Source organism: Nonomuraea solani (assembly GCF_900108335.1).
GTDB classification, from domain to species: Bacteria; Actinomycetota; Actinomycetes; order Streptosporangiales; family Streptosporangiaceae; genus Nonomuraea; species Nonomuraea solani.
The window spans coordinates 171,818-228,321 of the sequence record NZ_FNVT01000009.1 but is presented as its reverse complement, the minus strand read 5'-3'; the positions used below and the strand labels follow the sequence as shown (position 1 = coordinate 228,321).

Here is a 56,504-nt window from a genome sequence, read left to right as displayed (position 1 = left end):
GCGGTGGTGCCGGGTAGCTGGGTCATCGCCAGGGCGCCCTGGTTGCGCTCGGCGCGGTAGTTGGCCTCGATCACGCTGGTGGCGCCCGCGTGGTCGTACGGGTAGCCGCTCTGCAGATGCCTGATCAGGTTGGTGTACGCCAGGGTGTAGCCGAGCGGGTAGTTCTCGCTGGTCTGGCCCTCGCACTGGGGATCCGTCGAGGCGAAATGGCCCACGTTGGGGATCAGGCACCGATACACCCGAAGTGCCGGCACGCCCGCGGGCGGCGTGATGTAGAGCCGTCCGATGCCGCCGAGGTTGGTGTGCGTGCCGCAGTCGAGGGCCAGGAAGTAGTCCCGCGCCCCGTTGCGGCAGGAGTAGACGGCCTGGGTGTTCGGCGCGTCCTGCGGGGCCGGCAGGCCGAGGGAGAACTCGAAGTGCGAGCCCGGAGGCACGTGCCCGGTCGTCACGACGTGGTGACCGGCGAGGTTGTAGAACCGGCCGAGCTGGCCCGCGTACGGGTTGGACCGCCGGGTGAGCGGCATGCTGTCGTGCTCGTCCTTGATCTGGTCGCGCGTGCGCACCCCGGTCCAGGTGTGCACGTCGTCGATCACCCCGGCGAACGGTGTCGCCACCGCCCCGGCGGCCTTGCCCCGGCCGACCTGGAACGCGCCGGCGGCGTTCCACGTGGCGGTGACCGGCACCTGGCTCTTCAACTCGGCGTCGACGTACAGCCGGATCCGTCCGTCCGCCGCGTCGTACACGCCGGCCAGGTGCGTCCACTGCCCCTCCTGCGCCACGTCACTGGAGTCGACGCTGATCATCTCGCCGTCACCGGTGTTGGACTGCGCCAGCCCGAACGACCACCTGCGGGTGTCGCCGCGATAGCGCAGCTGGAAGCCGCTGGCCTGGGTGCCGTCCTGGCTGAGCACCGTCCGCGATTGGCCGTCGGCCGTGTCCAGCTTGGCCCAGGCGGTGACGGTGAAGCTCGCGTCGGTGCGGACCGCGGGGCCGGTGACCTGGAGGGTGGAGACGCCCCCGTTGAACCGCACCGCTCCGGCCCCCGCCTTACCGGTGGTCCAGGAGGCGGCGCCGCCGAGGGAGCCGGGACGGTAGTTGCCCGACACATCCTGCGCCGTCGTGCCCGTGCCCTCGTCGAGCGGCAGGAACACCTCCTCGATCGCCGGAGCGGTGGCCAGGTCGTGGATCTCCTGAGAGCCCAGGATCCGGTCGTGGACGCGCACCTCGTCCAGCGAGCCCGCCCAGTACTCGGCCGCCCGGGCCCGGCCCAGTTGCACCGATCCGGTGGCGTCCCACGGGGTGGTGTGGTCGGCGGGCGTGCCGGCCACGCCGTCGACGTAGATCCTGATCTGCCGGGCTCCGGCGTCGTACACGCCCACCAGGTGCGTCCAGCGGCCCACGACCGCGGGTGCGGCCGATTCGGCGACGCGACGCTCGGCGGCGGCGTTGTCGGATGCCGGGATGGAGAAGTTCCACTTCTTGCTGGATGGGTTGTACTGCAGGAGGAAACCGCTGGTCTGAGAGCCGTCCTGGCTGACCGCCGTGCGGAAGGCGGTGTCGAGCCGGTCGGGTTTCACCCACGCGGAGACGGCGAACGACTTGTCCGTGTGCACGGTGGCCCCGCCCGAGGCGCTCGCGTAGCCGGTGCCGCCGTTCAACCACAGCGCGTCGCCGTACCGGCCGACCTGCCAGCGCGCCGACGCCTCCAGGGTCGCGTGGCGGCCGTTCGGGGAATCGTCGGCCGCCTTGGTCTCGGTGTAGCCTTCCAGCTTCCAGTGCCCCCGCGGGGGAGTGCCCCTGCCGACCCAGAAGTGGTAGCGGTACTGCGGCCCCGCGTTCCCCGCGCGGTCCACACTGCGGACGTACAGGTCCATCGGCCCGTCATCGGGCGGCGTGACCAGCACGTTCACGCTGCCGGACGGGGCGGCGGCGTGGAAGACCTCGTGGCCGTACAGGTAATACTCGTATCCACCGACGTCGCTGACGCCGTTGGCGCCGAAGGTGAAACCTCCGGTGAACCCCACCGCGCCGCCTCCCGAGCAGGAGCCGGAGTCCAGCGTGCACTCGGGGTACGTCACCGAACTGACCGCCGGCGCCTTGTCCGGGCCCGTACGGTCGACCGTCACATCACACCACGGACCCCATGGACCGGCATCGACCCCGTCAGTGCCGCGCACCCGGAACGCCAGCTTGGTCCCATCCGCGGCGTGCGCGGACGGCACGTCCGCGGCGAAGGTGGCGCCGGAACTCTTGGGCCCCACCACGACTCCGCCGAGCCGGGCTCCGCCGCGCGCGTACCACTCGAATTCCGCCGACAACTGGCCGCCGTCGAGATCGGACAGCGTCGCCGACAACTGCGGGCCGCGCAACCCTTGGCCGGGATCGTTGTCGATGTACGGGCTGACCCGCGGTTCGTTCGGCTCCAGCGCGCAGGTCTTGCCCTCGGCCTTCTGCGCGGACGGCGCGCTCGGCGGCGTGTTGTAGGTGACGACCAGGCTCGGCTCGACCGGGGCCGTCTCTCCCGCGTTCCGCTGCCACCGGAACTTCTTCCAGCCGAAAGCGTCCCTCTCGTCCCCGGCCTTCAACATGATCGCGGTGGCGCCGTTGTGCGAGGCCAGCCCCTTCTCGACCGCCGCCTTCGCGTTGAACCCCACCCAGGCACCCGGGCAGGAAGCGCTGTAGCCCCAGGCGACGTTCTGGGTGCCCAGCGGCACCTGGGTCCCGCCGGCCTCCTTGTACGGCTGGTTGTCCCAGTTGGTCGCCGCGCTGACCGGATCCGTCCCGTACGCCGCCACGTCCCTCTTCGTGCATGACGGCGCGTAGTGCTCGAAGATGTTGAACTCCGCCTCCAGGACGCGCTTGCCGGCCAGGAAAGCGGCGTCGTACTGGAAGTAGGTGCGCGCGATGCCGATGCCGTTGCAGAAGTCCCAGCCGCAGAAGCCGACCTTCGCCACCTTCTCGTCGTCGCCGCCCCAATACTCCTGGTCGTGATGGCCGGACAGCACCATCGCCATGCCCGTCCGGCCCGCCTCGAAGTCGGGATCGATGTACACCGGGAATTTCGTCGCCGGATCGGCCAGCAGTTTCCTGTCCGGCCGCAGGACCAGCGTGTCGCGCTCGACTTCCAGGCTGCCCACCGCCCGCCTGGCGTTCGCCGGCGTCGAATCCCACGCCATCGGCGCGCCGGAACCGAAGGCGAGGTCGTCCTTGCCGTCGTAGACGGCGATGTCTCCGTGGCCTTCACCACGCACCTTCACGCCCTTGGTGGCCAGCCCGAAGGTCAGTGCGGCCAGCTTCGGGTTCGCCGCGGCGGTCCTGTCCTTGACCACCAGCACTTTGCCGAAGCCCTGCGCCGTCGCCCTCATCCGCAGGTCGACCCCCGGCAGAACCTCGGGATAGGTCGCGGTGTCCCCGGTCAGCACCGGCTTGGGCAGCGGCGCGGGCCAGCGCAGCTCGATCCGCCGCTCGTCCGGCCCGAACCGCACCAGTGGCTGGTCTCCGCCTCCGGAGAAGGTGACGGGAACCGTGGTCGCCCCCGGCTCCACGCCTCCATCGGCACGCTGCCGCAATGTCGTGTCCACGGGCACCCACCCCGACGCGCGCCGCACGCGTACCGGAGTGATCCGCAGCTCTGCCGTGAACGATCCATCCGGGTTGGCGTAGACGTCGCGCACCTCGGACTGCTCCGACGTCACCACGACCCGCTTGCCGGTCCGCTTCGCCTCGCCGGCCGCCCAAGGCACCGAGCCCACGGGATCGTCACTGACGGAAGCAGGAGACGCCACCGCCGGTGGTGACAGCGCGGCGAATATTATCGTCAATGCCGATAGTAAAGCACCCGGGCGTCGTAACACCGTGCCTCCCAATAGAATAAGAGAATCAATGCCATTGGCCAGGATCAGTGTCGGCGGTGGGAAACCGGTGAGCCAGGGCCAGAGGCGGACACTTCGTGGGGCATTTCTGTTTGTCTGGTCGTCGATCGGCCCAGGGCGGCGATATGAGCACGCATGGTTTCGACGTCGACGCCTCGTTCCTCGGTCCGATCGACATCCAGCGAGATCAAGATGCTCAGAGCCCGGCTCCAGTGCAGATCGGCCTCGTCCCGCCGGCCGAGTGAGGCGTAGGCCTGGGCGAGGCCGTCATGGGCGCGCGCCTGATCCGTCGGCTGGTCGAGGTCCGAGGCCAGGAGAAGCGCCTGGCAGTGGCAGTCGAGCGCCTCATCCGCCTGGCCTCGGTCGTGCCGCAGCCGGCCGATGCTGTGCAGCGCCTCGAACTGCCAGTTGCGGTTGCCGATCTCGCGCGCTCGATCGAGCGCCTGCCGGTAGCAGTCGTAGGCCGCCTGGTAGCGTCCCCGGATTCGGTGCACATGGCCGAGGCCGTTGAGGCTGTCGAGTTCGCCGAGCCGATGTCCGGTGCCGCGAGCCAGCTCCAGGGCCCGGGTGAAGTATCCGGTGGCCGGCCGATGCTCGCCCCGTCCGAGATGAATGAATCCCAGGCCGAGCAGCGCCCGCAATTCGCCCGTACGGTGGCCGATCGAATAGGCGAGGTCGAGAGCCGCCGTCAAGTTGTTCGCGCTTTCTTCGTACCGTCCCGTGATTCGATGAACATTCCCGGAGGCGATCAGCGCATCGAGCTCGCCGGTATGGTGCCCGATCGAGCGGGCGATGCCCAGCGCCCGCGAGAAATAGCCGGCGGCCTTCGCGTAATCTCCCTGGAAACCGCAGATCATGCCGATGCCGTTCAGCGCCCGCAGTTCACCTGACCTGTGGCCCGTGGCGCGGGCGATGTCCAGGGCGCCCTTGCCGTCCTTGAGAGCGGCCTCGTACCGGCATTGCGCCTGGCGTATCTCGCCCAGGCTCAAGAGCGCCTCCATCTCACCCGCTCGGTCTTCACCGGAGCGGGCCGCGGCCAGAGCCCTCAGGTGGAGACCTTCGGCCTCGGTGTATCGGCCACGGGTACGCAGGCAGCGGTGCAACGTGGCCGACAGATGCCGGACGTGGCCGGAGAAGCCATGCTCGGCGGCGGATCGGGCGAGAGCGAGCAGGTTGGACAGCTCGGCGTCCAACCACCCGCCGGCGTCCTGCGCCGCAGGTGTCGACGCCCCGGAGGTCGCGCCGGGCGAAAGACGCGGCCGTACGTCGGCCTCATAGGGATACAGGTGGTCCACCATGGCCGCGACGGTCTCACCGTAGTGATCCAGCAGCCGCGCCAAGGCGCCGCGCCTCACGCTCTCGGACTCCTCCGCGGCGGCCTCTTTGGCGTGGGCGCGGATCAGATCATGGAAGCGGTACCGGCCGATCGCCGGCTCCTGGAGCAGGTTCACCTCCATCAGCCGATCCAGCGTCAACGAGGCCTGCTTCGTGGTGGTGGACAACAGCGCGGCGGCGGCCTCCGGAGGAAAGTCGGCCCCGGCATGCAACCCGAGCAGCCGGTACGCGCGCCGCTCGGCCACCCCGAGCTCGCGATAGGACAGATCCAGCGCGGCGGCGACGCTGCGCCGGCCCGCGTACAGCTCGCCGAGCCCGTATCGGTGCCCTTCCAGCCGCCGCAGGAGATGCTCGACGCTCCAGGCCGGATGCGCCTTCAGCCGGGCCGCGGCCAGCCGGATCGCCAGTGGCAGCATGCCGCACCGCCGCACCACCTCGGCCAGCACCTCGTCCGGCACATCCGCGACGCGCTCCGGCCCCGCCGTACCGGCGAAGAGCGAAACCGCGTCCTCGAGCGGCAGGACGTCCACCGGGATCGTGCGGGCCTCGTCCAAGCCGACCAGCCGCCGCCGGCTGGTGATCAACACCAGACAACCGCCGAACCCCGGTAACAACGGCCGCACCTGCGCCTCGTCCGCGGCATTGTCCAGAACGATCAACATCTTCCGGCCGGCCAGCAGGCTGCGATAGAGCGCAGCCCGATCGTTGACATGCTGGGGAATCGCCTCGCCGGGAACGCCGAGCGCGCCCAGCAGGCGGGCGAGCGTATCGGACGGATCCGCCGCGGCCATGCCTTGGGTGTGGCCGTACAGGTCGACGAACAGATTTCCGTCGGGAAAGTGCGGGGCCAATCGGTGGGCCGCGTGCACGGCGAGCGCCGTTTTGCCGACTCCCGCCATGCCGTCGACGGCGCAGACCACCACCGCGCCCACTTCGCCGGCCAGGTCGTCGAACATGGCCAGCTCCCGTGCCCGGGCGACGAACGCCGCCACGTCGGCGGGTAGCTGCTGCGGGATCGTCCCGACCGGCTGTGAGAGCGCGGCCGGTGGTGCGACCTGTCCGGCGACCCTCATCAGGAGCGATCGCTCCGCGTCGTTCAGGCCCAGCTCCTCCGCCAGCCGCCGAATCGTCGAACCTCGCGAGTGCCGCTCGTCCAACTCGATCCGCCGGATGGTACGAGTGTTGAGCCCGGTTCTGACCCCCAATTGTTCCTGGGTGAGCATCGCCCGCTTCCGCCACGTGCGCACCAACTCTCCCATGGTCTTTTCCCGCATGGGCTGACCGGACTCAGCACCGTCGCGCCCTTGGGACGACATAAACGAATCTCCCGCGGTCACTTGCCTGCGTCAGGCAGAGAACTCAGTCATATGGCTTGAATGCCGGGCAGCCGGCGCGCGGCTCGGCGGCGCGGTCTGCGCGTTCCCCCGACCGGCCGTCGTGCCGGCCGGCCGGGGGAACGCGCGGCGGGCGGTGGCCAGGTCACCATGCTCCTTGTACGGCAGCCAGGGCACCATGACGATCGCGCTTGCCCGGTGTGTTTCCTCTAGTCAGCACGGTTTCTCCCGGTGTGGGCAGTCGGTGAGCACGTTGAATCAGCCCGTCACCTTCAGGACATGATCTGCTTCGTCACCTCAAGCTCGGCCAGTTGGAATCGGTAGACGTCCCGGTCCCACTCCTTGAGGGGCAGACCCAGGTGGGTCGCCGTTACGCGTACGTAGCGGTAGACGCCGGCCCCGACGGCGAAATGCTGCGGACCGCTGACCGGGGCGCCTGCGCCGTGGCCGGTCTTCGTGACCAGCGGGTCCCACGTGACTCCGTCGGCGGATCCGGAGATGACGAAGTCGGCGGGGAAGGCCCGTCCGTCGGCGGCCTGGTCACTCCTGGGCCACAACGTCACCGTGTCGAACGATTGGGAGGAGCCCAGGTCCACCTGGAGGTATTCGCCTCCGGGGACCGATGCGGCCGTGTGCTCCCGCGAGGTCCAGCCCATGGTGGGGTTGCCGTCGTTGACGGCGGCGTAGCTGTAGCGCCGTCCGTCGACGACCGCGGCCGGGAGCCAGCCCCGCACGGCCTCGGTGTACTGCGAGCTCCATGACACCGTCTTGCCGCGGGCCAGGTTCACGGTCGTGGCGACCGGCGGCACGGGTTTGGCGCCGACGCTTTCCTCGGTCGGGCTCAGCTCGATCAGGATCACGGCGTTGGGGCCGAGGCTCTGGGTCGTGGACAGTTCCCGCGTCGGTTCCTTCACCACCTGCGAGGCCGGACGCAGGCGTTCGTTCGGGCTCGGGCGGTGGTGGGAGAGGCCGACGGTCTCGTCGTACCAGGAATTGCCTGCGATGCCGTTGACGTCGTACTTCGTGACGGCCATGTTCGTCTCGGCGTACGGCAGGTTTTTCAGCAGCAACGTGAAGGTCGCGTATTTGTCGTCGACATTGTTCCACAGCAGGATGCTGACCTTCTTGTTCTCCGGGTTCGTGGTGACCAGGCCGTGCGCGGCGTTCCCCGCGGAGCTGGTCATCGTGGTTTTCAGCCTGGTGGCGCCCATGGATTTCATCATCGCGAAGACGTTGCCGACCGCTTTCCTGCGCCCGTCAGCGGTGATCATGCCGAGGTCGCCGTTGAAGTTCCGGCTCGGGTTCCAGCCTTCGATCCCGGTGAAGAAGAACGCCCCGCTGAGTTCCGGCCGGCTGAGGGACTCGTATATGCGGTGGGCGGCGTACGAGGCGCTTTGGTGGGTGTCGGGCCAGGTGCCGCCGCCCACGCCCATCTTGTGGTCGGCGTGCCATTCGGTGACGTACAGCTTCTTGACCGGCAGGTCCCGGCTGAGCAGTGCGTCGCGTACGGTCGCGACGGAGGTCCAGTTCGGGTGTCCGTAGTCGTGCCAGGAGACGAAATCCCACGGCACGCCCGGGTCGGCATCGATGAAGTTCAGCCATTCCGTGAGCAGCGCGGAGCCGGCGTGCGTGACGGCGGGGCCGCCCACTTGCGCGGAGCCGTCCGCCTCCTTGACGGCCTTGGCGGTGGCCGCGTACATCGCGAGGTAGTCGGCCCTCGTGGCTTCCTTGCCCCAGAACAGATCGGGTTCGTTCCACACCTCCCAGTTCCAGCCGGTGTAGCCCTTGCCCGCATAGTGCGCGACCATCGCCTTGACCGCGCGCCCCCACGCCGCGTTGTCCTTGGGCGGGCTGAAGAGCTCCGCCGGGAACTTGCGAAGGGCGCGGGGCATGTAGCTCAGGCTGATCCACGGCTTGATGCCGTGGTTCAGGAACGGCTGCAGCGTGTCGTCGAGCTTGCTGAAGTCATAGGTGCCGTCGCTTTTCACCACGCCGTAGAATTCGTCGTCGAACACGTGGTCCACGCGTATCTCGCGAATTCCCAGCTCAGCGAACTCCGCTACGTGATCCCGCAGAAGGTGCAGATTTTCGAGCGTGAGATAGCCGCCCTGCGAGACCTTGAGGAGGCGGTCCTTGTCGAAGGGCTTGTCGTCGTGGTCACCGTAGGTGGCTTCCAAGGAGACCGTGTTGACCGCCGTGGCGCCATGGGCGGCGCCATTGCCCGGCGAGACGACACCCATGGTCAAGGTCAGTCCTATCGTGGCGAGCGCGGTGCCTAACCGTCGGATGGCCGGCATGATGTGTCACTCCTCTAGGAAAATCGCAATGGGGATGGAATCGCGGGCCGAACGTCTGCCGCTCGCTGTGACGATCTCCGTCTGGCGCCTTTTTAACGGCATGGATCCTCCGCGGACATGGCAGTAATCAGCAATCAGTGCCAGATCAATGACCTAGGACCGACGGGCGGGAAATCAGAGCCATTTCGCGAAGAAATCGCGAGGGCTATCGGCGATAGAACACTAAGCGGCGGCTTGCCGCAGTGGTTAGCACTCCATCGGCCTTGATTAGCACAAAATCCGCAGGGGGGAATGGGGGTATGATGGTGGCCGCGTCGCGGACCGAGGAGTTCGAGGTGGCCGACGTCCATGACGGACGCGGTCTTTCCGCCGAGGGCGCTCAGGCGAGGGCAAGGCGGCTTCGACGCGACGGCGACAGGCCGTCAAGCCGTCAAGCCGGAGGGCTCACCGCGACCTCGTACATTCCCGGAGGTTGCGCGGCCGGAAGGCGTCCCTCACGGAGGGACGCGAGCACCGGGCCGGGATCGACGCCGAACGACACCGCCTGCGCCCGCCCGGTGAGCACAGCCCGCTGCGCGGCCAGCTCGAACGCCATGACCTCCCGCAAATAGGGCACCTCCAGCGGCAGGTCAGCGACGTGGGCGGCGAACCGCCGGGCCTCGTCGGTGGCCATCGGCTCCGAAGGGGCGGCGTTCCAGAAACCGGCGAACAGCTCGTCCACGGCCGCGCCGCCGAGCGTCAGCAGGAGGAGCCGCGTCGTGAGCGGCAGCGTGTCGGCGACCTTCCCGGCGCGTACGGAGGCGATGAGCTCACGCAGCACCGCGATCCCGGGGTCCGCGACGGCCTCCCGGCTCTGGAGCGCCGTGGCGAGGGCCCGCTCCCAGTCCGCCGGGGCCGGCGGCAGAGGGGCGGCGCTGCCGCGCGACTCCCACAGCTCGCGCAGTTCACGCAGCTGATCGCGGGTCTCCTCCGCTGCCGGGGCGCTGTCCGGCATCACCTCGTAGATGACGGCCTTGAGGTTCGGCAGCCGGGGGATCACCTGACGGGCGTACTCCATGACCTCCGGCGCGATGGGCCCTGAATGGGCGTCCACCCAGTAACCGGCGTACTCCTGACCGCCGGCCAGATGCACCTCGATCACCCGTTCCAGGGGCAGTTCGGACACCACGTCGAGGACCCGCTGGCGGCCGTTGCGCTCGTTCGCCCAGAGGTTGTGCAGGTCGAGCAGGATCCCGCAGCCGGCGCCCCGGGCGACCGCGGCGAAGAACGTCCCGTCGGGCAGCTCGCCCGGCACGGGCCGCAGATAGCTGACGCCGGTCTCGAAGGCGAACGGCACCGGCAGGCGCTCGCGCATCTTGCGAATGTTGGCGACGGCGAGGGCGATGCCCTCCTCGCTCTGTACGGGCGGCAGCAGGAAGCCCAGGTCATCGGAGCCGGCCCGGTTGAAGCTGAGGTGCTCGCTGGCCCACGGCGCCTGGAGCAGGGCGATGGACTCGGCGAAGGGCCGCAGGTGACGCTCGTCCGCCACCGTGCCGCCCACCGGATGCCCCACTCCGTGCACCAGCTTGGGTTTTGGGATCCGCGCGAGCCGTTCGAACGCGCGCACGTCCAGCCGGTACGGCGCGCCCGTCGCCCGTGCCGGGAACCAGAACACCTGCGGCTCCACCTCGACCACGTCCACCAGGTCGAGCAGCCCATCGTGCTCGGGCCAGTAGACGAGCCCGACCCCGAGCTCCGGCAGCCCCCGCAGGTCCTGGAGATCGCTCATCCGGGCTCGCGGATCTCGAGCTTGTCGTTGACGAGGAACCTGCGCTGGAGCTCGTACCGGATGTCCCATCCCGAGCAGCAGCCCCGGCAGCCGAGGCGGCCGAGTATGTCCTTCTGCACGGCCTGGAACTTGTCCAGGTCGAAGGCGACCTCCGCGGGGATGGTGACCTGCACCACCCGGCCGCCACCCTGCTCGAATCCGTTGTCCGCCACCATGTTCCCTTCCCTTCTGTTCTTCATCGACCATTGAAGACGGCGGGGGCGGGAGCGCGCGCCAGGGTGTTGCTCAGGGAAATCCCTAGGTACGCGGTCCGGCCACATGCGGGCGCAAACGAGGCGATGTTCGCAGCACGGCAGGAACGGCCGGGGACGCGGCGGCCGCCCGCGACCAGTTCGCCGCCCTGTTGCCCATTCGCGAGCTTGCCGGCGAGTCCGGACGCGATGCGCTCGCGGTCCTGAGGGGTCGATCGTCGTCGTGGCACGCCCGTCAGTGTTGCCTTAGCCGTCATTCATTGCAACAAACCTTGCATTCGGGCACAGCGTCATTGCACCAATTTATCGCTATCAACCAGCGGAAATGGACATTTTCAGATTGACGCAGATATGAATGCAACGTAGCTTTCAACCTGAACGAGACACGTACTATCGCGAAGTGAGGAACGGCTGTGGGGCGCTCTCTCCATATCGTCATGAGCAACAGGGCCCGGAGGCCGCGGACCGTCCGGGGCGCGGCGGCCACGGCGCTGGCGGCCGCGCTGCTGGCCGGGGCGGCCACACCCGCGGTGGCCACGGCTGGCGCCGTCGCGGACGGTCGTGTGGCCGTGTCGAAGGCCGCCACCGGGCCGGAACGCCCGGAGCTGCAGAAGGCGATCCAGGCGTTCGTCGATGCCGGTTTCCTCGGGGTGCAGGTGCGGGTGCACGATGAGCGAGGCGAGTGGGCCGGCAGCGCCGGGAAGCGCAAGCTGGGCGCGAAGGCGAAGCCGCCCGCGAACGGGCACTTCTGGGTGGGCAGCGTCACCAAGACCTTCCACGCGACCGTGGTGCTGCAACTGGTGGCCGCGGGCGAGATCGGGCTGGACGCCCCGGTGGCCGGCTATCTGCCCGAGTTCGGGCTGGACCGGCGGATCACGGTGCGGATGCTGCTGCAGCACACCAGCGGACTGTTCAACTATACCGGCGACCTCGACTCCAAGGGAGCATGGGTGCCGGGGCTCCCCGCGACGGGCAAGGAGTGGCTGGACAACCGGTTCCACTCCTACCGGCCTGAGGAACTGGTGCGGTTCGCGTTGTCCAAGCCGGCGAAGTTCGCGCCGGGGAAGGACTGGAGCTACTCCAACACCAACTACACGCTGGCCAGACTGCTGGTCGAGAAGGTCACCGGCCATTCGTTCGACGCGGAGTTGAAGCGGCGGATCGCGGGGCCGCTCAAGCTGCGGGACACCATGGTGCCGGGCGACCGGACGCGGCTGCCCGCCCCGTACGCCCACGGCTACTTCCGCTACCAGGACGCCGGCCAGTGGAAGGTGACCGACGTCTCCCGCCAGAACCTCTCCCTGGTGGCCGGCGCCGGTGACATGATCTCGACCACCCAGGATCTCCACACGTTCTTCTCCGCGCTGAACGGCGGCAAGCTCCTTCCGGGCAAGCTGCTGGCCGAGATGCGCAAGCCGCACCCGAAGAGCGACCCCCTCTACGGCCGCTACGGCCTCGGGATGTTCGCGCAGGATCTGGGCCCGGCCTGCGGCACCGTGCTCAACCACAACGGCAACCCTCCCGGAGGGTACGCGGCGCTGATGTACAGCACGCCCGACGGCGGCAAGACCCTGACCGCCTCGCTGACCGCCGGCGATGCCGCATTCGACATGACCATGTATCCGAAGCTGCTGGACGGGCTGGTCAGGGCGGCGCTCTGCGGCGGGCAGGCCGGGCCGGCCGACTGACCAGATGGGGCCGGGCCTCCTGGGCTCACACATCTTGAAGGCGGACCCAGCGCCAGGCCGCCGGCATGTATGGCGCATTCGATGGGGGTGCCGTCCTGAACGCAACGCGGCTTTCGAGCCAGACCAAACACCGAGGAACGGTCATGAGTGAATCCGTCCACACCGTCGCCACGATGCCGGCCGCGCGTCAGCCCGGCTGCCCCTTCGACCCGCCCAAGGAGCTGATCGAGGCTCGCGAGCACGGCCCGATCAGCCGACTCCCCTTCGCCGACGGCCACCAGGGCTGGCTGGTCACCGGATACGACCTGGTCCGGGCGGTGCTGGCCGACCCGCGCTTCAGCTCCCGCAAGGAGCTCATGCGCCACCACCCGACCATCGACTACGGCGACATCGAGGTTCCCCCGGCGGCGCCCGGCGAGTTCCTGCTGATGGACGACCCGCAGCACAGCCGCTACCGCAAGCCCCTGGTGGGCAGGTTCACGGTCCGGCGCATGCGGCTGCTCACCGAGCGGGTCGAGCAGGTCACCGCCGAACACCTCGACGCGATGGAGAAGGCCGGGCCAGGGGCGGACCTGATGACCGCGTTCGCCAAACCCATCCCGGCCGTCATGATCTGTGAGCTGCTCGGCGTGCCCTATGCGGACCGGGGCTCCTTCCAGGAGAACATCGACACGTTCATGAGCGGAGAGACCAGCGACGAGGACCTGATCGCGGCCTACACCGCAGTCCAGACCTACCTCGCGGAGCTGGTGGCCGCCAAGCGCGCCAACCCCACCGACGACGTGCTCAGCGACCTGACCGACAGCGACCTGACCGACGAGGAGCTCAAAGGCGTCGCCCTGATCCTGCTGGCCGCCGGTCTCGACACCACCACCAACATGCTGGCCCTGGGCACCTTCGCGCTGCTGCGCAACCCGGCCCAACTGGCCGCACTGCGCGCCGAACCCACGCTCACCGAGCGAGCCGTGGAAGAGTTGCTGCGGTATCTGACCGTCGCCAAGACGTCCCAGCGGGTGGCGCTGGAGGACGTCGAGCTGGGCGGTCAGACCATCAAGGCCGGTACGACGGTCCTCCTGTCCAGCAACACCGCCAACCGCGACCCCCGGCGTTTCACCGACCCGCACGTGCTCGACCTGCGCCGCCAGGACGGCGGTCATCTGGCCTTCGGTCACGGCATCCACCAGTGCCTCGGCCAGCAACTCGCCCGCGTCGAGATGCGGGTCGCGCTCCCCGCGCTGCTCAACCGCTTCCCCACGCTACGCCTGGCCGTACCGGCCGAAGAGGTCGCCCTGCGCCCGGAGACGGCCGACATCTACGGGGTCAAGAACCTCCCGGTCACCTGGGACGCCTGACCGCGAGCCGAAGGCGTACCACCCGCCGCCACCGCGGCGATCGCGCCCGCGGCCCGTATGTCAGCGGCGGTCTCAGGACGGCGACAGCCCCGTATCAGCGCGGCCGGCGATGGTGGACACCATGCCTGACGGGTCTCACCCAATCAAAACAACGCAGCACAAGGAGTACATGATGCAGAAGTTCGACACCCCCGCCCCGATCTCCGCCGTCCTGAACATCCCCGCGGGACGCGTTGAGCTCATCGCCGCCGACCGGGCCGACACCGCGATCGAGGTCCTTCCCGCGAACGCCTCGAAGAGCCGCGACGTCAAGGCGGCGGAGCAGACCACGATCGCGTACGCCGACGGCGTCCTGCGGATCGAGACCCCCGCCAAGAACCAGTACCTCGGCCCGTCCGGATCCATCGAGGTGACGGTCCACCTGCCCGCCGGCTCCCGCATCGAGGCCACGGCGGCCGCCGCCGGACTCCGGGCCGTCGGCCGCCTCGGCGACGTCGCCTTCGACGGCGCGTGCGGCCAGATCACGATCGAGGAGGCTGCGAGCGTCCGCCTCACCGCGATCGACGGCGACGTCGAGGTCGGCCGGCTGGGCGGCCCCGCGGAGATCAGCACCGCACGGGGCGACATCCGGATCGCCGAGGCCAAGGGCGGCACGGTCGTGCTCCGCACCGATTCCGGCGACATCTCGATCGCCGCCGCCGGCGGAGTCTCGGCCGCCCTGGACGCGGGCACCGTCCTCGGTCGCATCACGAACACGCTCAAGAACGACGGCGCCACCGAACTCGACATCCACGCCACCACCGCCAACGGCGACATCACCGCCCGCAGCCTCTGAAGGAGCAAGCCGGGCCGATGAACGTCTACGAGCTCACCGAGGCCGGCCGCGTGGAGACGCACGACTGGCTGAGCGACCTGGTAGCGGCACCTCACCGCGGCCCTGGCGTTCATCTCCGCGCTGTCGCACGACGAGGTGGTGACGGCCACGCCACGACGCGGACGGCACAATGATCCTCGGCTGTGCATAGGTCGGGGAACATCCGGTACGTCCAACCGGCTCCCCAGGAAGGATTCGGTGACCGATGATACGGACTTTCACGGCGAAGGACGGCTGGCCCGCGCTGCGCGCGCAGTGGACGGATCGTCTCCCGGACGCGGACCTGGCGGGGCTGGACGAGGCCACGGCCTTCGCGACGCGCTGGCATGGCGACCAGACGCGGCCGGCCGGTGAGCCGTACCTTGAGCACCTGCTCGAAGCGACGCGCGTGCTCGTCGAGGCCGTCGAGGTCACGGATGTCGACGTCCTGCGCGCCGCCGTGCTGCACGACGTGGTCGAGGACACCGCCTGCACGCTCGACGAGATCCGCGAACGCTTCGGTGATCGCGTGGCCACTCTGGTCGACTGGGTGACCAAGCCGCCGCGTCCCGTGGGATGGAGCCGCGAAGAGGCGCGAACCGCCTATCTGGATCGGCTGCGCGGCGCACCGTACGACGCGATCCTGGTGAAACTCGCCGATCGGCTGAGCAACGTCCAGCGGCTGGACACACATCCGCGGCCCGAGAAACGCCGTGGCTACTACGACGAGACCGTCCGCTCCATCCTTCCCTTCGCCGAGCGCCACCCATGGTTCCACGACTGGTACGACGCGTGGCGCACCGAGTTCCGCCATGTGTCCGAACCCGAGTGACGACCATGGCCCTCAGGCGATCCGGTAGGCGGCGGCGCCGTTGTGCAGGAAGCGGGCGCGGTAGGTGAGGTACGCGCGGTCGTGCTCGCTGGTCAGGGTGATGTCGTACAGGGTGGAGCGGTAGGTCCCGGACATGCGGTCCGCGTCGATCCCGGCCGGGTTCGAGGGCGGCACGGGTAGGGGTGCCGTCTCGACGCCGGCGAGGTCTCTGAGCGCCGTAGCGAAGATCTCGTAGGCCAAGGGCGCACCGCCCGTGCTGTTGGTCAGCACGGCCACCGCCACCCCCGCCGATGGCACGACGCGAAGGAAGGCCTTCTGCCCCTTGGAGACACCGGTGTGGCCGACGACGCCGCCCTGGTAGAGCATCCAGCCGAGGCCATCGCCTACTTCTGCACGACGGAACTGCTCGCCAACGTGATCAAACACAGCGGCGCCGGGCATGCCGCCATCGACGTACGGGCGCGAGACGGCCTGCTGACCCTGCGGGTGCGCGACGACGGCACCGGCGGCGCGGCGATCGGCACCGGATCCGGACTACGCGGCCTGGCCGCCCGGGTTCAGGCGTTGGACGGCATGATCGACATCCACAGCCCGGCCGGAGGACCTACGCTGATCACCGTCGAACTCCCCCTGCGCATCTGAACGGAGCAGCGCATGCGCATCGTGATCGCCGAGGACGCCGTGATGCTCCGGGAGGGCCTGTGCATGCTGCTCACCTCCCGCGATCACGAGGTGGTGGCCGCCGTGGGCGATGGCGACGCGCTCCTGGCCGCCGTGGCGGAACACGGTCCCGACATCGCCGTGGTCGACGTACGCATGCCGCCTTCCCACACCGACGAGGGCCTGCGAGCCGCGATCCGGATCCGCCGTGATCACCCGGAGGTGGGCGTGCTGGTGTTCTCCCAGTACATCGAGACGCGTTATGCGGCCCAATTGCCGGCCGGCGGCGCCCACGGTGTGGGATACCTGCTGAAGGAGCGCGTCGCCGACGTCAAGGACTTCCTGGCCGCGCTCGACCGGATCGCGGCCGGGCAGACCGTCCTCGACCCCGAGGTCGTCACCCAGATCATGGGCGCCAGCCGCCGTGCGGAGACCCTGGGCACGCTCACGCCGAGGGAACGCCAGGTGCTGGCCATGATGGCGGAGCGGCGTTCCAACAACTCCATCGCCACCGCGCTGTTCCTGTCGTACGGCTCGGTGGAGAAGCACGTGACGCAGATCTTCACCAAGCTCGGCCTGTCTCCGTCGGACAACGACCACCGCAGGGTCCTTGCCGTCCTGCATTATCTGCAGGCCTGACCGGATCGTTCGCCGGGCCGGTGACGGCGAGGTGGTCCAGGTTGGGGCCGCCGTTCGCGGTGGCGGAGGTCGCCCTGATCACGTTGGCGCCCGCGACGAGCGGGAGGGTGACGCTCCTGGTCGCCCACGTGGTCCAGGCGCCGGTCCCGGGGAAGTCGACGAGGGTGCCGCCGACGTCCATCGGGCGGTTGGCCGTGGTGCCGTTGGCGTAGCGGAGGGTGAGCGTGGCGTCGCCCGCCCGCGCGGCCGTCACCGTGAACTCCGCGTAGGAGCCGGCGACGTTGTCCAGGTTGACGAATCCGGCACCGGTGAACCCGGCGTGGTTGGACTCGACGACGCCCTGGGAGATCGTGGCGTTCTCGGCCTCCAGCACCGTGGGCGGCGGCCCGTCGGCCGGGGTGAACGCCGGGTCGCTCGAGATCGCCACCCGGTCAAGGCGGGCGCCGTCCTCGCGGTAGGCGAAGGTGATGGTGTGGGCGCCCGCGCCGAGGGGGTAGGTGACGGGGAGCTGCGCCCAGTGCCAGCTCGTGCCGAGCGGGACTTCGTTCCAGTTGGTCCACGTGCCGCCGCCGGCGCGGACCCAGAAGGAGTCGTCGCCGGTGGTGGCGGCGATCACCCTGGCCCAGACCCTGAACGTGCCCGGATGGGGAACGTCGAAGGACACGGTGGCGTGGCCGCTGGAGGGGGCCGCCGATTGGCTGTTGTTGCCCGGGGCGACGCTGACGTAGGAGCCGCCGGAGGCGGCCGGGTCCTGGAGGGTCTGCATCGGCGCCGTCACCGTGCCCGATTCGGCTTCGCCGTACAGGCTGACGGGCTCGCCGGGGACGGGGGTGGAGTTGGTGGCGCGCACGCGCAGCGCGCCGCCGGAGGTGTTGGCGCCGGTGACCGAGTAGCCGGTGACGCCGCTGACACCGGCGTCGTACGCGCTCCCGGAGCCGCGCTGGGCGGTGACGTCGAGGCGGATGTCCGAGCCGTCGTCCACGATGAACGCCGGCCGGTCGTCGTTGTCGTCGAAGCGCACGGCCGAGCCGTTGCCGATGGTCAGGCCCTGGACGTGGCGGGCCCAGACGCCGAAGGCGGGCCGGGTGCCGTAGTCGCGCGGCGGGTACGTGGTGAGGAACTCGCCCGGCACACGGCCGGCGTCCGAGGCGGGATGGTCGCCGGGGACGGTCAGCCGGACGTTGTCGAGTGTGATGTCCGGGCCGATGTCGACCGCGGGCGTGCCGGTGATGGTGCTGGTCAGCTCGGGTCCGCCGGTGGTGCCCGACGGCTCGGGAGCGGTCAGGTTCACGCCGTTGACGTTGGTGAGGTGGATGTTCCTGATCCGGCCCGCGGGTGGCGAGCCGGGGCAGCGGCGGCGCTCGCCGATCTTCATGAAGATGGGCGTCGTCGTCCTGGTCAGCGAGACGTCGGTGTAGTGGACGTCCTCGATGATCGCGCCGTCCATGGAGACGATGCCGATCCCGGCCTTGCCGCCGCCCAGCACGGTGATGTCGTCGAAGCGGATGTCGCGGAAGCTGCCGCAGGTCTCCGAGCCGAACTGCAGGGCGTTGTTCTCGTGGGAGTAGACCGTCGTGTTCCGGATCCGGATGTTCTGGCTGGTGTAGGTGTGGCCGAGCGCGAAGTCGCTCTTCAGCGCGATGGCGTCGTCGCTGGACTCGATGCGGCTGTTCTGCAGGGTGACGTTCCAGCTGTTGATCAGGTTGATGCCGTCGCGGACGCCCTCGTCGGCGTTGTACGTCTTGAGGTTGTCGATCATGACATCGTGGCAGCCGTTGAGCAGCGCCATGAAGTGGCCGCCGCGGCGGATCGAGATGCCGGTGATGCTGACGTTCGCGCACTCGGTGAGGGCGATGGCCTTGTTGCCCGCGCCGGAGGGTGGCGAGTTGCTGGTGGACAGGTTGCCGTCGCCGTCGATGGTGCCCGAACCGGCGAAGTGCACGTTGGAGACGCCGCGCCCGGCGAACAGCGAGTTGTTGAAGTGGCTGTGGCCGAAGTCCTGGTAGTCGTCGTACGGGTTGGACTCGGGGGCGTCCAGGCCGCTGCTCGCCGCCCGTACCGTGGCGCCGGCGTCCAGCCGGATCGTGATGTCGCTCTTCAGGTGGATGGTGCGGGATCGGTAGGAGCCCGAAGGGAAGACGACGATGCCGCCGTTCGCCGCGCTGGCGGCGTTGATGGCCCGGTCGATCGCGTCGTCGTCGTTGGTGGAGCCGTTGCCGGTGGCGCCGAAGTCGCGCACGTTGAACTCCGCCGGCGCTCGCCCGGACTGTGTGTACGCGGGCGGCGCCGTCAGGGCGAGGGTCAGCGCGATCGCCCAGGTGGCGCGGCGGGTGATCATGGCCGGACCTCCACGTAGTCGATGTTGGGCAGGCCGCCCGCCGTGGTGGCGACCAGCCGGACCGTGTTGCGGCCCGCGACGGCCGGGACGGTCCGGCCGGCCGAGACCCACGTGGTCCACGCGCCGCTACCTGGAGCGTTCTGAGTCCCGGTCGAGGCGCCGTTGACGATCACGTCGAAGGGACGGTCGGCCGTGGTGCCGTTGGCGTAGCGGATCAGGAACGCGTGTGATCCGGCCGACGGCAGGTCGAAGGCGAACTCGACGGCCGCCCCCGCCACGTTGTCGCTGTTGACGAAGCCGGTGCCGGAGAAGCCCGCGTGGTTGGACTCGACGACGCCCTGGGAGATCACGGCGTTCTCGGCCTCGTAGCGGACGCCCGGGGAGGGCTGGGTGGAGATGTCCCGGCCGTTGTGGAACACGTTGGCGAGCTGGAGGTTATCGACGTAATTAGCGATATTTCCGGAATTGGTCATGCCGGTGAACGTGCTGTTGGAGATCGTCACGTTCTGGATGTGCCTGGCGCCGCGGCCGTCGATGTTGTACGCCGAGCGCCCGCCCGCGATGGTCAGGCCGTCGGCGGTGAAGTTCCTGACGGTCGGGGGGATATTTCCGGACGTTTCGTAGTTCATCGTGATGTAGAGAGCGTCGCGTTCCAGGTTGCGGCCGGTGATGCGGCGCAGGTGGATGTCCTCGACGAAGCCGCCCCGGTTGAAGCTGGTCTTGACGTACAGGGCGTACTTGACCGGATAACGCCCGGGGAAGTCGGCGGCGTTGCACACGCAGTCCTCGGCGAATACGTTCCTGACGCCGCCCGACATCTCGGACCCGACCGTGATGCCGCCCCAGCGGCCGGAGAATTTGCAGTCGCGCACCACGATGTTCTGCGACGGTTTGTTCACCCGCCTGCCGTCGCGGTCACGGCCGGACTTGACCGGGATGCAGTCGTCGTTGGTGTCGAACCTGCAGCCGGTGATGAACACGTCGGTGCAGGAGTCGGGGTTGCAGCCGTCGCCCTGGGAGTTGGTGCTGTAGAAGGTGACGTTCCTGACCGTGACGTTCGTGCAGTAGACCGGGTGCAGGGTCCACATGGCCGGGTTGCGCAGGTTGAGGCCCTCGACCAGGATGTTGGCGCAGTCGTACAGGCCGATCATGTTGGGCCGCAACTCGTGCCCGGCCCCGAACCGGCGCTGCTCGACCGGGTGGTCCTCCGCGCCCCACTCGCGTAACTGGTCGCGGTCGTCTCCTCCGCCGCCCCACGACGACCAGTCGCCCGCCGGCGCGTTGCCGTCGATGGTGCCCGTGCCGGTGATCGCGATGTTGGTCCTGCCGTTGGCGTAGATGAAGGGCGAGTAGTTGTAGCACTCGATGCCCTCCCACCGGGTGAAGACGTTCGGCAGGTAGGACGCCGGGTCGGTGCGGAAGCGGATCGTGCCGGTCACGTGCAGGTTCACGTTCGACAGCAGGTGGATCTTGCCGGTGCGGAACGTGCCGGACGGCACCAGCACCCGGCCGCCGCCCGCGGCGGCGCAGGCGGCGATCGCGTCGCGGAAGGCGGCGGTGCAGTCGGTGCTGTTGTCGCCGGCGGCGCCGTAGCCGGTGATGTCGAACGTCCGGTCGGGAAACACCGGCGGGACGATCCTGGCCAGGATCGACGGCACCTCGTCCCAGGGCGAGGCGGCCGTAGCGGTCGCGGGCCGGATGCCCATGGCGGTATCGGCCGCGGCCGGCGCTTGTCCGAGCGGACCGGCCGCGACCGCAGCGGCGGCCAGCAGGACGTCCCGCCGCGAGGGCGGCCGCCCGGTCATTGCGTCACCTCGATGTAGTCCAGGTTCGGGTTGCCGTTGGCGGTGTCGGCGGTGATCCGTACCGTGTTGGCGCCCGAGGTGAGGGTGACGGGCACGGTGGCGGTCGCCCACGACGTCCAGGCGCCGGTGCCGTTGAAGGGCCGGCCGGCGGCGACCGTCGCGCCGTTGACGGTGATCGTCGCGGGACGGCCGGCGGTGGTGCCGTTCGCGTACCGGATCCCGAGGGTGGCCGCTCCGGCCGTGCCGTTGACGGTCCACTCCACGGCGGATCCCGCCACGTTGTCGCCGTTGACGAAGCCGGTGCCGGAGAAGCCCACGTGGTTGGACTCGACGACGCCCTGCGAGATCGTCGCGTTCTCCGCCTCGTAGCGCGTGGCGCCGCCGCCGTTCCCCGGGACGGCCTTGTACGACCTGAGGTTCGTCAGCAGCAGATGGCAGTTCTGCAGCGAGCCCGACGTGTCGCCGAGCGAGCGGTAGATGCCCCACTTGGGCCGGACCCGGTCGCCGAGGAAGGTGTCCACGCCCGTTCTCGTCGCGTCGACCACGGTGGCGCCGCCGCTCCTGACCACCCACCTCACCCCGCCGGACGAGCCGTCACCGATCTTGATCTCGTAGTCGATGTCGATCCACGTGTTGTGCAGCGGCTCCAGGTCGGTCCGCCCGACCAGGATGTCCGGCTCGAAGACCTTGTGCTCGATGGTCTGCCTGCCGTCCACCCGGCGCAGCGAGGTGACCGTGATCGGGGACGTTCCCGCGCCGGGCATCTTGGTCTGGAAGATGTGGGTGAACGTCGTGGTGGCCTTGAGCGTGCCCGGGATGTACATCGAGTAGGTGACCCGCCACAGCTCACCGCTCTTCCACTGCAGGTAGCCGCTGCTGGAGGTACGGTTGCCGGTCACTTCGTGCCGCTGCCGGTCCGTGCTGGTGTCGCGGTCGACCGTGTGCATGGTGAAGCGGTAGTTGGCGCCCTCGGGGAAGATGTGGGGCGCCGCCGAGGTGTGGGAGTCCGCGCGGTCGTCCTCGATGCTCTCCCACGCCCCCATGCCGTTGGCGGCGGCCGACGGCGACCACATGAGCTGCCAGGTCATCCCGGCGGGAAGCAGGGTGGGGGCCGCGAACGCGGGGCGCGAGGACAGGAGCGGGGCGGCGGCCGCGACGCCCGCGAGGAGCCCGAATCGACGCCGCGACAGGTGTTCCGTCATGTCGTTACCTCCAGGTAGTCGAGGTTGGGGCCGCCGCCCGCGGTGGTGGCGGTGGCGCGGACGCTGTTGGAGCCCGCCACGAGCTGCGCGGAGACGCTGGTGCTCTGCCAGGTGGTCCAGGCGCCGGTGCCGGGGAAGTCCCTGGTCTGTACGGTGGCGCCGTTGACGGCGATGGTCATCGGGCGGTTGGCGGTGGTGCCGTTGGCGAACCGGAAGGTCAGGGTGGCGGTTCCGGCCGTGGCCGCGCTGACGGAGAACTCGATGAAGGAGCCGGCCACGTTGTCGTAGTTGACGAAGCCGGTGCCGGAGAAGCCCGCGTGGTTGGACTCGACGGCGCCCTGGGAGATCGTGGCGTTCTCCGCCTCGTAGCGGGTGCCCTGGGGTGGTGTGCCGTACACCACGCCGTTGATGCGCACGTTCTGGAGCCGGACGTTGTCGGCGTTGGACAGTTGCGGGGCGGGCGTGTCGATGGCGGTGAAGGTGCTGTTGGAGATCGTGACGTTCCTGATGTGGCTGGCCGGCGAGCCCGACAGCTTGACGGCGAACGGCGAGCCGGCGATGTTCAGGCCCTCCACCGTGAGGTTCTGGATGGTCGGGTGGACGATCGGGCCGTAGCCGGGGCCGGTGAGGCTGTAGTTCATGTCGATGAAGAAGCCGCCCCGGTCGCACGGGCCACCGGTGAGGCCGCGGACGTGGACGCCGTCGACCACGCCGCCGCGGCGGTTGTTGGTCTTGAGGTAGAGCGCGTAGAACGACCTGTAGGCGGAGCCGGGCAGGATCTGGTTGTCCTGGGCGAAGACGTTGCGTACGCCGCCGGACATCTCGCTGCCGACGGTGATGGCTCCCCAGCGGCCGTGGTACGTGTTGCCGCGGATCACGATGTTCTCCGACGGCACGCCGACGCGGCGGCCGTCGATGTCGCGGCCGGACTTGATCACGGTGCCGTCGTCGCCGGTGTCGAAGGAACAGTTCTCGATGAGGACGTCCGCGGAGGACTCGGGGTCGACGCCGTCCACCATCGCGCCCCGGCTATAGATTTTGACCCGCCTGATAGTGATATTTCGGGATAAGACGGGGTGGATGGTCCACATCGCGGGGTTCCTGATGTCCAGGTCCTCGACGAGAACGTTCTGGCAGTCGTAGAACTGGATCATGTTCGGTTTGAGGTAGTGGCCGTCACCGAACAGGCGCTGCTCGACCGGCACGCCGTCCACGGCGAGCTGCTGCAGCCGGTCCCAGTCGGGGCCGCGCCGCCCGTCGAAGTCGAACCAGGGGCCGGCCGCCGCGTTCCCGTCGATCGTGCCGGTGCCGGTCAGGGCGAGGTCGCGCTGGCCGCGGGCGTAGATGAAGGGCGAGTAGTTGTAGCACTCGATCCCCTGCCAGCGGGTGAACACGGCCGGCAGGTAGGAGCCCGCGTCCGATCGGAACCTGATCGTCGCCCCGGCCTCCACGTGCAGGCGCACGCCGGAGAGCAGGTGGATCGTGCCGGTCCGGTACCTGCCGGTGCCGGGAACGAGCACGGTGCCGCCGCCGGCCGCGTTGCAGGCGGCGATCGCGGCGCGGAAGGCCGGTGTGCAGTCGGTGGAGTTGTCCGGCCGCGCGCCGTGGTCGGTGATCGGGAACGTGCGGTCGGGGAACGTCGGCGGCACGATCCTGGCCAGGATCGCGGGCACCTGGTCCCAGGGTGAGTCGAGGGTACGGGCCGTGGCGGGCGCCGGCGGCAGCACGGCGCCCGCCTGTAAGGGGGCGATCAGCGCGCCTTTGAGCACGGCCCTTCGGGAGAGAGACATCGGAAGGCCTATGGGATGTTCGAGCGGCGGATGGTGTCGCCGCGGTTCGACTCGACGACGCCTTGGGTGATGGTGGCGTTCTCGGCCGCGGATCCCAGGACGAGTAAGCAGGCGATGACGCGGGCCCGGGACTTGCTGAAGTTCATCGGGCACTCCTGGCTGAGAGTGATGCTCTGAGTAAGAAGGGAGCCTTTCCAAACGTTTGCCATAAACCGGCACGAGCGTCAACAGCTGGAACGGTCCATCATTTAGGAAACTTTACTAACTTAATCGGGTTGATACATCGGATGTAAGTGCCCGGTCGACGGGTGCCACGCGGGGATGCATGCCTGAAATGCGCAAGGAGATCGGAGCCGTGTGTCGCCTGCCTGGACCCGCTACAGCTCGTCGGCTCCGGAGCGATACGTGGGGTGAATGCGCCATGACCCTCGGCGGGTGGTTGGATTTGCAATCGGTTGCCGTCGGCGCCGAGCAGGTGGCCACCTGGAGCGTCACCCTCATGACTCGCCGGTCCACACAGAGGCGCCGGCTCGGCGACTCGCGTGCCTCGGCGTCGGACGGCGGATCCAGTCTCACCGCGCGGCCGATGGACGGGGTTCTTGGCGCTCCGGCGCTTGGTGTCGTTTCGTAATTTGTGGTCAGGGCCCGCCGGAGAGCGAGCGCGCCGCCGGCGCCTGACAGGCAGGCGCCGGGCGGCGCGCAGGGACGGCTAACGCCAGTAGACGACCGTCAGGGTCGGCGGCTTGACGCCCGCGTCCTTGTTCTCGGACGCGGCGAAGGCCCGCCAGTTCGTCTTCTCGTTCTCATCGGCACCCCGGAGCTGGATGCCGTAGTTGGGGGCTCCCCCCGCCCAGGCCTTGGCGATGTCGGTCACCGGCCAGGCGAGATAGCCGGCGCCACCCGCGCAGGGCTCGGTCCAGGTGCGGCCGCGCCCCGCCTGGTTGGTGCTCGCACCCTGAGCGGTCGTGCCGGGCTTGTTGCCCCAGTTGAGGTTGGTCTCGTCCCAGGGGCTCGTGATGCGCTCGGCTGTGAGTCCGGAGCCGACCTTGAGACCGCAGGCGTTGGTCTCGAGGTTCCACATGCCGAGGCCGGCCAGGATCACCCGCTTGCCCTTGAGCTTGGCGGTGTCGAACGAGACCAGGCTGCGCATGACGTCGCCGCCCTGGCCGTTCTCCCACGGCATGGTGCCGGCGATGATCATCGCGTCGCCGGGGTGGGACGCCCACGAGGTCGCGACGTCGGTGTCCGTGACGACCGAGGGCATCGTGATCCCCGGGACGACGCGCACCGGATAGACCCGGTCCGGATCGGACAGGAACCCGGCGTCCGGCTTGAGCACCAGGACCCGGGCCCCGTCCTGAGACTCGACGGTGGCCGGGACCTTGGTGAGGGCGTCGCCGCGGGGCTTGCCGCGGCCGCTGGAGTCGTACATGACCGGCGGGGCCGACGAGGCGAGCACGTCGCCGCCGGTGCTCTTGAGCTGCAGGCCGCCGTCGGCGGCCTGGGTCAGGTCCGCGCCCTGTGTGCGTACCGGAATGCGTAGTTCGAGCGGACCCGTAGGCTTCTCCCGCAACACCACGTCGTGGCGGAAGCCGGTCGGCAGCACGGTCACCACCAGGTCGGCCCCCGGGCCGGCGGCGTCGGCGTAGGTGGCGACGTTGGTGCTGACCGACGGCTTGGGCAGCGGGGTCGGCCAGTCGAGCGTGAACACCCGGCCGGCGTTGTCCACGAGCTTGGCCGCCGGCCCGTCGCCGCCCCCGGAGACCTCGACGTCCGCCTGCGACACGCGCGGCTTGAGCACCGAGCCCTGCGCCACGAGGGTGGTGTCGATGGCCGCCCAGGTGTCGTCGGAGCGCTTGACGTTGGAGGGGCCCGAGGTGATCGTCGCGGTGAAGCTGCCGTCGGGGTTGGCGACGGTGGTGCTGCTCTCGTCGGTCAGGCTCGGCACGGGCACCGCGGTGCCGGTCTGGGCGGCCTGGGCGGACGCGGCCGCCTCCGGGCTCTGCCCGGCCGCGGCGGCGGCCGGGAGACCGGTTGCGGTGGCGAGCGTGACGACGGTCGTCAGGCCAAGCGCCAGTTTTCCTACCGAAGCAGAAAGTTGCATTTACGTCCTATCCTTCGTGGGACATGACAAAGACACGGCTCGCCGCTCGTCGCGTGCGTGCTCGTTCCCCGTTGCGATGATCCGCACTTCCCCGTACAAGATCTTGTCGGCCACTAGGGATATCACCGTCAAGGGGTGCGAAAAGTGAGATCCCTGACGATGTGGCATAAGTCACGGCCATCAACACCAGGTCGCGGTCCCGGCTGTCCATTGAACGTCGGGATTTCAGCGTTGCCGACTGAAATTCGAGCCCCACAGGCCATATCCGTCCGAGCCTCGTTCACGGCCGGGGGATCACCAACGACAACCCGGCCTGGGTCGCTGCCCCATGGAGCTGTTCGCGGGTGAGGGAAGCACCCGTTTCGAGGTGGTTGAGGCGACGGGCTGAGGGTACGGGTGGGGACTCAGCGCACCCGAGCACTGAGTGTGCACCAGGCAGGAACCCTCATGAGACTGGATCTCAGTGTCAGCATGTCCGCCGGCACTCCCGTCGTCGGCGTAGGCGGAGAGGTCGATCTGCTCACCGCCGATGATCTGTACGAATTCCTCGCCACGGTCATCCGCCAGCGCGGCCCGCGGCTGAGCGTGGACCTGGGGGGTGTGACCTTCATGGACTCGCGCGGCGCCTCAGCCCTGCTTCGGGTGCGCCGGCTGGCCCGGTCACTCGGCGGAAACCTCACCCTGGCCGGTCTCAGCGCTCCGGCGGCGCGGGTGCTGCGGGCCGTTCTGCCCGGCCAGGACCTCGCACCGCCCGACGAGACCGCGGCGGCCTTGCACCACCGCTGAGCGAAAGGCCGGGGAGGCGCGGTGGATGGCGAATGCGGCGGCGCTCCCTCATGCGGAAATAATGCGGGCCCACGGTTCTGGATGTTTTGTCGCGTTCCCTTTCCCGGCTTTCCTCCGTGGCGGTAACCCGTCCGCTGTTGTCGGGTGCACATCATTCAACTAGCGTAGATTTCATCAGAAGATGAATTTAAGCCATGGACAACAGGGGGAGACAACGATGGTCAATGTCGACACGCCTGTGCTCGTGGTCGGCGCCGGTCCGAGCGGGCTGACCCTGGCCAACGAGCTGGCCCGCCACGGAGTCACAGTACGGATCATCGATCGCGCGCCCGCTCCGGCGACCACGTCCCGCGCGCTGGTCGTACAGCCGCGTTCCCTGGAGATCTTCGAGGACATGGAGGTCATCGACGACGTTCTCGCCGTGGGCGGCAAGGCGCCCGGCATCAACGTCATGTTCGCCAACGACAAGAGCGTCCGGCTGGAACTCGACGACCTGCTGAACGATCCGGCCAACTACACCACCTACCAGTCCCTCTTCACGCTCTCCCAGGACGACACCGAGCGGATCCTCACCAAGAAACTGGAGGAACGCGGCGTACGCGTCGAACGTGGCCTGACGATGACGGACCTCGCCGCGGGCGAGGGGCACATGATCGTGTCCGTACGCGCGGCCGACGGCACGACACGGGCGATCCGGTGCGCCTGGGTCATCGGCTGCGACGGGGCGCACAGCGCGGTCCGCGAAGCGGCCGGGATTCCGTTCGAGGGCACCACCTATCCGGACGAGTTCATCATGGCCGACGCCGAACTCGACTGGGACCTGCCGGACGGCGACATCTACGCCTTCCCCAGCCGCGCCGGATTCATCGCGGCCTTCGCGATGCCGGGCGAGCACCGGTTCCGCATCTTCGGCAACGTGAAGGCCGGGCCCGAAGGGCCCGGTCCGGAGTACAGCGAGCCGACCCACGAGGAGTTCCAGGCGATGGTGGACGAGCGGATGCCGCTCCCCGCCACCGTGGTCAGGGAGCACTGGGTCAGCCGCTACCGGCTGCACCGGCGTGTCGCGCCGCGCTACCGCGAGGGCCGCGTCTTCCTCGTCGGCGACGCCGCCCACGTGCACAGTCCGGCTGGAGCGCAGGGCATGAACACCGGCATCCAGGACGCCTACAACCTCGCGTGGAAGCTCGCCCTCGTGGCGAACGGCATCGCCGGCGAGCCCCTCCTGGACAGCTACCAGGCCGAGCGCCACCCGGTCGGCAAACGGCTGCTCACGACCACGGACCGGCTCTTTGCGGTGATCTCCGGGCAGTCCGCCACGGCCACGTTCCTTCGCGCGCACCTGGCCCCGCAGATCGTCTCGCGGGTGCTCGCTCGCCACTCGATCCGCACCTGGCTGGTCGGCACGCTGGCGCAGCTGCGCGTCGCCTACCCGGCGAGCCCGCTCAATCATGAGGACGGTTCGGGCTGGAAGGCCGCGCCGGCGCCCGGTGACCGGGCGCGGCAGGCCGACGTGCTCATCGACGGCGAGCCCGGGCGCCTGCACGATCTCCTGCACGGTACGCGGCACACCGTGCTGCTGTTCGCCGGGACCGGCGGTGCCCGCCAGGAGGCCGAGCTGTGCCGGGTCGCCGACCGGATCAGGCACGCCTACCCGGATCTCGTGACCGCGTACGTGATCAGCACCGAGCGCCTCACCGATCACCCGGCTCTCGTCGGCGACCCGGACCGCTCCGCGCACGACCGGTACGGCCTCGGCCGGGCCGCCGCCGCGTTCGTGATCCGGCCAGACCTGCACATCTGCTACCGCGGTACGCCCATCGACACCGGCACACTCCTCGCCGAGCTCGCACGGCGGCTGCCGGGCGCGGCACCGAAAGCCGTGGATTCGCCGTTCGCGTAGCCGCGGCATGGGCGCCGGAGCAGGGCTCTGCCGTCCGGCTGCCGGGAGAGTGAGTGGAGGTGTCGCGCGGTTGGCTGCCGGATGAATTTCCGGAATGGTGGCCTCAGGCGGGATTAGCCGTCCGGCGATGGGTGAAAGTGCGCCGGTATGGAGGCGAACACCTTGTTGCCGGCCGTCATGGTGGCCACCGCGCCGGTCTCCGAGTTCACGACCGGCATCGTCGAGACGGGCGCGATCACGCGCACCGTGGCCGGCACCCCGGCGGGCAAGGTCCGCATCCCGGCGGAGCACGCGGGCAACGTCAACCACGAGCGAGCCGGCGGGCCGGCTCCCGTCCGGCCGTGACAGGAGTGGACATGAGCGACATTCTCGATCTCGATGCGCTGTGGAAGGTGCTGGTGGCCGCGGTGGTCGCCGGCGCGGGCCTGGCTGCGGTCTTCTCCCTCGCCCTGGTGGGCCTGTCCAGCGGGCGCGCGGCGGGCCGGGCCGGCGCGGGCTTGTGCTTCCTGGTCGTGGCCTGCGGGATCGTTCTCGGCCTGTACGTCATGCTGGCCAAATGACCGGCCTGAACGACGAGCCGCCGGCCGTACTCGAGCCGCGTACGGCAGCCGAGCACAGCGAACTGCTCGACACCACCCCCGGGCTGTGGGTGGACGACCGCGACGACGACGATCCGGTGCTGCTGTGCGCCGATGGCCGGCCGGTCGACACCTGGCGCCAGCACTACCCGTACCCCTCCCGTCTGCCCCGCGAGAAGTACGAGCGCGACAAACGGCTGCTGCAGATCGAGCTGCTGAAACTGCAGTACTGGATCAAGGACACCGGCCGGCGGCTGGTGGTGCTGTTCGAAGGGCGCGACGCGGCCGGCAAGGGCGGCACCATCAAGCGCTTCACCGAGCACCTCAACCCGCGCGGCGCGACCGTCGTCGCCCTGGAGAAGCCGAACGAGCGCGAACGCGGCCAATGGTACTTCCAGCGCTACATCGCCCACCTGCCGGCCAACGGCGAGATCGTGCTGTTCGACCGCTCCTGGTACAACCGGGCCGGTGTCGAGCGGGTCATGGGATTCTGCGACGAGCACGAATACCTGGAGTTCATGGAGCAGGTGCCCCGCCTGGAGAGCCTGCTGGTGGAGTCGGGTCTGCACCTGGTCAAGCTGTGGTTCTCGGTGTCGCGGGCCGAGCAGCGCACCCGGTTCATCATCCGTCAGGTGGACCCGGTCCGGCAGTGGAAGCTGTCGCCGATGGACCTGGCCTCGCTCAACAAATGGAACGACTACACCCAGGCGAAGGAGGACATGTTCCTGCACACCGACACCGAGTCGGCGCCGTGGACCGTCATCAAGAGCAACGACAAGAAGCGCGCCCGGCTGGAGGCCATGCGGCACGTGCTCAGCCTCTTCGACTACGAGGACAAGGACCATGAGGTCGTCGGCGTGCCCGATCCGCGCATCGTGACCTCCGCGGCCGACATCTTCCACGAGGACCACGCCACACCGGGCTGATCCCTATCCGGGGAGGCCGGCGATCTTGAAGCCGCCGGTCATTCGGCGCTCGTTCCAGACCTGGATCCGGCCGTCCACGATCAGCACCACCTCGTCCCGGCCGTCATGATCGTAGTCGCCCGAGGCGGCCGGGGTCGCGCGTGTCCGGAGTGCCGCGCCGCGGCGCAGCCCCTGCGGGCCGCCCCAGAAGACGCGTGGACGTAAGGGATCCCCGTCGAAGGGCCACCCGCCGCCGATGACCAGGTCGTCCTGGTCGTCCCCGTTGAGGTCGGCGGTCACCGCCTCGCCTCTCACCCCGGTGAAGCGCTGGCGGCGGCCGTCGCCGAAGTGAACGGTCAGCGTGCTGCCGGTCTCCGGTGGCTCCCGGCCTTTGTCGATCTCGTCGTCGCGGCTGCCGGTGTCGCCGACCGCGACGTCCCGTACGCCATCGCCGTCGAAGTCGCCGAACGCCGTCGCGTTGCCCTCACCCAGATCACGCCCCTTCCAGACGGGCCCGTCCGGACCCGCCCGCACCAGCCACGCGGGTCCCTGATTGTCGCCGTTGGTCTGGCCGATCAGCAGGCTGGTCGCACGACGGCCGTGGATCCGGTCGGCCGACACCTGGAACGCGTACTCGAGCGGCCAGGGCTTGAGTGTGTGGCGACTGGCGGCCCCGGCGCGGGTGAAGGGACCGTACAGGATCGCGAGAGAAACGGTGCCGGCGAACGGGCCCTCTCCTGGACCGGTCAGCCACACGCCGAGATCGGCCGCGCCATCACCGTCGAAGTCACCGAGCACGGAGGCACTGACATACCTGTCGGCGGGGAAGGGCAAGGCCACAGGCCGGGGCTTGGCGGCGACCCTCGACCGCCCGCCCCAGAACACCATCAGCGGCGCGCTCGTCAGCGTGGCCCTCACCACCACGTCGGCGTAGCCGTCGCCGTCGAGGTCGGCCGTTTTGTCGTGTACGGAGCCCTTCGACACCACGCCGGGAAGCCAGTAGGTCAGCATTGTCGTAGTCCGCGGATCGAGACCGTGCCGCGAGCCGTACACGATGGCGGTGGCGTCAGGGTCGCCCTTCCTGGGTACGGCCAGGGCCAGGTCGGCGTAGCCGTCGCCGTTGAAGTCGTCGGGCATGGCCGCGCGCCGGCCAGATGGTGAGCTCGGCGGTGTCCTGGAAGGTGCCGGCGTCTGAGCGGCATCGGGCGAAGGCGACCGTCGAGGGGTGGAGAGCGCGGGGTCCGTGCCGCACGCTGCGACGACAATGACCATGACGGCCGCCACGATCGCTTTGAAGCTCATCGCCCTACCCCCAAGATCAATCGGGCAAGCATAACGAACCCCCCGCGGCCTGCCCTCCAGCAACGCGGCCGAGTGGAGCGACATGGAACGTATGACAGCGGCCGGGAAGCGCGTGGCGGTGGTGACCGGCAGCTCACGTGGGCTGGGCCGGGCCATCGCGCGGCGGCTGGCCTCCGACGGCCTGGCCGTCGCCGTCAACGGCCCGCCCGGCGACACCCGAGCGGGCCAGGTCGCCGATGCCATCCGGGGCGAGGGCGGGATCGCCGGGGCGTTCATCGCCGATGTCACCGATCCACGGCAGGTCGCCGGACTGGTGAGCGCCGTCACCGACGCGCTGGGCCCCATCGACGTGCTGGTGCTGAACGCGACCGGGCCCCAGCCCGAAGCCCCGCTGCGCGACGTCACGTGGGAGGATCACCTCGCCCAGCTCGACTTCTTCGTCAAGAGCCCGATCCTGCTCGGCCGGCTGGTCATCCCCGGCATGCGCGCCAGGGGGTCCGGCCGCATCGTCCACATCGACTCCGAGGTCGCCCACCGTCCGCCGCCGGGCCGCTCGGCCTACGCCACCGCCAAGAACGCGCAGATCGGCCTGACCCTGAGCTGGGCCCGCGAACTGGCTCCCTTCGGCATCACCGTGAACACCGTCGCCCCCGGTTTCATCCCGGTCGAACGCCACGCCGACGTCCCGCCCGAGATCAGGAACGCCTATCTGGCCTCGGTTCCGGCCGGCCGCATGGGCACCGCCGAGGACATCGCCCACGCGGTCGCCTTCCTGGCCTCGCCCGGAGCCGGCTTCATCACCGGCCAGCGCATCGTCGTCGACGGCGGCCGCAGCCTCGGCACCTGACCCGCCCGGCCGATGCCGGTCAGGTCGTGCCTGGCATCCGGGTGGCCGGCCTTCTCATGCGCCGGCTCGCGGGAAAGGCGTCTCGGCCGCGGAAGCCGGGGTGCCGTCCGGGTGGAGTCGCAGGAAGGCGGCCGCGGCGCCGCGGGCCTGCCGGGCGATGCCGGAGGAGTCAGGCGGGTCGACGGTACGGAGCAGCAGGCTGATCATCAGGTCGCCCCAGAGCAGCGCGGCGAACTGCTCGGCCAGCTGTGACGCGGTGCCGCTGAGCAGCCCGCGTTCCTGGGCCTTGACCATGATCGCCGTCACGGCGGCCCGGCCGCTCTGGCGGCCGAGGGAGTCCAGGGCGTGGGCGACCTCGGGCGCGCGTACCGCTTCGGCGATGGCCAGCCGATAGACGGCGATGACCGTGGGATGGGTCGTCTCGGACAGCAGGCGCGTTCCGAGGGTGACGAGGGCGTGTTCGAGGCTTTGGCGGTCGTGGGGTTCGGGCAGGCCGGCGGGGGCTTGTAGCCGCTGGGCCCGCTCGCGGATGCAGGCGGCCAGCAGTTCCTGCTTGTTGCCGACCAGGGCGTACAGCTCCCGCTTGGAGACCCGGGCGCGCTTGGCGATCTCCAGCGTGCTGGTCTGGCTGTAGCCGGCCTCGGTGAACGCCGAGAAGGCCGCGTGGAGGATGCGCTGACGAGCCGGCGCGTCGCCGGGTTTCGCTGCGGACACTGTCTCTCCCTTGCTTGGTACCGGTGAGTACCGTACCATCCCTTTTGTGGTACCAAGTGGTACCGGCAAAGGAGGCAACGCCATGGACGGCACCGTGCTCGTGACCGGCGCGGCCGGCGGCACCCAGGGCAGGACCGGGCGACGCGTCACCGAGTTACTGCGAGAACGCGGCGTGCCGGTTCGCGCCATGGTCCGCACCCTCGACGAGCGCGCCGACCACCTCCGCGGCCTCGGCGCGCAGGTGGTGGTGGCCGACTTCCTCGACTTCCCGTCCATCCAGAAGGCCGTGGACGGCGTCTCCACCGTCTACTTCGCCTACCCCGTCCAGCACGGCCTGCTGGAGGCCACCGTCAACATGGCGGTGGCGGCCCGCGACGCGGGCGTGACCCGGCTCATCGACATGGTGATGCTGGTGTCCACCCCGGACGCGCCGACGCCGCGCATGCGGGAGAACTACCTGTCCGAGCAGGTCTTCGAATGGGCCGGGATCGGCGCGGCGCACGTACGGGCGACGGTGTTCTTCGAGAACATCCGCGCCCTGGCCGGCGCGACGATCGCCTCGGGCACCTTCATGGCGCCCTTCGGTGACGACGGCACCGTCATCCCGCTGGTCGCCGGGGACGACGTGGCGCGGGTGGCCGCCGCCGTACTCACCGCCGAGAACGTACCAGCGGGCGGTTCCTACTCGCTGATCGGCCAGACCCTGACGGTCAAGGAGATCGTCGAGACCCTGGCGCACGGGCTCGGCCGGCAGATCGGCTACCAGAACGTGCCGGACGAGTTCTGGGCCCAGGCGGCCAGAGACCGCATCAACGCCCACGCGGTCGAGCACCTGTCCAAGCTGTGGGCCACCCTCCGCACCCGTCCGCCCGAGTACGCCCAGTACAACGGCCCGGAAACCATCGAAAAACTGGGCGGCCGCAGACCGCAGACGTTCGCCGAGTTCGTGGCCACGGAAAGGCTCAGCTTCCCGGCACAGGCGGGAGCGGGTCCGGCCACGCCATAGTGCCGCCGCCGAGGTGGGCGCAGATCGTGCATGCCGATCAGGCTGACACCCGGACAGGTCGGGGCGAGCTTGGCTCGGCGTAAGCGGTCCGGGTGCCAGGCCGTCCCGCAGGGCCGGAACGCGCCACGTGACCCCGACTCTCAAGATCGCGCTGCGTCGCCGGGGCGGCGGGGTGCGACGCATATCTTTTTCCCATGGACAGACCATGGAGACTCCGTCCAGCGACGCCGGCCGATGCCGACTGGCTCGCCGATCTCAAAGCCCTCACCATGCGCCCAGACCTGGAACGTCTCGGACTATGGGATCCAGACTGGGCCCGTCGTCGATTCCTGGACACATACGTCCCGGCCAACACCGACATCATCGAGATCGCCGGAAAGCCGGTGGGCGCCATCGCCGTGCGAGCCGAGGTCGATACGCAGTGGATTGAACACTTCTACCTCGACCCCGCGGCCCAGGGCCGTGGCATAGGTGGTCAGGTGCTCCGGCATGTCATGGACGCCCATCGCGACGCCAGGCCTTTCCGGCTCGCGATCGACCGCGGTAGCGCGGCGCGCCGGCTCTATGAGCGAGCGGGATTCGTTCACCTCTACGACGACGCCAACGGTGTCGACCAGATCTTCGGCGCCAGCGGAGACCGTCCCGCGCAGTCGTGATGTCCAAGGGTCTGAGAGGGCGACCGTCCGTCAAAGACGGCGATGAAGGGTATGCGTCGCGCCACCGCGCTGGGGGCACGAGGCCCGCAGATGCCGATATTAGGGTCTGACCTGGAGGTTTACAAGCGTGCCGGGAAGGAAATTCCCCGGGCTCCGCGTTGTTTGGGTGGACGAGACCTCATCCTTTCGAAACGGCGCTGGCGAACCCTTCGTCAACCGCAGCCGAGTTGACGGCACCGCAAGGCCGCTCTCGTTCTCGCCCGCATCGAGCACGGCAAGGCCGAGGCGAAAGTCGCGGGGATTACATAAATGAGTGTGGCGCTTGCTGTCGGTGATGTTGCTCCAGAGCGTTTCCCCAGTTCCCGCCCTTGGATGGCGCTTTCCTGTCGAACCGACAAGAGAGTTTCTGGTCGTCCGCAGCTAATTTGTGTCTGATTACATACATCGGAACAGATGGGCCGAATTTGACGTTTAAAGACCACATCTCATAGTGACCTGTTCATTCATCAATCATTACGCATATTGAGCATGAAAAGGTCTTGCCGCAGAAGCCGATCTCCGGTCAAACTGCAGACGCTTCCCAAACAACGTCGGTAACTCCGGGCGACAGAGCCACCACCTGAACGTGCCGACACAATTCAATGAAGGGGAACTGATGCACGGACGCACCAAGAGAAGGGGCGCCTGGCTGCTGGCGCTGGCGGTCGCGGCGGCCGTCGTTGTCGGGCCGGCAGGGACCAGCGTGGCGGCAAGCCCCAGTTCAACCGCTGCCGCCTCGCTGCGGGCGTACGGGATCACCGATGACGGCACGCGGATGGCCACGTTCACGACCGACCTGCCCGAGCAGCTCGACTGGGTCAGACGGATCAGCGGGCTGGTCACCGACACCTTCGTGATCGGGATCGACTTCCGCGTCCAGGACGGCAAGTTCTATGCCGTCGGCAATCACGGCGGCATCTACACGATCTCGCTCCCGACCGGCACTCAGCCTGTGATCGTCACGAAGGTCTCCCAGCTCAGCATGACGCTCAAAGGCACGGCGTTCGGCGTCGACTTCAATCCCGCCGCCGACCGGTTACGCGTGATCAGCGACAATGGCCAGAACCTGCGGCACAACCTCAATGACGGCACAACAGTGGCGGACACCAATTTAAGCAACGGCCCAGGCTCGCCGGCCGGTGGGGTCACCGCCGCCGCCTACACCAACAATGACCTCGACGGCTCCACCGCGACCACGCTGTTCGACATCAACACCACGACCGCTCAGATCGTCATCCAATCACCGGCCAACAATGGCCTGCTGGCTCCGACCGGCGCACTCGGCGTTCCTGTCGCCACGAATGCGGGCCTCGATATTTACAGCGACCTCAGCAACGGCAAGACCGTCTCGAACTCGGCCTTCGCCACCGTTGTCGATTCGAGCACCGGCTTCGCGACCCTGAACACCGTCGACCCGCTCACCGGCGCCGCCACACCCGTCGGGGACGAGCCGTTCCCCCTGACCATCACCGACATCGCCATCGCTCTCGACACCAACTGACGCACCTCGTTCGCGGACGCGACGGCCATCTCCAGTCAGTTGGCCGTCGCCCCCCGATCGCACGGCTTCGCGCGGTTCAGGCTTGTGCTGGTTGGTATCTGGATGAGTGCCGCGCCTGGGACCAGGACCACCAGCATGCACAAGCTCCAGAAGCCGCCGGCGCAGGGGGACTGATGCGCATTCCAGACTGGGCACAGATCGCGCTGTTGAGTCGCCTTGGATGACGTCCTCTACAGCGTCCTAATGAAGAAGCCCTCGCGTAGGTCCGCCGTGGCCGGCGACAGTTCGGCGTAGGCGGCCCAGCGGTCGGCCAAGGCATCCGAACGCGCCGCCGAGGCAACGGAGAAGGTCGCCCGAGCGGAGCTGATCAGGTCCGTTGTGCCGCTGACGGGGGTTGCCATGATGGGAGCCCAGGCGTAGGTGAGCAGCGCCCCGCCTGCGAGGGTCACGCGATGGGAGTCGGACCAGCCCGTACGGCGTGACCACCGGCTGATCAGGACACCGACGCGGGAGAAGGGGACCAGGTAGCGCACGGTGGCCGCCCATGGCGGGACATCGAGGCCGACCGGCCGGGGAGACAGGCCGCAGGGACTCGATGGCGCAACATGTATCGATATAGCCCTACAAATCGGTTGTGGCTCGCTAAAGTGCTGAGGTCCGTCGCCGTCGGCCCTGGAGTCACTTTCGTCATGCCGAACGTAGAACCGCTCCGGCAGGGCGACCCACCGGTGGTCGGGGCGTACCGTCTGATCGGCCGGTTGGGTCAGGGCGGGCAGGGTGTCGTCTACCTGGGTGAAGCGGGTGACGGCAGGCCGGTGGCGGTCAAGGTGCTGCGGACCAGGGACGAGCGGCTGGCCAAGGAGATCGACGCCGCCCGCCGGGTCCAGCCGTTCTGCATCGCCCAGGTGCTGGACGCCTCGCTGGACGGCGTGCCGTACATCGTCACCGAATACATCCACGGCCCCTCGCTCCAGGAGGCGGGCCGCCACCATGGGGCCGACCTGCAGCGGCTGGCGGTGGGCACGGCCACCGCGCTGGCCGCGATCCACCAGGCGGGCATCGTCCACCGGGACTTCAAGCCCGGCAACGTGCTGCTCGCCGCGGACGGCCCGCGGGTCATCGACTTCGGCATCGCCCGCGCGATGGACCAGGCTCGTACGGCCACCAGCAGCATCGTCGGCACCCCCGCCTACATGGCGCCCGAGCAACTCGCCGGTGAGCTGGTCGGCCCGGCGGCCGACGTGTTCGCCTGGGCCTCGGTGATCGTCTTCGCCGCCACGGGTTCGCCGCCGTTCGGCGAGGACTCGCTGCCTGCGGTGATCAACCGCATTCTGCACAACGAACCCCAGCTCGCCGACCTCCCGCAACCGCTGCGCGGCATCGTCTTGCGGTGCCTGGCCAAGAATCCCGCCGAGCGGCCGACGATGCAGGACGTGATGTTGCGCCTGCTGGGCGGCCAGCCGGTGGCGCCCGGCCAACCGGGACCGGTGCAGGGACCGGGACCGGTGCAGGGACCGGGACCAGTGCAGGGACCGGGGTCGTGGCCGGGGCCGGGGTCGGGGCCCACCGCACACCGCCGGCGACCCGCGCCGGGCCGCCGTACGGCGGTGGTGGTCATGGCCGGGGCCGGGGCGGTCGCCATCGCCGCGGTCGCCACCACCGCGACGCTCGCGATGTCCTCCCGTGGCCCGAGCCCGAGCCCGTCCGCCCTGGCCCAGTCGGTCACCACGGAAACCACGACCAAGAAGCCCGCCACGACGAAACCCGCGACCAAGAAGCCCGCCACGCGGCAGCCGGCCGAGAGACGTACGACGCAACCGCCGACCAAGAAGCCCACGACGCAACCGTCGGCGGACAGGCCTGCCACGCAACGGACGACCAGCCGGCCGACCGTGAGAACCACGCCCAAGCCCGCGGCCAAGCCGAACATCCGGATCCTGTCGCTGGAGGCGATGGGGAACACGCACCCGCCCTCCGACTGCCTCTACGGGGCCGTGTTGATGAAGGCCATGGTGGAGGGGCCGCCGGGCATCGACTTCAAGTACTCCTGGGTCTTGGACGGCAAGGTCGTGGCGACCTCCCAGTGGGGGACCCGTGAAAGCGCCACGCAGTTGCCGCAGTACGGCCCCATCATGGAGCTCGGGCCGCACCGGGTCGTGCTGAAGATCACCTCACCCGTCAGCATCCAGCGCAGCGTCAGCTTCGAGAACTGCGACGACGACTGATGAACCCCCTGGCGCCGGGAGATCCGGAGTTCGCGGGCTCGTACCGGCTGTTGTTCCGGCTGGGCGAGGGCGGCCAGGGAGTGGTCTATCTGGGCCAGGCCCCGGACGGCCGGCGGGTCGCGGTCAAGGTGCTGCGGAACGGGGACGAGCGGCTGGCCAAGGAGATCGACGCCGCCCGCCGGGTCGAGCCCTTCTGTATCGCCCAGGTGCTGGACGCCTCGCTCGGCGGCATGCCGTACATCGTCACCGAATACGTCGAAGGCCCCTCGCTCCAGGAGGCGGGCCGCCACCACGGCGCGGGTCTGCAGCGGCTGGCCGTGGCCACGGCCACCGCGCTGGCCGCCATTCACCGCGCCGGCGTGGTGCACCGGGACTTCAAGCCCGGCAACGTGCTGCTCGGCCCGGGCGGCCCGCGGGTGATCGACTTCGGCATCGCCCGCGCCACCGACACCTCCCTCACCGTCACCAGCAGCATCATCGGCACCCCCGCCTACATGGCGCCCGAGCAACTCGCCGGTGCGCCGGCGGGGCCACCGGCCGACGTGTTCGCGTGGGCCGGGGTGATCGTCGCCGCCGCGACGGGCACGCCGCCGTTCGGCAACGACACCATGCCGGCAGTGATCAAGCGTGTCCTGAACGACGCGCCGTACGTGGGCGATCTGGCTCCGCCGCTGCGTGGGATCGTGCTCGACTGCCTGGCCAAGGACCCGGCCGACCGGCCCGGCATGGAAGAAGTCCTGCTCCGCCTGCTGGGCGGCACGCCGCCCACGCGCCCGGGACGGCGGAACAGGACTCAGCCGGTACGGCGGGGCGGCAAGTGGATGGTGGTGCTGCCGATCGTCGGGGGCGCCACGGTCACGGCCCTGGCCACCGCGGCGGTGGTGTGGTGGTGGCCGCCATCGATGGCACAGACCATCACGGCTCAGCCCGGCTCATCCCTTCAGCCGAGCTCGTCTCCTGACCCGAGTTCTTCCCCTGACCCGGGCTCGTCCCCGTCCTCGGCCCCCACACCGACGAGGAAGAAGACCAAGAAACCGAGCCCCACCTCGACGGCCGAGCCCAAAACGACGTCCAGGACGACGACGAAGCCCACAACCCAGACATCGACCGCCCCCAAACCCACGCAGACCACGTCAAAGCCCAGGACCGGCGGCGGAGTCAGCGTGTCGATCCACATGCAGGGCGCCAAGCTGAGCCAGGGCTGCTGGAGCAGCGGCACGACCGTCTACGTCGTGCTCAAGCCCACCGGCGGCCGCGTCGAGTACACCTACCGGTGGATCGTCAACGGCGTCGACAAGGGGCGCAGTCCCTCCCTTCCGCTGACCTCGACGCTGAAGCAGTACGGGCCCCAGGGATTGGGCTCGCCGAGCCGGAACCGGATCATCTTCAAGCTGCTGACCCCGCAACAGGTGCAGCGATCAGTGACCTTCGAGATCTGCCCGCCCTTCACCACCCAGTGAGCGCGGCGGGGCGACTTGGCATGGAACAGTGCATGCGCGGTCGCTCACGCCGCGCACCTCGTGTCGTCGGCCGGGACGCGCAGGCTCAGCAGGTAGTCGTCCACCGTCTGCCGCGTACATGAAGTGCGCCCGTAGGGGTGCCGTGCCCGGCGCCCTCGTGCGTCACCAGCACCGCGCCCCAGCGGCGCACGCCGGCCGCCAGTTCTGGCAGGCCGCGGGCGCCGGGCCGCCCGCGTACGACCTCGCGCGGTCCCGGTTCGCCGGACTCCAGCGCCGCCGGGGAATCGGACGCGCTCGCCGCCGCCGTCGCCGAGCGCTCTCCCGGCATCGTGGTCACCGACGTGCACATGCCGCCGACCTTCGCATCGCCGTCCCGACGCGGCACGCGCATCCCGGCCTGCCCGTCATGATCCTCAGCCAGTAGGTATGCGACCAAGCTCCTGGAGTTCACTGACGCCGGGGCGTCGGCTATCTGCTCAAGGACCGCATCCTGGAGGTGGGCGAGTTCGTCGACGGCGTTGAGCGGGTCGCGGCCGGCGGTTGCGTCATCGGATCCGAAGTCGTCCGCCGCCTGGTCACGCGCCATCACGATCCACACACCCGTCTCACGCCCCGCGAACGTCAGTGATGGCCGAGGGCCGCTCCAACACCGCGATCACCAACGAGCTGAACGCCGGCGACAAGGTGGCCGGCAAGCACATCAACTCGATCTTCACCAAGCTCGGCCTCCCGCCCACCGCGATCGACGGCCACCGCCGCGTCCGGGCGGTCCTGATGTATCTGCGCGCTTCTCCGACCTGGACGGCCGCAATTTCACCTGGCAAAGGCGCATGGTGAGGTGATCAGCGCTGTCTGGCCGGGCGGATGACCAGTTCGTTGACGTCCACGTCCGCCGGCTGGCCGATCGCGTACGAGATGGCGCCCGCGATGGAGTCGGCCGGGATGGAGTCGGAACGGTAGACGCGCATCGCCGCCTGCGCGTCCGGGTCGGTGATGGTGCCGGCCAGTTCGGACTCGACGACACCGGGCGAGATGGTGGTGACGCGGATGCTCGGGTCGGCCTCCAGACGCAGGCCCTCGGTGATGGCCCAGGCGGCGTACTTCGTCGCGCAGTAGACGGCCGCCGTCGGGACCACCTGGTGGGCGCCGATGGAGGCGACGGTGACGAAGTGGCCGCCACCCTGCCGCTGGAAGTGCGGGAGGGTGGCGGCGATGCCGTTGAGCAGGCCGTGGACGTTCACGTCGATCATCCGGTCCCACTCCTCGACCAGCAGCGCGTCCAGCCGGGACAGGGGCATCACGCCGGCGTTGTTGACGAACACGTCGATCCGGCCGTGCCGGCGCACGGCGGCGTCGGCGAACGCGGCGACGTCCTTGCGATCGGTGACGTCGAGCCGGTGTACGTCGACGCCGCCACCGGCAGCCCTGATCTCCTCGGCGATGGCGGCGAGGCGGTCCTCGCGGCGGGCGCCGATCACCAGGTGGTGTCCCTCGCCGGCCAGCCGCAGCGCGGTGGCCTGCCCGATGCCGCTGCTCGCGCCGGTGACGAGGATGATCTTCTGGGTGCTCATGCGGGGTTCCCTTCAGGGTGGCCGGCGCTCAGGGTGAGGTCGCGCCAGGTGTCGGAGCCGGTCTTGTGGGTGCCGAGCCGGGCGGTGGCGACCGCGCGGCCGAGGCCGGTCGAGTAGTCGGTGATGTACCAGACGGGGGTTTCGTCGCTCATGGGGGTGTCACTCCAATGGAGGGCATGCCGAGATGGGGCCTTGGCGGTACGACGGGAGGCGTCGGCGCAGGCCGTGAGAGGCGGTCGGATCAGCGCGCGGTGTCGGCGGGCCTGCCGTCGGCGGGTTCGGGGTCGGCGGTGAGGCTGCCGAGCAGGGACAGCGCCTCTTCGGACGAGCTGCCCGGGTCGGCCTGATAGACGATGAGTTGCCGGCCGGGAGCGCTGTTCACGGTCATCGACTCGTAGTGCAGGCTCAGCTCGCCGACCAGCGGATGCCGGAACCGCTTGGTCTCATGGGTCTTCTGCCGGATGTCGTGGCGGGCCCACAGCCTGCGGAAGGCCTCGCTCCTGATGGACAGCTCACCGACCACCTCGGCCAGCCGGGGATCGTCGTGATCGGCGCCGGCCGACGCCCGCAGGCCGGCGACGGTGTTGACCGCCACCCGGTCCCAGTCCGGGTAGAACCGTCGCGCGCCGGGGTCGAGGAACACCAGCCGGACCAGGTCGTCGCTGTAGGTGTGGCCGGCGAACAGGGCCTTGCCCAGGGCGTTGTGCGCCAGCACGGTCAGGCAGGGACCCAGCACCACGGCGGGCGTGCGCGGCCATGCCTCCATCATGCGCAGGAGGTGAGGGCTGACCTGCTCGCGGCGTGGTGCCGGGCGGCGCCTGCCGGAGGGCTGCCGGGCCAGCTCGTGCAGGTGCGCGGCCGCCTCCTCCGCCAGCGCCAGGGTCCGCGCCAGCGCGTCGAGGACCTGGGCGGAGGGGTGGCGTTCGCGGCCCTGCTCCAGCCGTACGTAGTAGTCGGTGCTGACCCCGGCCAGCCCGGCGACCTCTTCCCGCCGCAGCCCCGCTACCCGGCGGTGGCCGCCGGCCGGCAGGCCGATGTCCTCGGGCCGCAGCAGCTCACGGCGGGCGCGCAGGAACTGTCCGAGCCGGTTCTTCCCTTCCATGTCTTCGAGGCTAGGCCAGGGACGACGCTCGCGGGGCCGTCCAGGGGGGCCGTGCCGCACCCACCCTCATCGCGCGCGGGTCTCCGCCGGAAGCCGGTTGGCCGCTCCCCAGTCGGTGGCCCCGGGGCCGTACACCGGCCACGAGGTGCTGCCGAGAAACGCCGGTTTCGTGCTGGTGTAGAGCGACGCCGGGATCTGGGCGGACGGGCTGAGGGACCCCCACTTCAGCGTGCCGCCCTCCAGGTTGGCGCCGTGGTAGTGGTCGGTGCCCGACAGGCGGATGAGGCCGAGCTTGTTCCCGATGACGTTCTGCCGGGCCGTCTGGCCGTTGATGCTGCCGATCTGGCTGGTGGCGTGGTTGCGGAACCAGGTGTTGCCGGGGCCGGTGGCCTCCAGCTCTCCCTGGCCCAGCTTGGAGTTGTCGGCGTACCCCTCGTTGAAGCGATTGCCCTCGATGAGGTTCATGTAGGCGAACGTGCCGTGCAGGGCCAGGTCGTTGTAGCTCTGGTAGGGCGCCTCGATGGAGTTGTAGCTGACGACGTTGTTGTTGGCGCCCAACTGCATCAGAATGCCGTGCCGCAGGTCCCACAGCTTGTTGTCGCTGACGCGCACGCGCGTGGATCCCCAGTTGAGGCTGATGCCGTACGCGTAGCCGTTCTGCATGACGAAGGCGCCGTGTACGTAGTTGCGGTCGATCGAGATGTCCTTGCTCCAGTAGATGTTGATGTGGGAGCGACCGGACCTCACCGACTCGATGTCCTCGACGAAGCCGTTGTTGACCATGTGGAAGGTCAGGTTGTTGATGTTCTCCGTGGTGGGCTGGACGAGCCGTTCGATCGTGAGCTGGTCGACTCCCGCGTTCTCCAGCATGTCGATCCGCCTGACCATGGGAGCCGACGACGCCGGGTAGTCCAGGCCGATCTCCATGTTCAGGGTCAGGACGTCGCCGCTGCGCGAGAGCACCTTGAAGATCTGGGTCTCGATGGGATGGCCGTACGCGTGCCTGCCCGCGTTCTTGTAGAGCTGGACGAAGTCGCCGGCCTGCGGCGCGGACCCGCCGGGCACGGTGATCGTGTGGCCGCCCGTCACCGTGGCGCTCACCGGGTCACCGGTGTAGGCGCCGCTGAACTTCAGCTCCACGTCGGCCGCGCTGAGCAGGAACCTGGTCTGGGCACGACCGGCGCCGCGCAGGATGATGCCGTCCGTGGTGATGTTCAGCGTGGACCCGAAGTAGTACGCGCCGGGCGGGAAGTACAGCACGCGGTTGCCGGACGTGGTGGCGATGATGTCGCGGATCTTGGCGGAGGCGTCGACGCCGCTGTTGTTCGCGGGCAGTCCGCGCGTGCTGACGTCCACGGTGTAGAAGCCGCCCGGGTTGCGCCACCGGGTGTCGGCCCACCCACCGGGCGGTAACCGGTCGGCGGGGATGGCGCCGGGGTCCACGGAGCTGGAATCCACGGCGCTGGAATCCACGGCGCCGGGGTCCACGGTGCCAGGGTTCACGGGGCCGGGGTCCACGGACAGGAGTGACATCGCCAGGGCGACGGCCAGGAAACGCATGGGACCTCCTAATGGTCGGTCGTGGTCAGAAGGGGCACGTCTTTGGGGATCGAGTCGTGCCTGGCCCGCGGCGCGCGGATGTCCTCCGGCCAGGAGAGCGAGATGCCGAGCCGGTCGGTGAGCATCCGCTGGAAACCGGTCAGCAGCGCAGGCGTGCCGTACACCGCCTCCGGCTCGGTCCGCCCGGCCGAGCAGTAGGCGGACAGGGCGCCCACGGCCTCGCCGATCGACCACTCCACCGGGTGCAGGCGGTAGGCGCCGTTGGTGATGTGGGTGGTGCCGATGTTCTTGTTCGCGGCCAGCAGGTTGCGGGTCCCCTGAGGGATCAGCGCGCCGAGCGGGATCTGGAACGGGAAGCAGTCGATGTCCACGTACGTGCGGCCCGAGGTGCTCGGGTGCAGGTCGATCCGGTAGTAGCCGATGCCGACGCTGTCGCCGAAGGTCGCCGCGCCCGCGTACGCCCCGCGCATCTCGCGTCCGATGTGCTCCTCGGTGACGGTGAACAGCGCCTTGACGCGGCGCGACTCGCGGACGTAGACCTCCTTGGCCAGGCCGTCCTCCGTACCGGTGACGTCGCCACGCAGTCGCAGCCCGGGGTGACCGGCCTCCGTCTGCATCCAGTGGACCAGTGACAATGTCAGCTCCCTGGCCCGCCGGAGCGCCAGGTCCCGCGTGGCGTCGTCGACGCCGAGCAGCGGCAGCTCCCAATAGTCGATCTGCGGCCAGTTGACCAGCGTGATCTCCCCACCGGGGAAATCGGGTTCGAGGTTGCGCCTGGCCAGGATGCGCCGGTAGCGCCACAGGTCGTCGTCGGTGTCCCGCACGAAGAGCGGCCGGGTGCGGGTGGTCAGCAGGTCGGGCACCACGTCGTCCCACGACAACTGCGAGCCCGGCCAGCGCGGGTCCACCGTGTCCCGCCAGTACGCGTACCCTTCGGGCTCGTCGATCGTGTGGTCCTCGCCGGGCCGGTACTCCAGGGCGCAACACCAGCTCACGGCCTGCTGGTCCAGCGGGTCGGCCTGCTCGGGCGCGTGCAGCTCACCCGTCTCGGCCGCGCTCTCGGCCCCGATGACGTACGGCACCGCCGCCAGTTCCAGCAGCTCACCCAGCTCGGTCGCGTCCACGACAAGGGGCGCCGACAGGGTGACCTCCCGGCCGGTGCGCAGGCTGCGTACCAGGATGGAGGCGACCCGTTCCCCGTCGCGATGCGCCCGCACCGCCTCGTGCTCGGCCAGCACGCTCAACAGGCCCGAGGCGATCAGCGGCGAGAGCATCTCCTGGATGACCAGCGCCGCAACCCTGGGCTCGTGGCACAACCGCGAGACGTTGCCGAACCCGGGATTGAGCGTCTCCCACTCCCGCGCCCGCGCCGTCAGCGGATAGTTGCGCCGGTAGTGGTCACGGATGCGCCCGCGCAGCTCACGATAGCTGGGCGAGCTCAACGACGACTCGATCCACTGATGCTCGTCCGGGGGCACCGCCTGGCTGGTCAGCTGCCCGCCCAGCCAGTCGGATCGCTCGACCAGCACGACCCGCTGCCCGAGCCTGGCGGCGGTGAGCGCGGCGGCGACACCGCCCAGACCACCTCCGACGATCACAAGATCGACTTCACGCATGTAAGGAACCTTTCTAACCTTTGACACTGCCGTCGGTGAGACCTGAGACGAAGTTGCGCTGGTTGACCAGGAAAACGGCCAGGACGGGCAGCGTCACGAGCACGGCCCCGGCCATCAGCGGCCCGTACCGCACGTTGCCCGTGGACAGGAACCGCGCGAGGGTGAGCTGGACGGTCTGGGTCTCCTCCGAGGTGGTGACCACGAGCGGCCAGAGGAAGTCGTCCCATACCGCGGTGAAGGAGAAGATCGCGATGACCGCGACCAGCGGCCGGGCGAGCGGGAAGTAGACGCTCCAGAACACCCGCCATTCGCCGGCGCCGTCCATCCGGGCGGCCTCGGCCAGGTGCGGGTCGGCGGTGCTGAAGTACTGCCTGGCCAGAAAGATGTTCATGGGCAGGACGAGATACGGCAGCACCACGCCGCCCAGGCTGTCCAGCAGCCCCGTCCCCCCGACCCCGGCCAGGTCGTTGCCGCCGGTCAGCGGCATGCTCTTGGCCATGAGGAACAGCGGGATCAAGGTCACCGAGACGGGGATCGCCGCCGTGGAGACCAGCGCGTAGAACAGGGGCGTGCTGCCGCGGAAGGGCAGCAGCGCGAAACCGTAGCCGGCGGCCACGGCGGCCAGGCAGTTCGTGAGCACGGCCACCGTCGTGACGACGGCCGAGTTGAGCAGCGCCCGGCCCAGATGGGCGTCGGTGAACGCGGTCACGAAGTTGTCGGTGGTGGGCTGCGCGGGAAGCAGCGACACCGTGCGAAAGGCGTCGTTCTCCGGCGTGAAGGCCAGACTGATCATCCAGAGGAACGGCATGATCACGAGCACTGAGGCGATGGCGAGAGCGGTGCGGTTCATGAGCGCCTCCCGCCGACGCCGCGGATGGCCAGGAACGAGAAGCCGACGATGAACGCGAACAGGACGAAGGCCATCGCGGACGCGCTGCCGAACCGGTTGTACTGGAACGCCTCGGTGTAGATCAGGTAGTTGACGGTGGTGGTGCTGCCGAGCGGCCCGCCCCTGGTCAGGACGTAGATCTCGGCGAAACCCTGGGCCAGGAAGACGATGTCCATGGCCACGACGTAGGTGAGCATCGGCCGCAGCCCCGGCAGGGTGACGTGCCGGAAGACGTTCCAGCGCGCCGCCCCGTCGACCCGCGCCGCCTCGTACAGGACGGTCGGGATGGACTGCAGCCCGGCCAGGAGCAGCACCATGTTGGCTCCCAGGGCCTTCCAGATCCGCATGGCGGCGGCGGCGTTCAGCGCCGGCCCCTCCTCCAGCAGCCAGCTCTGGTCCTGCAGGCCGAACAGGCCGAGAACCTGGTTGACCAGGCCGTTCTGGGAGTAGATCCACAGCCAGACCATGCTGACCGCGGTGAGCGAGACGATGTGCGGGACGTAGAGCGCCGAGCGGAACAGGCCGACACCGCGGAAGGGCCGCTTGGCGAGCATGGCCAGCCCGAGCGCGATGACGACGGTGATCGGCAGCACGATCAGCACGTACTTCCCGGTCACCAGCAGCGCCTGGCCGAACTCGGGGCTGTCCAGCAGCCTGGCGTAGTTGCCGAGCCCTACCGGCTGGGGTCCGGTGCGGCTGAGCGGGCTGTAGCGGGTGAAGCTGAGCGCGAAGCCGTACAGGACGGGCACGAGCTGGAAGCAGACGAGGTAGAGCGCGGCGGGCAGGACGAACAGCATGCCTGCCCACCGGCGCCGCACGGCGCGTGCGCTCATTCGCTCTTGAGTATCGTGTCGACTTCGGCCGCGGCCGCCGTCAGGGCCTCCTGGGCGCCGGTCTTCTTGTTGAGAGCCTGTTCCAGGTGCTTGGAGAGGGTGTCGCGGATCTGCGTCCAGCCCGGCACGTTGGGGTTGGGCCGGAAGTGGCCGGCCTGCTCGACGAAGGCCTGGATGACCGGGCTGCTCTTGACGTACTCGCTGCCGGCCGCGGAGACGCGCGCCGGGATCGCGCCGATGCCCTGCGTGTACCGGATGCTCGTCTCCGTGGAGATCATGTACGAGACGAACTTCCAGGCGAGCTCCTTCCGCGCACTGTCCTTGTTGATCATCAGGCCGGGTCCGGCGCCGCCGACGGCCACGCCCTGCTCCGCGCCCTCGAACTTCGGCACCGGCATGACCCGGATGTCGAGACCGGCGTTGGCCTTGACCATCTGCTGCACGGCCTGCGGCGCCAGAACGGTCATCGACGCGTCCCCGGTCACCAGCGGTTGCTGGGCGGTGGGCAGGTCCTGGTAGTTGCCGCCGAGCTGGTCGGCCACGGCGCCGGGCCCCTGGTAGGCGTCGATGAAGTAGCCGAGCGCCTTGACCCCGGCCGGCGAGGCGAAGGCCGCGCTCTTGCCGTCGGCGCTGAGCTGTGTACCGCCCGCGGACCCCAGCAGGCTCGCGAACGTCTGCTGGCGTCCGATCGGATGGCTCGGCAGCAGCAGGCCGGCATGCGTGATCTTGCCGCCGGCCCGCTCGGTCAGCTTCCCGGCGACCTCCTTGAGGGCCTCCCACGTGGCGGGAGGCTTGTCGGGGTCGAGACCCGCCTTGGTGAAGTCGCCGGCGCGGTAGGCGATGAGGTTGCCCTGCATGGACAGCGGCATGAGGTACTGGGTGCCGCCCACCTGGCCGCCGGGCAGCGCGTTGGCCAGGTCCTCGCGGTCCTGCGCGCCGAGCTTGGCGAGGTACGCGGTCAGCGGTTCGAGACGGTCGTTCTTCACGAAGTCGGCGACCGCGGCGGGGCCGTGGCCGAAGACGTCGGGCGCGGATCCCGCGGCGAAGGCCGCGTTCAGCTTGGTCGACAGGTCGGGCCAGTCGAGGAAGGTCACCGAGACCTTCGCGCCCGTCTCCTTCTCGAACGTCGGCACGATCGTGCCGGTGACCAGGTCGATCTCGGTCTTGTTGGTCCCGGGGAACCAGACGGTGAGCGAGTCGCCCGCCTGCTCGGCCGGCGGTGTCCCGCCTCCGCCCAGTCCGCACCCGGTGAGCAGCAGGAGTACGGCTCCCGCCGCCGACCGGCGATATCTGCTCATGATGGCTCCTAATTCGTATTAGATTCGGCGAACGGCTGATGCAGTGGGGTATCCGCGTTCCACATCAGCGGGGCGGCTTGATGGTGGTGCCGACGGGCGGCCCGCAGGGCACCGTCTCGTGATGGTCGGCGGGTATCTCACCGTCGAGCAGGTCCAGGAGAAGGGCGACCGCGCGCGCCCCCATCTCCCGCTTGGGCACGGGGATGTGGCTCCAGCCCCTGGTGGCGGGGGAGTCGGGGAGGAGGTCGAGACAGACCACCGACAGGTCCCCGGGAATCTCGACCCCTTCGGCGAGGGCGGCCGCGGCCACGGCGCCGGCCAGCTCGAAGGTCTCGACGAGCAGCGCCGTGGTCGCCGACGTCAGCACCTCCCGCAGCCACCGCCCGGTCACGGCCTCCGCCTCCACCAGGACCGGCGGGCTCGCGGCCAGCCTCGACCGGTGGAAGGCCGCACGCCGTTCCTCTTGCGGGCCGCGCCGCAGGGTCCCCCCCAGGTAGCCGGCGCGCGTGTGACCGGCCTCCGACAGCCGCTCGACCACGTCGGCGATGGCCCCGGCGTAGTCGGCGGCGACATAGGGCACCTGCGCGCCGGGCACGTCCCGGCGCCCTATGAAGACGAACGGGAAGCCTTCGGCCGCGAGCCGTACCAGCTCGTCGTCGTTACGTTCGAGGCCGAGGATGATCGCGCCATCGGCGAGCCGCAGCCGGTTGGCGCCCGCCCCATAGATGCTGCGCGTGCCGTCGGGGCCCTGGGTCGAGGCGAACAGCACCAGGTCCTGGCCCAGCTCGACGGCCTTCTCCTCGATGCCGATGAGAAACTCGTGGTAGTAGTCATGCGAGCGGACCGGGAAGACGCGCTCGAACGTGTGCACGCCGATCAGCCCGTTACGGCCGCCGCGCAGCGACCGGCCCGCCACGTCGGGCACGTATCCCAGTTGCCGCATCGCCTCGCGCACCTTGTCCCGCGTCGCGGCGGCGATGCCGTACTCGTCGGCTCTGCCGTTCAAAACTATGGACACGGTTGACTGCGAGATCCCCGCGACGCGCGCGATGTCCCGCTGGCTGGGCCGACCAGGCATGTGACTTCTTTCTCACCAGGTCTAATACGTATCAGGAACCCAAGCACCTCCACCGCCGCCTGTCAATGCCCGGCCCACTCCGCACGGGGCGCGGGAGCGTCAGCGGGTGGTGGCGATGAGTCCGGCGAGGTCGAGCGCGTCACCTTTGACGTCGGCCAGCCACTCGTCCTCTATGTACTCGAAGCCGCCGGTCTCGGTGTCGAGCAGGCCGATGCTTCCCGCCGTCACGCGTTGTCCGGGGTTGACGGGCTCGGGCTCCCATCTGGTGATCTTGGGTCTCACCAGTTGGGCGAGCGCGTAGGAGGTCGTGCGGCCGTAGCGGCGTGGGCCGTTGGGGTGGTGGTAGTGGCCGCTGACGTGCAGGCGCGGCCGCAGGTGTTCGATGAGCCGGGTCAGCTTCGGCGAGCCCTGCACGTTTCCGCGCCGGTCGCGTGACATCCCGTACGGGCCGTCGTGGGTGACCAGGATGTCCACGCCACCCGGTTCGACGGCGGTCAGCCGCGCGTAGGCGCTCTCGTCCAGGTCCATCTTCCCGGGAACCTCGATCAGCCCCAGGAACGCCACCCGCTGCCCGGCGACCTCGACCACGTTGCCGCAGGCGACATGGCGGTAGGCGCCGAGCGGGTCCACCGGCACGACCTCGGCGCCGGCCGCCTCGTGCAAGGAGGCCAGCCAGTCGTGATCCTCGTGGTTGCCGCTGACGAACAGCACCGAGGGGATCTTCCCGAGGGCCAGGCGCACGCCTTCGGCGAACGACGGCGACGGATCGAGCAGGCGGAAGAAGTCGCCCTGGGCGGGATGGTCCCGCCCGAAGCGGCGGCTGGACTCGTCGAAGCGCTCGGCCGACGGGTACGCGCCCAGATCCCCGACCTGGATCACGGCGTCGAGCCGGATCCCGCGACGATCCTGGAGCAGGACCGCGGCACCCAGCGCGTGCAGCACACAACCGTGGACATCGCCCACAAAAGCGATCTTCATCGCCTGACGACCTTTCGCGAAGAGCCATTCGGACATGGCCCGGCACCGGTCGAGCGGCGCAACGATGCGGTGTCAACCACCGGCCCTGAACCGGTGACTCACATCCCAGCGCTCCACCGCCATCTCGACGACCGAACCGAGTCGAGCATCGCATCCCCTCGGAAGATCGGTCAAATGGCGCCGCCGTCGCCGTTCGCGGCGATGACCAGGGAGCCGTCCGCCGTGGCCGCGATTCCGGCGAACGGCCGCGGTAGTCCGGGCAGGCCGGGCGGGATGAACAGGGCGGGTTCAGGGCCGGTCGCGGACGCGACCGGCAGCGAGCCGGCTTCGATCTCGACGTCGCCGGTGGCCAGGTCGACGGCGCTGATCCGCCCGGCGAGGAACTGGGCCACGTACAGGCGTCCGTCGGGTCCGAAGGCCATGCCGTTCGATCCCCACAGCGGGCGCGCCCGGACCAGCGACTCGGCCTCGCGGCGGTTCATCGGCCGGCCGCCAGGACCTCGTCCATGCCGCCCTCGGCGCGCCAGCGGCGCAGCAGGTCGTGGAAGGCGACGGGGCCGGGCCCGTACGTCTGGCTGCCCGGGCGGGGCTTGCCCTCGTTGTTGTAGTAACCGGGCGTGCATTCGGCCTGGAACCGGCTGTTGTCCGGCGCCAGCTCCCGGATGGTGGCGACCCACGCGTCCTCGGCGTCCCTGGCCGGCTCGACCACGGCGACGCCCCGCCGGCGGGCCTCGGCGACCACGGCGCCGATGTGGGTGGCCTGCTCCTGCAGGATGTGGACGAAGTTGACCGCGGAGGCGTTCTGCAGCGGGCCCAGGTGGAACAGGTTCGGGAAGCCGTGGCTGTAGAAGCCGTGCAGCGTGCGCGGGCCGTGCCGCCAGGTGCCGAGCAGCGGCGCGCCGCCCCGGCCGTACACCGGCAGGGCGCCGGAGACGATGCCGGAGAGGCCGACCTCGAAGCCGGTGGCGAAGATGACGCAGTCGACCTCGTACTTTTGCTCGCCGACCAGGACGGCGTTCTCGGTCATGCCGGTGATGCCGCCGTGGTCGGCGGTGTCGACCAGGGTGACGTTGGGCCGGTTGAACGTCTGCAGGTAGTGGTCGCTGAAGGTGGGCCGTTTGCACATGTAGCGGTACCAGGGCTTGAGCAGCTCCGCGGTGGCCGGGTCGTCGATGATCTGGGCCACGCGATCGCGGATCTGGTTCATCTTCTGGAAGTCGGCGATCTCGTCGAGGTGCGCGCGTCGCTCGGGTGACAGGGCGGTGTCGACGGTGCCGGCCAGCAGGTTGCGTTGCAGCCGTGCGGTGCTGGTCCAGCCGTCGTCGATCAAGTCCTGGCCGGCCTGGCCGCCGGTGACGACGGTGAGGAAGTTCTCCATCCGTTCCCGCTGCCAGCCGGGCTTGAGGGAGGCGGCCCAGGCCGGGTCGGTGGGACGGTTGTCGCGTACGTCGACCGACGAGGGGGTGCGCTGGAAGACGTACAGGTGCTGCGAGTCGCGCCCCAGGTGCGGGATGACCTGGATCCCGGTGGCGCCGGTGCCCACGATCGCGACCCGCTTGCCGGCGAGACCGTGCAGGCCGCCGTTCTGGTCGCCGCCGGTGTAGCCGTAATCCCAGCGGCTGGTGTGGAACGTGTGCCCGCGGAACGTCTCGATGCCCGGAATGCCGGGCAGCTTCGGCTGGGCCAGGGTGCCGGCGGACATCACGACGTAGCGGGCCCGGAAGTCGTCGCCGCGGTCGGTGCGCACCTGCCATTCGGCCGCGGCGTCGTCCCAGCGCAGCTCCGTGACGCGGGTGTGGAACAGCGTGTCGCGGTACAGGCCGTAGCGCTCGGCGATCGCGACGGCGTGCCGGCGGATCTCCTCGCCGGGCGCGTACCGCATGGTGGGCACGTAGCCGACCTCTTCGAGTAGCGGCAGGTAGATCGACGATTCGATGTCGCAGTGGATGCCCGGGTAGCGGTTCCAGTACCAGGTGCCGCCGAAGTCGCCGGCCTCGTCGAGCATCCGGATGTCGTCCACGCCGGCCTCGCGGAGCCTGGCGCCGGTGAGCAGCCCGCCGAAGCCGCCACCCACCACCAGCGCCTCGACCCGGTCGAGGGCCGGCTCCCGCTCGGCGCGCTCGGTGTAGGGGTCGGCGGCGTAGTAGCCGAACTCGCCACGGGCGCCCTGGTACTGGGCGTTGCCCTCGGGCCGCAGCCGGCGGTCGCGCTCATGGCGGTACCTGGCGCGCAGGACGTCCGGGTCGAAGCCCAGCTCCGCGACTGTCGGAGAGTGGTCCATGGATGCCCTTCCGATTCGGGAATTCAGGTGGGGACCGGGGCGTCGAGTCAGGCCGCCGTCCCACAACCGGACAATGCTGTCCGGTAGAAATGTAGTCGTCTGACTGATCGTTGTCGAATGATGGACACGCAGAGGTCAGCGGTCGGCGAGAGATGCCGCGCCCATGCCGATCGAAGGTGTCAGGGCACAGGAAAGTTTCAGGTGGCGGTTGCCGAATCGGCGCAGCTGACCAGCACGTTGGCCGACCGCTCTCTCCGGGAAGCGCCCGGGCAGCGCCGTGTCGTTGACGACGTCGTTCCGCCCTACCTACTCTCCGCTCAGAAATTATCTCTTCTGATCGACGAAACTTTCTCTGGAGGCATGATGAGAAGTTCCGTGCGGAGATGCCTCATCGCCCTCGCGGTCGTCCTCGTCGGCTTACCCTCGGTCACCGCGCTGCCGGCATCCGGCGCCGCGGCCGCCACGGTTTCGATCGACGCGGGACAGGCGCTGGCCACCATCCCCGCCGTCGGCGTCGGCATGAACGTGGCGGTGTGGGACGGCCGGATGAACGATCCGGTGACCTCGACCCTGCTGAAGGACGCGGGCGTCACCGCCGTCCGCTACCCGGGCGGCAGCTACGCCGACGGCTACCACTGGCAGACCCACACCACCGAGAACGGCTGGTACATGGCCGCCAACACCGAGTTCGACAAGTACGTGGCCACCACCCGGGCCGCCGGCGCCCAGCCGATCGTCACCGCGAACTACGGCTCGGGCACCGCCCAGGAGGCCGCCGACTGGGTGCGGTACGCCAACGTCACCAAGGGCTACGGCATCAAGTACTGGGAGATCGGCAACGAGGTCTACGGCAACGGCCACTACGGCGCCGAATGGGAGCTGGACAAGCACGCAAGCAAGAGCCCTGCCACGTACGCCACCAACCTGGTGCAGTACGTCACCGCGATGAAGGCCGTGGACCCCACCATCAAGATCGGCGCCGTGCTGACCACGCCGGGCAACTGGCCGGACGGCATCGTCGGCCCCGGCGACACGCAGGACTGGAACAACACGGTCATGTCCATCGCCGGCTCGCGCGTCGACTTCGTCATCGTGCACCACTACCCGTACAGCACCAACGAGGGCGAACTGCTGACCAAGCCGCAGGCCGAGATCTCCACCATGACCAGGGCGCTACGGGATCTGATCAACCGTTACGCGGGCCCGCACGTCGGCATCGCCGTCACCGAGGAGAGCTCCAACTTCGCGCTGAACACCTCTCCCTCCGGCCTGTACGCACCGGACGCCTACCTGACCTGGATGGAGAACGGCGCGTTCACCATCGACTGGTGGAACCTGCGCAACGGCACCGACTGCCAGAAGGTCACCGTCATCCAGGGCGCGACCGACTACAACGACGGCGGCATCGTGTCCAGCGGCGAGACCTGCGAGCCGCCGGCCAACACACCGTTCCCGCCGTACTACGGCCTGCAGATGATCACCAAGCTCGGCGGGCCGGGCGACGCGCTGGTCCGGGCGACCTCTTCCGGCCCGCTGCTGTCCGCCCACGCGGTCAAACGGGCCAACGGCGACGTCAACGTCATGCTGATCAACAAGGATCCGGGCAACGACGTCACGGTCGACCTCTCCTACAGCGGTTTCACCCCGTCATCGGCGACCCCGACGGTGTACTCGTACCGCAAGAACGCCTCGTCGATCGGCTCGGCGGCCACCGGCACGGCCGCCACGCAGACCGTGCCCGCCTACTCCATCGTGGTCGTCCAACTGCGCGCGGGCAGCGGCGGCGGCACGAGCGCCTGCCAGGTCGACTACACCAAGAACGAATGGCAGGGCGGGCTGACCGCGAACGCGACGATCCGCAACACCGGTAGCGGCCCGGTCAACGGCTGGCGGCTCACCTTCACCTTCCCCGGCGACACCAAGGTGACCAACGCCTGGAACGCGAGCGTGACGCAGAGCGGCGCGGCGGTGACCGCCACCAACGCCTCCTACAACGCCACCATCCCGGCGGGCGGCTCCCAGTCGTTCGGCTTCCAGGGCACCTGGACCGGCAACAACGCGAACCCCACCGGCTTCGCGCTCAACGGGGCCGCCTGTACCACCGGTCAGATCTCCGAGGCGGTTCGTCCATGACAGCGGAAGGGCCGGCCCTGATCTCCCGCCGCGGTGTGCTCGCGGGTGTCGCCGGTGCGATGGTCACGACAGGTTGCGGCTCGGCCGGTACGCCCGGCCGCCGCGGACCGGGCACGACCGGCGCGGACCAGTTGAAGCGGGCCCTGCCCGCGTACATGCCCAGCAAATCCGTCACACCGGACATCCCCAGCGTGGCCGGGGCCGGCGGGGCGGCCTCCGATCCGGCGTTCCTGAGCTACCCGGCCGACCCGGTACAGACCGTCACCGGTGTGCCCGGCTCCGGCGGCACGTATGTGACCCGGACCCCGCTGTGGGGAGCCATCCCGCCATCGAACGGCAATTCGTACTATGACGCGGTGAACGCGGCGCTCGGCGCCACGCTGAGGATGCGGCCCGCCGACGGCAACACCTACGTCGACGCCCTGCCGGCGTTGTTCGCCTCCGGGAGACTGCCGGACTGGACCCAGATTCCGTCCTGGGTCAACCAGCGGCTCAACCTGGGCACCGCGGTCGAGCGGTTCGCCGACCTGACGCCGTACCTGTCCGGAGACAAGATCGCCACGTATCCGAACCTGGCCAACATCCCCACGTCCGCGTGGCAGGCTGCCGTGTGGAACGGCAGGCTGTACGGCATCCCGTCCTACTCGACGACCAGCAACTTCCCCGGTTACCTCTTCTACCGCAAGGACCTCTTCGAGAAGGCCGGCGTCTCGGCGGAGGTCAGGTCCGCCGAGGACCTGTTCGCCCTCGGCGAGGCGCTCACCGATGCCAAGGCGGGCCGGTGGGCGTTCGACGACCTGTGGCCGTACCTGCTCTCCCCGATCGATGTGCTCGCCTCACCGCCCGGCGTCCGGCACCCGTGCCAGGAGCCGGACGTCCTGCGCCTGGGCGTCGAGCGGCCGGACGGCACGTTCGACGTGCTCGCCGAACTCGACGGCCGCTACCTGTCCACGGAGGTGGCCGGAGGCTTCACCGGCCGGGTGATCGGCATGTACGCCGCGACCGGTACGGTCGGGTTCGACTGGTTCGACTACGAGCCCCTGGAGCACGGCTAGGCCGCGTTATTCTTGCGCCGGGAACGGGTCCGCGCCGGTGAGAAGGGGAGCCAGGTTGTCATACGCCGAGA

Annotated in this window: 49 protein-coding genes (2 of these 49 running past the window's edge); 21 read left to right on the top strand and 28 right to left on the bottom strand. The window is 69.4% G+C overall.

Features of this window, described 5'->3' with window-relative positions:
- From C4V41_RS30670 to C4V41_RS62075, 5 genes are all read right to left on the bottom strand, one after another.
- Nucleotides 1-3,752: the 5' portion of a LamG domain-containing protein gene (locus C4V41_RS30670; RefSeq protein WP_103959442.1), read on the bottom strand. Its footprint begins 253 nt before the window's first position; the window shows 3,752 of its 4,005 coding nt (coding positions 1-3,752); the start codon lies at nt 3,750-3,752; the stop codon falls past the left edge of the window.
- Nucleotides 3,753-3,898: 146 nt separating this feature from the next.
- Nucleotides 3,899-6,481, bottom strand: a complete 2,583-nt coding sequence (locus C4V41_RS30665) for an ATP-binding protein (RefSeq protein ID WP_160150445.1) — start codon at nt 6,479-6,481, stop codon at nt 3,899-3,901.
- A gap of 332 nt (nt 6,482-6,813) precedes the next feature.
- Nucleotides 6,814-8,838, bottom strand: a complete 2,025-nt coding sequence (locus C4V41_RS30660; protein ID WP_103959440.1) for a GH39 family glycosyl hydrolase — start codon at nt 8,836-8,838, stop codon at nt 6,814-6,816.
- Between the two features lie 430 nt (nt 8,839-9,268).
- Entirely contained in the window at nt 9,269-10,606 is a 1,338-nt protein-coding gene (locus C4V41_RS30655; protein ID WP_160150444.1) for a DUF692 domain-containing protein, read from the bottom strand.
- Complete coding sequence (locus C4V41_RS62075) at nt 10,603-10,821, bottom strand: hypothetical protein (protein WP_160150443.1); 219 nt, start codon at nt 10,819-10,821, stop codon at nt 10,603-10,605. The genes C4V41_RS30655 and C4V41_RS62075 overlap by 4 nt, the downstream gene beginning before the upstream one ends.
- Nucleotides 10,822-11,294: 473 nt before the next feature.
- On the opposite strand from C4V41_RS62075, the gene C4V41_RS30650 reads away from it, so the two are divergent.
- The 4 genes from C4V41_RS30650 (at nt 11,295) to C4V41_RS30635 (ending at nt 15,582) form a co-directional block, all read left to right on the top strand.
- Nucleotides 11,295-12,545 (top strand): serine hydrolase domain-containing protein, encoded by a 1,251-nt coding sequence (locus C4V41_RS30650; protein WP_103959438.1) that lies wholly within the window; start codon nt 11,295-11,297, stop codon nt 12,543-12,545.
- Nucleotides 12,546-12,688: 143 nt separating this feature from the next.
- The gene (locus tag C4V41_RS30645) at nt 12,689-13,897 is read left to right on the top strand and encodes a cytochrome P450 (RefSeq protein ID WP_103959437.1); all 1,209 of its coding nucleotides are present in this window, start codon (nt 12,689-12,691) and stop codon (nt 13,895-13,897) included.
- Nucleotides 13,898-14,069: 172 nt separating this feature from the next.
- The gene (locus C4V41_RS30640) at nt 14,070-14,732 is read left to right on the top strand and encodes a DUF4097 family beta strand repeat-containing protein (protein WP_103959436.1); all 663 of its coding nucleotides are present in this window, start codon (nt 14,070-14,072) and stop codon (nt 14,730-14,732) included.
- 244 nt (nt 14,733-14,976) lie between these two features.
- A complete protein-coding gene (locus tag C4V41_RS30635) occupies nt 14,977-15,582 on the top strand; it encodes an HD domain-containing protein (protein ID WP_103959435.1) in 606 nt (201 codons plus the stop codon).
- A gap of 12 nt (nt 15,583-15,594) precedes the next feature.
- Here C4V41_RS30635 and C4V41_RS30630 read toward each other — a convergent pair whose 3' ends face one another.
- Entirely contained in the window at nt 15,595-15,948 is a 354-nt protein-coding gene (locus C4V41_RS30630) for a hypothetical protein (RefSeq protein WP_235030464.1), read from the bottom strand.
- On the opposite strand from C4V41_RS30630, the gene C4V41_RS60910 reads away from it, so the two are divergent.
- Together C4V41_RS60910 and C4V41_RS30625 are read left to right on the top strand one after the other, a co-directional pair.
- Nucleotides 15,919-16,224 carry a sensor histidine kinase gene (locus C4V41_RS60910; RefSeq protein ID WP_200824365.1) on the top strand — a complete coding sequence of 102 codons (306 nt, stop codon included), beginning with the start codon at nt 15,919-15,921 and terminating at the stop codon, nt 16,222-16,224. The genes C4V41_RS30630 and C4V41_RS60910 overlap by 30 nt on opposite strands.
- Nucleotides 16,225-16,236: 12 nt before the next feature.
- On the top strand, nt 16,237-16,881 hold the full coding sequence (locus tag C4V41_RS30625) for a response regulator transcription factor (RefSeq protein ID WP_103959434.1): 645 nt from the start codon (nt 16,237-16,239) through the stop codon (nt 16,879-16,881).
- Here C4V41_RS30625 and C4V41_RS30620 read toward each other — a convergent pair.
- From C4V41_RS30620 to C4V41_RS30595, 6 genes are all read right to left on the bottom strand, one after another.
- The gene (locus C4V41_RS30620) at nt 16,805-19,219 is read right to left on the bottom strand and encodes a glycosyl hydrolase family 28 protein (protein ID WP_103959433.1); all 2,415 of its coding nucleotides are present in this window, start codon (nt 19,217-19,219) and stop codon (nt 16,805-16,807) included. The two genes, C4V41_RS30625 and C4V41_RS30620, sit on opposite strands and share 77 nt — an antisense overlap.
- The gene (locus tag C4V41_RS30615) at nt 19,216-21,024 is read right to left on the bottom strand and encodes a glycosyl hydrolase family 28 protein (protein ID WP_103959432.1); all 1,809 of its coding nucleotides are present in this window, start codon (nt 21,022-21,024) and stop codon (nt 19,216-19,218) included. The genes C4V41_RS30620 and C4V41_RS30615 overlap by 4 nt, the downstream gene beginning before the upstream one ends.
- Nucleotides 21,021-22,226 (bottom strand): CBM35 domain-containing protein, encoded by a 1,206-nt coding sequence (locus C4V41_RS64435; RefSeq protein ID WP_235030463.1) that lies wholly within the window; start codon nt 22,224-22,226, stop codon nt 21,021-21,023. The genes C4V41_RS30615 and C4V41_RS64435 overlap by 4 nt, the downstream gene beginning before the upstream one ends.
- Nucleotides 22,223-24,016, bottom strand: coding sequence for a glycosyl hydrolase family 28 protein (locus C4V41_RS64430; protein WP_103959431.1), 1,794 nt, complete (start codon nt 24,014-24,016; stop codon nt 22,223-22,225). The genes C4V41_RS64435 and C4V41_RS64430 overlap by 4 nt, the downstream gene beginning before the upstream one ends.
- Before the next feature lie 8 nt (nt 24,017-24,024).
- Complete coding sequence (locus tag C4V41_RS62070) at nt 24,025-24,162, bottom strand: hypothetical protein (protein WP_160150442.1); 138 nt, start codon at nt 24,160-24,162, stop codon at nt 24,025-24,027.
- 563 nt (nt 24,163-24,725) lie between these two features.
- Nucleotides 24,726-26,120, bottom strand: a complete 1,395-nt coding sequence (locus tag C4V41_RS30595; protein WP_103959429.1) for a DNRLRE domain-containing protein — start codon at nt 26,118-26,120, stop codon at nt 24,726-24,728.
- A gap of 447 nt (nt 26,121-26,567) precedes the next feature.
- Between C4V41_RS30595 and C4V41_RS30590 the strand changes: the two genes are divergently transcribed.
- The 5 genes from C4V41_RS30590 (at nt 26,568) to ppk2 (ending at nt 30,310) form a co-directional block, all read left to right on the top strand.
- On the top strand, nt 26,568-26,906 hold the full coding sequence (locus C4V41_RS30590; protein ID WP_103959428.1) for an STAS domain-containing protein: 339 nt from the start codon (nt 26,568-26,570) through the stop codon (nt 26,904-26,906).
- Between the two features lie 217 nt (nt 26,907-27,123).
- A complete protein-coding gene (locus C4V41_RS30585; RefSeq protein WP_103959427.1) occupies nt 27,124-28,806 on the top strand; it encodes an FAD-dependent monooxygenase in 1,683 nt (560 codons plus the stop codon).
- Between the two features lie 147 nt (nt 28,807-28,953).
- Nucleotides 28,954-29,151 (top strand): hypothetical protein, encoded by a 198-nt coding sequence (locus C4V41_RS30580; protein ID WP_103959426.1) that lies wholly within the window; start codon nt 28,954-28,956, stop codon nt 29,149-29,151.
- Nucleotides 29,152-29,162: 11 nt separating this feature from the next.
- The gene (locus C4V41_RS30575) at nt 29,163-29,366 is read left to right on the top strand and encodes a hypothetical protein (RefSeq protein ID WP_103959425.1); all 204 of its coding nucleotides are present in this window, start codon (nt 29,163-29,165) and stop codon (nt 29,364-29,366) included.
- Nucleotides 29,363-30,310, top strand: a complete 948-nt coding sequence (gene ppk2, locus C4V41_RS30570; RefSeq protein WP_103959424.1) for a polyphosphate kinase 2 — start codon at nt 29,363-29,365, stop codon at nt 30,308-30,310. Before C4V41_RS30575 ends, ppk2 begins: the two co-directional genes overlap by 4 nt.
- Nucleotides 30,311-30,313: 3 nt before the next feature.
- On the opposite strand, the gene C4V41_RS30565 is transcribed toward ppk2, so the two are convergent.
- A complete protein-coding gene (locus C4V41_RS30565) occupies nt 30,314-31,426 on the bottom strand; it encodes an FG-GAP repeat domain-containing protein (RefSeq protein ID WP_160150441.1) in 1,113 nt (370 codons plus the stop codon).
- A gap of 247 nt (nt 31,427-31,673) precedes the next feature.
- Here C4V41_RS30565 and C4V41_RS30560 point away from each other — a divergent pair, with 247 nt between their 5' ends.
- Nucleotides 31,674-32,438 carry an SDR family NAD(P)-dependent oxidoreductase gene (locus C4V41_RS30560; protein ID WP_235030462.1) on the top strand — a complete coding sequence of 255 codons (765 nt, stop codon included), beginning with the start codon at nt 31,674-31,676 and terminating at the stop codon, nt 32,436-32,438.
- Nucleotides 32,439-32,492: 54 nt separating this feature from the next.
- Here the strand turns inward: C4V41_RS30560 and C4V41_RS30555 are convergent, their stop codons facing one another.
- Nucleotides 32,493-33,152, bottom strand: a complete 660-nt coding sequence (locus C4V41_RS30555; protein WP_200824328.1) for a TetR/AcrR family transcriptional regulator — start codon at nt 33,150-33,152, stop codon at nt 32,493-32,495.
- A gap of 82 nt (nt 33,153-33,234) precedes the next feature.
- Between C4V41_RS30555 and C4V41_RS30550 the strand changes: the two genes are divergently transcribed.
- The 3 genes from C4V41_RS30550 to C4V41_RS30540 all read left to right on the top strand — a co-directional run bounded on the left by C4V41_RS30550 (nt 33,235) and on the right by C4V41_RS30540 (nt 36,354).
- Nucleotides 33,235-34,158, top strand: coding sequence for an NmrA family NAD(P)-binding protein (locus tag C4V41_RS30550; protein WP_103959421.1), 924 nt, complete (start codon nt 33,235-33,237; stop codon nt 34,156-34,158).
- Between the two features lie 194 nt (nt 34,159-34,352).
- Nucleotides 34,353-34,814 (top strand): GNAT family N-acetyltransferase, encoded by a 462-nt coding sequence (locus C4V41_RS30545; protein WP_103959420.1) that lies wholly within the window; start codon nt 34,353-34,355, stop codon nt 34,812-34,814.
- Between the two features lie 655 nt (nt 34,815-35,469).
- Nucleotides 35,470-36,354 (top strand): DUF4394 domain-containing protein, encoded by an 885-nt coding sequence (locus C4V41_RS30540; protein WP_103959419.1) that lies wholly within the window; start codon nt 35,470-35,472, stop codon nt 36,352-36,354.
- Nucleotides 36,355-36,584: 230 nt separating this feature from the next.
- Here the strand turns inward: C4V41_RS30540 and C4V41_RS30535 are convergent, their stop codons facing one another.
- The gene (locus C4V41_RS30535) at nt 36,585-36,887 is read right to left on the bottom strand and encodes a hypothetical protein (RefSeq protein WP_103959418.1); all 303 of its coding nucleotides are present in this window, start codon (nt 36,885-36,887) and stop codon (nt 36,585-36,587) included.
- A 156-nt stretch (nt 36,888-37,043) separates the two neighbouring features.
- Between C4V41_RS30535 and C4V41_RS63210 the strand changes: the two genes are divergently transcribed.
- Together C4V41_RS63210 and C4V41_RS60905 are read left to right on the top strand one after the other, a co-directional pair.
- The gene (locus C4V41_RS63210; protein ID WP_200824327.1) at nt 37,044-38,579 is read left to right on the top strand and encodes a serine/threonine-protein kinase; all 1,536 of its coding nucleotides are present in this window, start codon (nt 37,044-37,046) and stop codon (nt 38,577-38,579) included.
- Nucleotides 38,579-40,039, top strand: a complete 1,461-nt coding sequence (locus C4V41_RS60905) for a serine/threonine-protein kinase (protein WP_146103835.1) — start codon at nt 38,579-38,581, stop codon at nt 40,037-40,039. Before C4V41_RS63210 ends, C4V41_RS60905 begins: the two co-directional genes overlap by 1 nt.
- 85 nt (nt 40,040-40,124) lie before the next feature.
- Here C4V41_RS60905 and C4V41_RS63205 read toward each other — a convergent pair whose 3' ends face one another.
- Complete coding sequence (locus C4V41_RS63205) at nt 40,125-40,628, bottom strand: hypothetical protein (protein ID WP_200824326.1); 504 nt, start codon at nt 40,626-40,628, stop codon at nt 40,125-40,127.
- A gap of 38 nt (nt 40,629-40,666) precedes the next feature.
- On the opposite strand from C4V41_RS63205, the gene C4V41_RS30515 reads away from it, so the two are divergent.
- Nucleotides 40,667-40,876, top strand: coding sequence for a helix-turn-helix domain-containing protein (locus C4V41_RS30515; protein WP_200824325.1), 210 nt, complete (start codon nt 40,667-40,669; stop codon nt 40,874-40,876).
- Nucleotides 40,877-40,881: 5 nt separating this feature from the next.
- Here the strand turns inward: C4V41_RS30515 and C4V41_RS30510 are convergent, their stop codons facing one another.
- The 12 genes from C4V41_RS30510 to C4V41_RS30455 all read right to left on the bottom strand — a co-directional run bounded on the left by C4V41_RS30510 (nt 40,882) and on the right by C4V41_RS30455 (nt 53,245).
- Nucleotides 40,882-41,610 carry an SDR family oxidoreductase gene (locus C4V41_RS30510; protein WP_103959416.1) on the bottom strand — a complete coding sequence of 243 codons (729 nt, stop codon included), beginning with the start codon at nt 41,608-41,610 and terminating at the stop codon, nt 40,882-40,884.
- Nucleotides 41,607-41,762, bottom strand: coding sequence for a hypothetical protein (locus tag C4V41_RS30505; RefSeq protein ID WP_160150440.1), 156 nt, complete (start codon nt 41,760-41,762; stop codon nt 41,607-41,609). Before C4V41_RS30505 ends, C4V41_RS30510 begins: the two co-directional genes overlap by 4 nt.
- A gap of 89 nt (nt 41,763-41,851) precedes the next feature.
- A complete protein-coding gene (locus C4V41_RS30500) occupies nt 41,852-42,712 on the bottom strand; it encodes a helix-turn-helix domain-containing protein (RefSeq protein WP_103959415.1) in 861 nt (286 codons plus the stop codon).
- 66 nt (nt 42,713-42,778) lie between these two features.
- Nucleotides 42,779-44,272, bottom strand: a complete 1,494-nt coding sequence (locus C4V41_RS30495; RefSeq protein WP_103959414.1) for a pectate lyase family protein — start codon at nt 44,270-44,272, stop codon at nt 42,779-42,781.
- 8 nt (nt 44,273-44,280) lie between these two features.
- Nucleotides 44,281-45,888, bottom strand: coding sequence for an FAD-dependent oxidoreductase (locus C4V41_RS30490; RefSeq protein ID WP_103959413.1), 1,608 nt, complete (start codon nt 45,886-45,888; stop codon nt 44,281-44,283).
- A gap of 13 nt (nt 45,889-45,901) precedes the next feature.
- Nucleotides 45,902-46,738 carry a carbohydrate ABC transporter permease gene (locus tag C4V41_RS30485; protein WP_103959412.1) on the bottom strand — a complete coding sequence of 279 codons (837 nt, stop codon included), beginning with the start codon at nt 46,736-46,738 and terminating at the stop codon, nt 45,902-45,904.
- Nucleotides 46,735-47,610, bottom strand: a complete 876-nt coding sequence (locus tag C4V41_RS30480) for a carbohydrate ABC transporter permease (protein ID WP_103959411.1) — start codon at nt 47,608-47,610, stop codon at nt 46,735-46,737. Before C4V41_RS30480 ends, C4V41_RS30485 begins: the two co-directional genes overlap by 4 nt.
- On the bottom strand, nt 47,607-48,908 hold the full coding sequence (locus C4V41_RS30475) for an ABC transporter substrate-binding protein (RefSeq protein ID WP_103959410.1): 1,302 nt from the start codon (nt 48,906-48,908) through the stop codon (nt 47,607-47,609). The genes C4V41_RS30480 and C4V41_RS30475 overlap by 4 nt, the downstream gene beginning before the upstream one ends.
- Before the next feature lie 64 nt (nt 48,909-48,972).
- Nucleotides 48,973-49,986, bottom strand: coding sequence for a LacI family DNA-binding transcriptional regulator (locus tag C4V41_RS30470; RefSeq protein WP_103959409.1), 1,014 nt, complete (start codon nt 49,984-49,986; stop codon nt 48,973-48,975).
- Nucleotides 49,987-50,085: 99 nt separating this feature from the next.
- The gene (locus C4V41_RS30465) at nt 50,086-50,964 is read right to left on the bottom strand and encodes a metallophosphoesterase family protein (protein ID WP_160150438.1); all 879 of its coding nucleotides are present in this window, start codon (nt 50,962-50,964) and stop codon (nt 50,086-50,088) included.
- A gap of 170 nt (nt 50,965-51,134) precedes the next feature.
- The gene (locus C4V41_RS30460; protein ID WP_103959407.1) at nt 51,135-51,446 is read right to left on the bottom strand and encodes an NHL repeat-containing protein; all 312 of its coding nucleotides are present in this window, start codon (nt 51,444-51,446) and stop codon (nt 51,135-51,137) included.
- A complete protein-coding gene (locus C4V41_RS30455; RefSeq protein WP_103959406.1) occupies nt 51,443-53,245 on the bottom strand; it encodes a flavin-containing monooxygenase in 1,803 nt (600 codons plus the stop codon). Before C4V41_RS30455 ends, C4V41_RS30460 begins: the two co-directional genes overlap by 4 nt.
- A 375-nt stretch (nt 53,246-53,620) precedes the next feature.
- On the opposite strand from C4V41_RS30455, the gene C4V41_RS30450 reads away from it, so the two are divergent.
- The 3 genes in view from C4V41_RS30450 to C4V41_RS30440 are tightly spaced (at most 55 nt apart) and all read left to right on the top strand, a layout consistent with a single transcriptional unit that may run on beyond the window.
- Entirely contained in the window at nt 53,621-55,378 is a 1,758-nt protein-coding gene (locus C4V41_RS30450; RefSeq protein ID WP_200824324.1) for a cellulose binding domain-containing protein, read from the top strand.
- Complete coding sequence (locus C4V41_RS30445) at nt 55,375-56,433, top strand: extracellular solute-binding protein (protein ID WP_103959404.1); 1,059 nt, start codon at nt 55,375-55,377, stop codon at nt 56,431-56,433. The genes C4V41_RS30450 and C4V41_RS30445 overlap by 4 nt, the downstream gene beginning before the upstream one ends.
- Before the next feature lie 55 nt (nt 56,434-56,488).
- Nucleotides 56,489-56,504: the 5' portion of a LacI family DNA-binding transcriptional regulator gene (locus C4V41_RS30440; RefSeq protein WP_235030461.1), read on the top strand. It continues 1,031 nt past the right edge of the window; only the first 16 of its 1,047 coding nucleotides appear in the window; its start codon is at nt 56,489-56,491; the stop codon falls past the right edge of the window.

Bases quoted from the DNA above. Each gene is read 5' to 3' on its own strand.
- C4V41_RS30550 (WP_103959421.1), top strand. From the start codon at position 33,235: ATGGACGGCACCGTGCTCGTGACCGGCGCGGCCGGCGGCACCCAGGGC.
- ppk2 (WP_103959424.1), top strand. From the start codon at position 29,363: ATGACCGGCCTGAACGACGAGCCGCCGGCCGTACTCGAGCCGCGTACG.
- C4V41_RS63210 (WP_200824327.1), top strand. From the start codon at position 37,044: ATGCCGAACGTAGAACCGCTCCGGCAGGGCGACCCACCGGTGGTCGGG.
- C4V41_RS64435 (WP_235030463.1), bottom strand. From the start codon at position 22,226: ATGACGGAACACCTGTCGCGGCGTCGATTCGGGCTCCTCGCGGGCGTC.
- C4V41_RS30560 (WP_235030462.1), top strand. From the start codon at position 31,674: ATGGAACGTATGACAGCGGCCGGGAAGCGCGTGGCGGTGGTGACCGGC.
- C4V41_RS30480 (WP_103959411.1), bottom strand. From the start codon at position 47,610: ATGAGCGCACGCGCCGTGCGGCGCCGGTGGGCAGGCATGCTGTTCGTC.
- C4V41_RS30470 (WP_103959409.1), bottom strand. From the start codon at position 49,986: ATGCCTGGTCGGCCCAGCCAGCGGGACATCGCGCGCGTCGCGGGGATC.
- C4V41_RS30660 (WP_103959440.1), bottom strand. From the start codon at position 8,838: ATGCCGGCCATCCGACGGTTAGGCACCGCGCTCGCCACGATAGGACTG.
- C4V41_RS30505 (WP_160150440.1), bottom strand. From the start codon at position 41,762: ATGAGCGACGAAACCCCCGTCTGGTACATCACCGACTACTCGACCGGC.
- C4V41_RS30650 (WP_103959438.1), top strand. From the start codon at position 11,295: ATGAGCAACAGGGCCCGGAGGCCGCGGACCGTCCGGGGCGCGGCGGCC.
- C4V41_RS30465 (WP_160150438.1), bottom strand. From the start codon at position 50,964: ATGAAGATCGCTTTTGTGGGCGATGTCCACGGTTGTGTGCTGCACGCG.
- C4V41_RS30485 (WP_103959412.1), bottom strand. From the start codon at position 46,738: ATGAACCGCACCGCTCTCGCCATCGCCTCAGTGCTCGTGATCATGCCG.
- C4V41_RS30635 (WP_103959435.1), top strand. From the start codon at position 14,977: ATGATACGGACTTTCACGGCGAAGGACGGCTGGCCCGCGCTGCGCGCG.
- C4V41_RS30510 (WP_103959416.1), bottom strand. From the start codon at position 41,610: ATGAGCACCCAGAAGATCATCCTCGTCACCGGCGCGAGCAGCGGCATC.
- C4V41_RS60905 (WP_146103835.1), top strand. From the start codon at position 38,579: ATGAACCCCCTGGCGCCGGGAGATCCGGAGTTCGCGGGCTCGTACCGG.
- C4V41_RS62070 (WP_160150442.1), bottom strand. From the start codon at position 24,162: ATGAACTTCAGCAAGTCCCGGGCCCGCGTCATCGCCTGCTTACTCGTC.
- C4V41_RS30630 (WP_235030464.1), bottom strand. From the start codon at position 15,948: ATGCTCTACCAGGGCGGCGTCGTCGGCCACACCGGTGTCTCCAAGGGG.
- C4V41_RS30545 (WP_103959420.1), top strand. From the start codon at position 34,353: ATGGACAGACCATGGAGACTCCGTCCAGCGACGCCGGCCGATGCCGAC.
- C4V41_RS30655 (WP_160150444.1), bottom strand. From the start codon at position 10,606: ATGAGCGATCTCCAGGACCTGCGGGGGCTGCCGGAGCTCGGGGTCGGG.
- C4V41_RS30475 (WP_103959410.1), bottom strand. From the start codon at position 48,908: ATGAGCAGATATCGCCGGTCGGCGGCGGGAGCCGTACTCCTGCTGCTC.
- C4V41_RS30575 (WP_103959425.1), top strand. From the start codon at position 29,163: ATGAGCGACATTCTCGATCTCGATGCGCTGTGGAAGGTGCTGGTGGCC.
- C4V41_RS30585 (WP_103959427.1), top strand. From the start codon at position 27,124: ATGGTCAATGTCGACACGCCTGTGCTCGTGGTCGGCGCCGGTCCGAGC.
- C4V41_RS64430 (WP_103959431.1), bottom strand. From the start codon at position 24,016: ATGTCTCTCTCCCGAAGGGCCGTGCTCAAAGGCGCGCTGATCGCCCCC.
- C4V41_RS30595 (WP_103959429.1), bottom strand. From the start codon at position 26,120: ATGCAACTTTCTGCTTCGGTAGGAAAACTGGCGCTTGGCCTGACGACC.
- C4V41_RS30640 (WP_103959436.1), top strand. From the start codon at position 14,070: ATGCAGAAGTTCGACACCCCCGCCCCGATCTCCGCCGTCCTGAACATC.
- C4V41_RS30540 (WP_103959419.1), top strand. From the start codon at position 35,470: ATGCACGGACGCACCAAGAGAAGGGGCGCCTGGCTGCTGGCGCTGGCG.
- C4V41_RS30490 (WP_103959413.1), bottom strand. From the start codon at position 45,888: ATGCGTGAAGTCGATCTTGTGATCGTCGGAGGTGGTCTGGGCGGTGTC.
- C4V41_RS30620 (WP_103959433.1), bottom strand. From the start codon at position 19,219: ATGATCACCCGCCGCGCCACCTGGGCGATCGCGCTGACCCTCGCCCTG.
- C4V41_RS30495 (WP_103959414.1), bottom strand. From the start codon at position 44,272: ATGCGTTTCCTGGCCGTCGCCCTGGCGATGTCACTCCTGTCCGTGGAC.
- C4V41_RS30645 (WP_103959437.1), top strand. From the start codon at position 12,689: ATGAGTGAATCCGTCCACACCGTCGCCACGATGCCGGCCGCGCGTCAG.
- C4V41_RS30590 (WP_103959428.1), top strand. From the start codon at position 26,568: ATGAGACTGGATCTCAGTGTCAGCATGTCCGCCGGCACTCCCGTCGTC.
- C4V41_RS30500 (WP_103959415.1), bottom strand. From the start codon at position 42,712: ATGGAAGGGAAGAACCGGCTCGGACAGTTCCTGCGCGCCCGCCGTGAG.
- C4V41_RS30580 (WP_103959426.1), top strand. From the start codon at position 28,954: ATGGAGGCGAACACCTTGTTGCCGGCCGTCATGGTGGCCACCGCGCCG.
- C4V41_RS30615 (WP_103959432.1), bottom strand. From the start codon at position 21,024: ATGACCGGGCGGCCGCCCTCGCGGCGGGACGTCCTGCTGGCCGCCGCT.
- C4V41_RS30665 (WP_160150445.1), bottom strand. From the start codon at position 6,481: ATGCGGGAAAAGACCATGGGAGAGTTGGTGCGCACGTGGCGGAAGCGG.
- C4V41_RS30565 (WP_160150441.1), bottom strand. From the start codon at position 31,426: ATGCCCGACGACTTCAACGGCGACGGCTACGCCGACCTGGCCCTGGCC.
- C4V41_RS30455 (WP_103959406.1), bottom strand. From the start codon at position 53,245: ATGGACCACTCTCCGACAGTCGCGGAGCTGGGCTTCGACCCGGACGTC.
- C4V41_RS30460 (WP_103959407.1), bottom strand. From the start codon at position 51,446: ATGAACCGCCGCGAGGCCGAGTCGCTGGTCCGGGCGCGCCCGCTGTGG.
- C4V41_RS30445 (WP_103959404.1), top strand. From the start codon at position 55,375: ATGACAGCGGAAGGGCCGGCCCTGATCTCCCGCCGCGGTGTGCTCGCG.
- C4V41_RS62075 (WP_160150443.1), bottom strand. From the start codon at position 10,821: ATGGTGGCGGACAACGGATTCGAGCAGGGTGGCGGCCGGGTGGTGCAG.
- C4V41_RS30625 (WP_103959434.1), top strand. From the start codon at position 16,237: ATGCGCATCGTGATCGCCGAGGACGCCGTGATGCTCCGGGAGGGCCTG.
- C4V41_RS30515 (WP_200824325.1), top strand. From the start codon at position 40,667: ATGGCCGAGGGCCGCTCCAACACCGCGATCACCAACGAGCTGAACGCC.